At 69.7% G+C, this 44,653-nt stretch carries 37 protein-coding genes; 19 read left to right on the top strand and 18 right to left on the bottom strand.

Annotated features, from left to right (window positions below; translation table 11 throughout):
* Positions 1 to 659 precede the first annotated feature (659 nt).
* Positions 660 to 3,017: an FtsK/SpoIIIE family DNA translocase gene (locus tag GRI72_RS12260; RefSeq protein WP_160734204.1), complete on the bottom strand. Its 2,358-nt coding sequence runs from the start codon at positions 3,015 to 3,017 to the stop codon at positions 660 to 662.
* 106 nt (positions 3,018 to 3,123) lie between these two features.
* On the bottom strand, positions 3,124 to 3,681 hold the full coding sequence (locus GRI72_RS12255; RefSeq protein ID WP_419880246.1) for a thiamine phosphate synthase: 558 nt from the start codon (positions 3,679 to 3,681) through the stop codon (positions 3,124 to 3,126).
* On the opposite strand from GRI72_RS12255, the gene GRI72_RS12250 reads away from it, so the two are divergent.
* A complete protein-coding gene (locus GRI72_RS12250; protein WP_160734202.1) occupies positions 3,680 to 4,345 on the top strand; it encodes a YggS family pyridoxal phosphate-dependent enzyme in 666 nt (221 codons plus the stop codon). The genes GRI72_RS12255 and GRI72_RS12250 overlap by 2 nt on opposite strands.
* Before the next feature lie 85 nt (positions 4,346 to 4,430).
* Here GRI72_RS12250 and GRI72_RS12245 read toward each other — a convergent pair whose 3' ends face one another.
* The 3 genes from GRI72_RS12245 to GRI72_RS12235 all read right to left on the bottom strand — a co-directional run bounded on the left by GRI72_RS12245 (position 4,431) and on the right by GRI72_RS12235 (position 11,721).
* The gene (locus GRI72_RS12245) at positions 4,431 to 7,166 is read right to left on the bottom strand and encodes a TonB-dependent receptor (protein WP_160734201.1); all 2,736 of its coding nucleotides are present in this window, start codon (positions 7,164 to 7,166) and stop codon (positions 4,431 to 4,433) included.
* Between the two features lie 104 nt (positions 7,167 to 7,270).
* Positions 7,271 to 10,027, bottom strand: coding sequence for a [protein-PII] uridylyltransferase (locus tag GRI72_RS12240; protein WP_160734200.1), 2,757 nt, complete (start codon positions 10,025 to 10,027; stop codon positions 7,271 to 7,273).
* Positions 10,024 to 11,721: a class I adenylate-forming enzyme family protein gene (locus tag GRI72_RS12235; protein WP_160734199.1), complete on the bottom strand. Its 1,698-nt coding sequence runs from the start codon at positions 11,719 to 11,721 to the stop codon at positions 10,024 to 10,026. Before GRI72_RS12235 ends, GRI72_RS12240 begins: the two co-directional genes overlap by 4 nt.
* Positions 11,722 to 11,884: 163 nt before the next feature.
* On the opposite strand from GRI72_RS12235, the gene lgt reads away from it, so the two are divergent.
* Together lgt and GRI72_RS12225 are read left to right on the top strand one after the other, a co-directional pair.
* On the top strand, positions 11,885 to 12,751 hold the full coding sequence (lgt, locus tag GRI72_RS12230) for a prolipoprotein diacylglyceryl transferase (RefSeq protein ID WP_160734198.1): 867 nt from the start codon (positions 11,885 to 11,887) through the stop codon (positions 12,749 to 12,751).
* A complete protein-coding gene (locus GRI72_RS12225; protein WP_160734197.1) occupies positions 12,748 to 13,845 on the top strand; it encodes a class I SAM-dependent methyltransferase in 1,098 nt (365 codons plus the stop codon). Before lgt ends, GRI72_RS12225 begins: the two co-directional genes overlap by 4 nt.
* Positions 13,846 to 13,911: 66 nt before the next feature.
* On the opposite strand, the gene GRI72_RS12220 is transcribed toward GRI72_RS12225, so the two are convergent.
* From GRI72_RS12220 to GRI72_RS12210, 3 genes are all read right to left on the bottom strand, one after another.
* Entirely contained in the window at positions 13,912 to 15,453 is a 1,542-nt protein-coding gene (locus GRI72_RS12220) for an ABC transporter permease/substrate-binding protein (RefSeq protein WP_337191189.1), read from the bottom strand.
* The gene (locus tag GRI72_RS12215) at positions 15,450 to 16,220 is read right to left on the bottom strand and encodes an ATP-binding cassette domain-containing protein (protein ID WP_160734196.1); all 771 of its coding nucleotides are present in this window, start codon (positions 16,218 to 16,220) and stop codon (positions 15,450 to 15,452) included. Before GRI72_RS12215 ends, GRI72_RS12220 begins: the two co-directional genes overlap by 4 nt.
* 102 nt (positions 16,221 to 16,322) lie before the next feature.
* Positions 16,323 to 17,840 (bottom strand): sensor histidine kinase, encoded by a 1,518-nt coding sequence (locus tag GRI72_RS12210; protein ID WP_160734195.1) that lies wholly within the window; start codon positions 17,838 to 17,840, stop codon positions 16,323 to 16,325.
* A 121-nt stretch (positions 17,841 to 17,961) separates the two neighbouring features.
* Here GRI72_RS12210 and GRI72_RS12205 point away from each other — a divergent pair, with 121 nt between their 5' ends.
* From GRI72_RS12205 to GRI72_RS12185, 5 genes are all read left to right on the top strand, one after another.
* Positions 17,962 to 19,125 (top strand): acyl-CoA dehydrogenase family protein, encoded by a 1,164-nt coding sequence (locus GRI72_RS12205; protein ID WP_160734194.1) that lies wholly within the window; start codon positions 17,962 to 17,964, stop codon positions 19,123 to 19,125.
* The gene (locus GRI72_RS12200) at positions 19,122 to 20,075 is read left to right on the top strand and encodes an NAD-dependent epimerase/dehydratase family protein (protein WP_160734193.1); all 954 of its coding nucleotides are present in this window, start codon (positions 19,122 to 19,124) and stop codon (positions 20,073 to 20,075) included. Before GRI72_RS12205 ends, GRI72_RS12200 begins: the two co-directional genes overlap by 4 nt.
* An 84-nt stretch (positions 20,076 to 20,159) precedes the next feature.
* The gene (locus GRI72_RS12195) at positions 20,160 to 21,770 is read left to right on the top strand and encodes a carboxyl transferase domain-containing protein (RefSeq protein WP_160734192.1); all 1,611 of its coding nucleotides are present in this window, start codon (positions 20,160 to 20,162) and stop codon (positions 21,768 to 21,770) included.
* An 83-nt stretch (positions 21,771 to 21,853) separates the two neighbouring features.
* Entirely contained in the window at positions 21,854 to 22,354 is a 501-nt protein-coding gene (locus GRI72_RS12190) for a copper resistance protein NlpE (RefSeq protein WP_160734191.1), read from the top strand.
* Positions 22,355 to 22,479: 125 nt separating this feature from the next.
* Positions 22,480 to 23,112, top strand: a complete 633-nt coding sequence (locus GRI72_RS12185) for a TetR/AcrR family transcriptional regulator (RefSeq protein ID WP_160734190.1) — start codon at positions 22,480 to 22,482, stop codon at positions 23,110 to 23,112.
* A gap of 7 nt (positions 23,113 to 23,119) precedes the next feature.
* On the opposite strand, the gene GRI72_RS12180 is transcribed toward GRI72_RS12185, so the two are convergent.
* On the bottom strand, positions 23,120 to 24,868 hold the full coding sequence (locus GRI72_RS12180) for a bifunctional metallophosphatase/5'-nucleotidase (RefSeq protein WP_160734189.1): 1,749 nt from the start codon (positions 24,866 to 24,868) through the stop codon (positions 23,120 to 23,122).
* A 173-nt stretch (positions 24,869 to 25,041) separates the two neighbouring features.
* On the opposite strand from GRI72_RS12180, the gene GRI72_RS12175 reads away from it, so the two are divergent.
* Positions 25,042 to 25,554, top strand: coding sequence for a hypothetical protein (locus tag GRI72_RS12175; protein ID WP_160734188.1), 513 nt, complete (start codon positions 25,042 to 25,044; stop codon positions 25,552 to 25,554).
* Positions 25,555 to 25,589: 35 nt separating this feature from the next.
* Here GRI72_RS12175 and gyrB read toward each other — a convergent pair whose 3' ends face one another.
* Positions 25,590 to 28,118: a DNA topoisomerase (ATP-hydrolyzing) subunit B gene (gene gyrB / locus GRI72_RS12170; protein ID WP_160734187.1), complete on the bottom strand. Its 2,529-nt coding sequence runs from the start codon at positions 28,116 to 28,118 to the stop codon at positions 25,590 to 25,592.
* Positions 28,119 to 28,273: 155 nt separating this feature from the next.
* On the opposite strand from gyrB, the gene GRI72_RS12165 reads away from it, so the two are divergent.
* The 3 genes from GRI72_RS12165 to GRI72_RS12155 are packed head-to-tail and all read left to right on the top strand — an operon-like array spanning position 28,274 to position 31,231.
* Positions 28,274 to 28,699, top strand: a complete 426-nt coding sequence (locus GRI72_RS12165; RefSeq protein WP_160734186.1) for a type 2 periplasmic-binding domain-containing protein — start codon at positions 28,274 to 28,276, stop codon at positions 28,697 to 28,699.
* Positions 28,696 to 29,619, top strand: a complete 924-nt coding sequence (locus GRI72_RS12160; protein WP_160734185.1) for a cation diffusion facilitator family transporter — start codon at positions 28,696 to 28,698, stop codon at positions 29,617 to 29,619. Before GRI72_RS12165 ends, GRI72_RS12160 begins: the two co-directional genes overlap by 4 nt.
* A 55-nt stretch (positions 29,620 to 29,674) precedes the next feature.
* Positions 29,675 to 31,231: a class I adenylate-forming enzyme family protein gene (locus tag GRI72_RS12155; RefSeq protein ID WP_160734184.1), complete on the top strand. Its 1,557-nt coding sequence runs from the start codon at positions 29,675 to 29,677 to the stop codon at positions 31,229 to 31,231.
* A gap of 626 nt (positions 31,232 to 31,857) precedes the next feature.
* On the opposite strand, the gene GRI72_RS12150 is transcribed toward GRI72_RS12155, so the two are convergent.
* Positions 31,858 to 32,163 (bottom strand): UrcA family protein, encoded by a 306-nt coding sequence (locus tag GRI72_RS12150; RefSeq protein ID WP_160734183.1) that lies wholly within the window; start codon positions 32,161 to 32,163, stop codon positions 31,858 to 31,860.
* 226 nt (positions 32,164 to 32,389) lie between these two features.
* Between GRI72_RS12150 and guaA the strand changes: the two genes are divergently transcribed.
* The 4 genes from guaA to GRI72_RS12130 all read left to right on the top strand — a co-directional run bounded on the left by guaA (position 32,390) and on the right by GRI72_RS12130 (position 36,548).
* The gene (gene guaA / locus GRI72_RS12145; RefSeq protein ID WP_160734182.1) at positions 32,390 to 33,964 is read left to right on the top strand and encodes a glutamine-hydrolyzing GMP synthase; all 1,575 of its coding nucleotides are present in this window, start codon (positions 32,390 to 32,392) and stop codon (positions 33,962 to 33,964) included.
* 141 nt (positions 33,965 to 34,105) lie between these two features.
* A complete protein-coding gene (locus GRI72_RS12140; RefSeq protein ID WP_160734181.1) occupies positions 34,106 to 34,648 on the top strand; it encodes an NADPH-dependent FMN reductase in 543 nt (180 codons plus the stop codon).
* Positions 34,645 to 35,472, top strand: a complete 828-nt coding sequence (locus GRI72_RS12135; protein WP_160734180.1) for an arylamine N-acetyltransferase family protein — start codon at positions 34,645 to 34,647, stop codon at positions 35,470 to 35,472. The genes GRI72_RS12140 and GRI72_RS12135 overlap by 4 nt, the downstream gene beginning before the upstream one ends.
* A 101-nt stretch (positions 35,473 to 35,573) precedes the next feature.
* Positions 35,574 to 36,548 (top strand): NAD(P)H-dependent flavin oxidoreductase, encoded by a 975-nt coding sequence (locus GRI72_RS12130; RefSeq protein WP_160734179.1) that lies wholly within the window; start codon positions 35,574 to 35,576, stop codon positions 36,546 to 36,548.
* Between the two features lie 19 nt (positions 36,549 to 36,567).
* On the opposite strand, the gene GRI72_RS12125 is transcribed toward GRI72_RS12130, so the two are convergent.
* The 6 genes from GRI72_RS12125 to GRI72_RS12100 all read right to left on the bottom strand — a co-directional run bounded on the left by GRI72_RS12125 (position 36,568) and on the right by GRI72_RS12100 (position 40,168).
* Positions 36,568 to 37,116: a DUF924 family protein gene (locus tag GRI72_RS12125; protein ID WP_160734178.1), complete on the bottom strand. Its 549-nt coding sequence runs from the start codon at positions 37,114 to 37,116 to the stop codon at positions 36,568 to 36,570.
* A gap of 7 nt (positions 37,117 to 37,123) precedes the next feature.
* The gene (locus GRI72_RS12120; protein ID WP_160734177.1) at positions 37,124 to 37,525 is read right to left on the bottom strand and encodes a hypothetical protein; all 402 of its coding nucleotides are present in this window, start codon (positions 37,523 to 37,525) and stop codon (positions 37,124 to 37,126) included.
* A gap of 3 nt (positions 37,526 to 37,528) precedes the next feature.
* Positions 37,529 to 37,903 (bottom strand): hypothetical protein, encoded by a 375-nt coding sequence (locus GRI72_RS12115; protein WP_160734176.1) that lies wholly within the window; start codon positions 37,901 to 37,903, stop codon positions 37,529 to 37,531.
* A 14-nt stretch (positions 37,904 to 37,917) separates the two neighbouring features.
* Complete coding sequence (locus tag GRI72_RS12110; RefSeq protein ID WP_160734175.1) at positions 37,918 to 38,331, bottom strand: hypothetical protein; 414 nt, start codon at positions 38,329 to 38,331, stop codon at positions 37,918 to 37,920.
* 58 nt (positions 38,332 to 38,389) lie between these two features.
* Positions 38,390 to 39,820 carry a metalloprotease TldD gene (tldD, locus tag GRI72_RS12105; RefSeq protein WP_160734174.1) on the bottom strand — a complete coding sequence of 477 codons (1,431 nt, stop codon included), beginning with the start codon at positions 39,818 to 39,820 and terminating at the stop codon, positions 38,390 to 38,392.
* An 87-nt stretch (positions 39,821 to 39,907) separates the two neighbouring features.
* Positions 39,908 to 40,168, bottom strand: a complete 261-nt coding sequence (locus tag GRI72_RS12100) for a zinc-finger domain-containing protein (RefSeq protein WP_160734173.1) — start codon at positions 40,166 to 40,168, stop codon at positions 39,908 to 39,910.
* A 78-nt stretch (positions 40,169 to 40,246) separates the two neighbouring features.
* Here GRI72_RS12100 and GRI72_RS12095 point away from each other — a divergent pair, with 78 nt between their 5' ends.
* Positions 40,247 to 41,224 carry an ABC transporter ATP-binding protein gene (locus tag GRI72_RS12095; protein WP_160734172.1) on the top strand — a complete coding sequence of 326 codons (978 nt, stop codon included), beginning with the start codon at positions 40,247 to 40,249 and terminating at the stop codon, positions 41,222 to 41,224.
* Between the two features lie 37 nt (positions 41,225 to 41,261).
* Here the strand turns inward: GRI72_RS12095 and GRI72_RS12090 are convergent, their stop codons facing one another.
* Complete coding sequence (locus GRI72_RS12090) at positions 41,262 to 41,462, bottom strand: hypothetical protein (protein WP_160734171.1); 201 nt, start codon at positions 41,460 to 41,462, stop codon at positions 41,262 to 41,264.
* Between the two features lie 110 nt (positions 41,463 to 41,572).
* Here GRI72_RS12090 and nadB point away from each other — a divergent pair, with 110 nt between their 5' ends.
* The gene (nadB, locus tag GRI72_RS12085; RefSeq protein ID WP_160734170.1) at positions 41,573 to 43,153 is read left to right on the top strand and encodes an L-aspartate oxidase; all 1,581 of its coding nucleotides are present in this window, start codon (positions 41,573 to 41,575) and stop codon (positions 43,151 to 43,153) included.
* A gap of 105 nt (positions 43,154 to 43,258) precedes the next feature.
* Positions 43,259 to 44,164, top strand: a complete 906-nt coding sequence (locus GRI72_RS12080; protein WP_160734169.1) for an alpha/beta fold hydrolase — start codon at positions 43,259 to 43,261, stop codon at positions 44,162 to 44,164.
* Positions 44,165 to 44,653 lie beyond the last annotated feature (489 nt).

The following is a 44,653-nucleotide window of genomic DNA, read 5'->3' as shown; positions in this document are numbered from 1 at the left end:
GTGCCTCGGGGGGCTAGTGACCGCTCGATAAAGCACCCCTGTGCCGGGATGCGAGGACTATCTAAGGCGCTTCCCTTGCCCGGCCCGCGGCGGACCTCAACGCCGCGAGCCTTTCAAGGGCCCGCTCCCGCGATAGCCTCTGGCGGACAGGGCAAGCGCGAGCCCTGGCCCTGTCCGCGCCTCGCATTCCTCGAAGGGCCGAGCGGGAGGTTGAAGGCAACCCCTCCCGCCACTCGCAAGGATGTTGCCAAGGCAACCCTGTGACGCCCAGGTGGCAATCCTGTGATGCCCAGGCGGCACCGGCCGGTTCCGTCCGCTTGCCTTTCCTCCCGGCGTAACCGTCCGCACGCGCCAGCGGATGACCGGGCGTGGGCCGGTTCCGCGCCCCGCCATGCAACCCACGCCGAGTTCCTGCGAAAGCAGGAACCCAGACACAGCCGCAACGCCCGCCGTCCCTGGGCTCCTGCTTTCGCAGGAGCTCGCGCTGCGGAGAGCGATCCTTCGCCCTCCTTCCACCCGTCATGCTGAACGGGTTTCAGCATCCATCGTGCCGCCCGGCACCTACAATGCGGGAGGAGGAACGGACCCCGAACGACGTTCAGGGTGACGGCGTTTCGAGCGTTCGGACCTGCCCCGCCCACGCGCGGTGACGGTGCGGGCTAGATCGGGTTGCCGTCCTGGTCGCGGAAGATCTCGCGGCGGCCGACGTGGTTGGCGGGGCCGACCAGCCCCTCTTCCTCCATCCGTTCGATCCACTTGGCCGCGGTGTTGTAGCCCACGCCCATCTGGCGCTGGAGCCACGATCCGCTGGCCTTCTGGTTCTCGAACACGATCTGGCAGGCCTGGCGATACTTGCGCTCTTCGGGATTGTCGCTCGCGGTCAGTTCGTCGTCGAAGCTGAAGCCGCCGTCCTCCGGCTCCTCGGTCACGGCATCGACGTATTCGGGCTTGCCCTGCCCCCGCCAGTGTTCGGCCACCGCCTCGACTTCCTCGTCCGAGACGAAGGGGCCGTGGACGCGGACCATCGCGCCCGAGCTGGGCTTGTAGAGCATGTCGCCCTTGCCCAGCAGCTGCTCGGCCCCCTGTTCGCCCAGGATCGTGCGGCTGTCGATCCGGCTGGTGACGTTGAAGCTGATCCGCGTCGGCAGGTTGGCCTTGATCACGCCGGTGATGACATCGACCGAGGGGCGCTGCGTCGCCATGATCAGGTGGATGCCCGCCGCGCGCGATTTCTGGCTCAGCCGCTGGATCAGGACCTCGATCTCCTTGCCCACGGTGACCATCAGGTCGGCCAGCTCGTCCACGATCAGCACGATCTGCGGCAGCGGCTCGTAATCGAGCTGCTCCTCCTCGAACAGTTCCTCCCCCGTTTCGGGATCGAACCCGGTCTGCACCCGGCGGCCGAGCGGCTTGCCCTTGGCGATCGCGGCCTTCACCCGCTCGTTGAACGAATGGATGTTGCGCGAATTGATCGAGCTCATCATCCGGTAACGCCGTTCCATCTCCTCGACCGCCCACTTGAGCGCGCGGACCGACTTGTGCGGCTCGGTCACGACTTGCGACAGCAGGTGCGGGATATCGTCGTAGCTTTTCAGCTCCAGCACCTTGGGATCGATCAGGATCAGGCGGCACTCGTCGGGCGTGAAGCGGTAGAGCAGGCTGAGCAGGATGCAGTTCAGCCCGACCGACTTGCCCGACCCGGTCGTGCCCGCCACCAGCAGGTGGGGCATGGCGGCAAGGTCGGCGATGATCGGTTCGCCGGCGATGTCCTTGCCCAGGATGATCGGCAGGCTGCCCTTGGCATTGGCGAACGCTTCGCACGCGACGAGTTCCTTGAACGCGACCATCTGGCGGTGGGCATTGGGCAGCTCGATCCCCATCACCGTCTTGCCCGGGATCGGGGACACGCGCGCGCTGATCGCGCTCATGTTGCGGGCGATGTCCTCGGCCAGGCCGACCACGCGGCTGGCCTTGATCCCCGGGGCCGGCTCCAGCTCGTACATCGTCACCACCGGGCCGGTGCGAACGGCGGTGATCTCGCCCTTGACGTTGAAATCGTCGAGCACGGTCTCGAGCAGGCGCGCGTTGCGCTCCAGCGCCAGGCGGTCGAGCTTCGGCCCGGTGTCGGCCGGCGGTTCTGCCAGAATGTCGAGGCTGGGCAGCTCGAAGGCGGCGAACATGTCGCGCTGCTTCGCCTTGTCGAGCCGGGCCGGGCGCGGCGGGGCGCTGCGTTCGGCGATCTCGGGCGCGCGCCGCCGCGGGGCCGGCTCGCCGGGGGTATCGGCCGCCGGCTCGTCCACCGCGATCGCGGGGGCGGGCCTTGTCGCCGCGCGCCGCTGCCGCGGCAGGAACGGCACCTCGCGCCCGGCCAGCGCCGGGGCCCGACGCAGGAAGGCGGGCAGGGTCAGCAGCGCGCGCCAGTCGATCGCGAAGACGCGGGTGACCAGCGCCACCCCGCCGGCCAGCGCGGCCAGCGCCATTGCCAGGATCGCCCAGCCGCGCCCCCCCTCGGGCAGGCGGCCGGCCAGCGCCTCGATCGCGCCGGCCCCGAGCAGCCCCGCGATCCCGCCGGAGGAGGCGGGCAGGGCCCCGCCCGGCCCGTCGAAGGCGAGCGAGAGCACGCTGGAGAGCAGGACCATCGCGAGCAGGAGCAGGATCACCGGGCGCAGCCAGTGGGTGTCGGTATCGCGGTCTTCCTCTTCCACGTCGCGCCAGAGCTTGCGCGCGCAGACGTAGAGCAGCGGGAGGAGGAGGATGCCCGAAAGGCCGAAGAAGAACAGCACCCGCTCAGCCGCCCAGGCCCCGCCGGTGCCCATCCAGTTGCCGATGTCGGTCCCCGCTGCTGCGGTCGAGGGGCTGGGATCGGTCTGGGTATAGCTGACCAGCGCGAGGGTGAGGAACACCGCGGCGCTGAAGAGCACGGCGGCCCCCGCCATCTGCGCGGCGCGGCGCAGGCTGCGCCGGAAGGTGGCGCGCCAGTCTGTCTTCGGCGATTTGGCGGCCGCGCGGGTGGCCATGGCTATTCCCCTGCTGTGGCGGTCACTATGAATCCTCGGCGAGTCCGGCGTCAAGCGACCTTCGACGGCCCGCCGCCCCCGTTTCTGCCGGGCGCGCGCGCCGGCGCTATACCAGCCCGTCGATCGCGGCCCAGCGCGGCCAGTCGAGCTCGCGGGCCCGCTGCGCCGTCATCCCGCCGAGCGCGATGACCGGCATCTGCGCCCGCGCGGCGAGCGCGCGGAAGCGGATCGGCCCCAGCGTCGGCGCGTCGGGGTGCGACCGGGTGGGGAAGACGGGCGAAAGGGTGACCGCGTCGGCCCCGATCGCGTTGGCCGCCTCGATCCCGCGCGCGTCGTGCGCGGTCGCGATCCGCAGGCGGCCGTTGCCCGGCCCGATCCGGCGCGCGGGGCCGTAGAGCCCGTGCGCGCCCCATTCGCGCGCCTCGCCCGCGCTGCCCGACAGGACCACGCGGTGCCCCTGTTCGCGCGCGATCCCCGCCAGCACGGCGAAGCGCGCGCGGCGCGGTTCGGGCGCGAGGTGGTAATGCCGATAGACGAAGCCCGACCCTTCGGGCAGCGAACGCAGCGCCTGTTCCAGCAGGGCGTCGTTGCGCGCATCGGACAGCAGCCAGAGTTGGGGCAGGGTATGGTTTCGCAGCACGGTGCCGCTATAGCGCGTCGCGATGGAAAACCCAGACACTCCGCTCCAAGCGGTCCACGATCGCATTGCCCGAGCCTGCAAGGCCGCCCGCCGCGACCCGGCAGAGATCACCCTCGTCGCCGTCAGCAAGACCCATCCCGCCGGCGCGATCGCGCCGCTCCTGCACCAGGGGCAGCGCGTGTTCGGCGAAAACCGGGTGCAGGAAGCCCAGGCCAAGTGGCCCGCGCTGCGTGAAAGCCATCCCGACGTGCAGCTGCACCTCGTCGGCCAGCTCCAGTCGAACAAGGCGGAGGAGGCGGTCGCCCTGTTCGACTGCATCCATTCGCTCGACCGGCCCAGCCTGCTCAAGGCCCTGGCCCGGGCGATGGACAAGGCCGGCCGGCGCGTGCCCTGCTTCGTCCAGGTGAACGTGGGGGAAGAGGAGCAGAAGGGCGGATGCGCGGTGCCCGACCTGCCCGGGCTGATCGCGCAGGCGCGCGGGGCGGATATCCCGCTCGCCGGCCTGATGTGCATCCCCCCGCTGGGGATCGAGCCGGCGCCGTTCTTCGCCCTGCTCGACAAGCTCGCCCGCGACAACGGCCTGGCCGGGCGCAGCATGGGGATGAGCGGCGATTACGAGACGGCCGTGATGACGGGCGCGACCCACGTGCGGGTCGGCACCGCGCTGTTCGGCCAGCGGGCGCGCTAGGCGGGCAAGCCCCGCGCCGGGCGGGCAAAGAAAAAGGGGCGCCGCGCGGCGCCCCTTTCCCTTCGATCGGATCGATCGCGCGCGGTCAGAACTCGCCGCGCACGGTGATCCCGTAAGTGCGCGGTTCGGCGAGGAAGGCCGAATAGGTCTGCTGCGGCGCGATGAACGGCGTGTTGAACGCGACCTGGGTGTAGTTCGTGTCGAACAGGTTCTGCACCCACCCCTCGATCGAGAAGCGATCGGCGATGTTGGTCAGGCCGATGCGGCCGTTCACGATCACGTAGCCATCCTGCTCCTTGCCGTAGAGCAAGTCGGAGCCGGTGTTGTAATCGCCGGTCATGCGGGCGTTGAAGAACACCAGCCCGCGCATCCCGCTGGCGCCGATTTCGGGCGTCCACGAGACCGACGAGGTGGCGACCCATTCGGGCGCGTTCGACATGTTGTCGCCCGGCAGCAGGCGCAGCGCGGGATCGAGCGGAACGCCGGTGTCGGTGCCGATCAGGTCGTCCTCGTAGCTGGTGTCCGAATAGGTCAGGCCCAGCGTGATGCCGAGATCGCGGGTCGGGTTGAGCGTGGTTTCGAATTCCACGCCCTGCGCGACCACGCCCGGCTGCACGTTCTCCGGATCGCACGCCCCGGTCGTGGCGTCCCCGTCCTGGTCCGCGCCGCCGAGGTCGGTCGAGCACGAATTGATGTTCTGGACGAGGTAGAACGAGCCGTTGAACGTATTGAGCTGGAAGTTCGAGAACTCCTGCCGGAAAGCGGCGATGCTGAAGCCGAAATCGCGGGTCGAGTACTTGGCCCCGATCTCGTAGGCGTTCACCGTTTCCTCGTCGAACTGCAGCGCGCCCACGTCGATGTTGTTCGGATCGAGCAACAACGGGTTGGACAGCGCGGAGCGGTCGAGGTTGAAGCCGCCCGCCTTGTAGCCGCGCGAGTAGGAACCGTAGAGCAGCAGGTCGGGCGTCGCCTTCCAGCTGAGCACGGCCGTCCCGGTGAACTCGTCCTCGTCACGCGAATCGGACAGCGAAACGCCGTCGAGCTCGGCGGTCGAGTTGCCCTGGCACGACAGCGAGAGGATGCCGCCGGCGAAGGCCGCCAGCGACGGCACGCCCAGCAGCGGGGACAGCATCGCGCGGTTGGTCGGGCAGACGGTGTTGTCGTTGCCGAACAGCGCGTCGAAGTCCTTGGTCTCGTTGGTGTAACGAAGGCCCAGGGTCAGGTCGACGGTGTCGGTGATGTGGAAGATGTTGTGGGTGAAGAGCGCGAAGTTCTCGCTCTTCTGGTTGTAGACATCGCCCGTGCCGCCGGCATCGCTGATGGTCGAGAGGTTGTTGATCCCGGCCACGATCGCCGGGGTCGCCGCCCCGAACACCGCGCCGCTCTGGATCACGCCGAAGGCCGCCGGGCTGAAGCAGTTCTGCTGCGTCGGATCGGGCACGGTCCCCACGATCCCGCCGAGCGAGGGCTGGAGCGCGATCGCCAGGCGGCAGGAAACGAACGTGCCGTAATCCTCGCCGAAGCGCAGGTTGTCGGTCACCCGCAGCTTCTCGTTGGCGTAGTAGCCGCCGACCAGCCAGTCGAGCCGGTCGTCGAAGGCCGAACCCTGCAGGCGCAGTTCCTGGGTGAAGGTCTTGAACCGGCGCGAACCGGCGTCTTCGCCCGGGGCGCGATAGAGGATGTCGAGCTGGGTATAGTCGGTGTCCGACGCCTGCCAGTTCGAATATTCGCGATAGCCGGTGATCGAGGTCAGCTCGACCGCGCCCAGCTGCCAGTTGAGCTCGCCCGAGATGCCGTAATCCTCGGTCTCGCCGGCGTAAGTGCGGCCGGGGGTGACGTAGATGTCGCGGTCGAACGTGCTCTGGGTGAAGGCGCGCGGGTCCTGCCCCAGGCCGAGCATGACCGGGACGATCGGGTTGTCGGTGCTGGTCAGCGCCGGTCCGCCCTCGGGGCGGGTGAAGGGATCGAGCCCCGGGCTGACCCGCGCGAGCGGGGCGAACTCGGGCTGCACGAAAGTGGCGGCGCAGCAGGCCTCGTCCTTCTTCGAATAGTCGGCGACGAGGCGGAAGTTCAGCGTGTCGCTCGGCTCGAACAGCAGCTGCCCGCGCACCAGGTAACGGTCGCGGTTGTTGACCGTCGTGTCGTTGTTGACGTCGTTGTAGAAACCGTCACGCTCGAAATAGACGCCGTCCACGCGCGCCGCGACGGTCGAGCCGATCGGCGCGTTGACCCCGGCTTCGACGCGGATCGCGTCGTAATTGCCGTAGGTGAAGGCGCCGTAGCCCGAAACCTCGAACTCGGGCGGCGCGGTATAGATGCTGATCAGGCCGGCCGAGGCATTGCGCCCGCCCAGCGTGCCCTGGGGGCCGCGCAGGATCTCGATCCGGTCGATCGGGCCCAGCTCGCTGAGCGCATTGCCCGAGCGCGAGCGATAGACGCCGTCGACGAAGACCGCGACCGAGCTTTCGAGGCCGGGGTTGTCGCCGACCGTGCCGATCCCGCGGATACGGGCCGAGCCGTTGGCCTCGTTGCCGGTCGAGGAAACGAGCAGCGAGGGGGCGACCTGGTTCAACTCGCGGATGTCGCTGGTACCCGATTTCTCCAGCAGTTCGCCGGAAACGGCCGAGACCGCGACGGGAACGTCGGCCAGCGACTGCTCGCGGCCCTGGGCGGTCACGACGATGACCGGGCCCGTCTGTTCCGGCGGCGCCTCGACCGCGGGCTCCGCCCCGCCTTCGTCCTGCGCGAACGCCGCCTGCGGGACGAGCGCGACGCTGGCGCCGGCAAGCGCAAGAGCCCTGATAGATACCAATTGCTTCATTGTTTTCTCCTCCACCAAAACTTGACGTATACGTTAACTCAAGTCGGCCCGGGAAAGAAACAAAGTTTCCACCAGGGCCCGCTTTTTATCGATTAGTGTTGCATTCAGGCGTCTTCGAGCTCCGCCTGGCGCCGGTCGCTCGCCGCGTCGAGCAGGGCCGCCTCGACGGCCTGGGCCCGCGGACCGGTGATTTTCTCCCCCAGGAGGTCGGTGACGTAGAACGTGTCGGCCGCGCGCTCGCCATAGGCGGTGACATGCGCCGAATGGACGACCAGCTGGCATTCGAACAGCGCCCGCGCCAGCCGGTTGAGCAGCGCCGGCCGGTCGCGCGCGTTGACCTCGATCACCGTGAAGCGGTTGGAGGCCTGGTTGTCCACGATCACCCGCGGCCGCACGTCGAAGGCGCGCGCCCGGCTGCGCGGCAGCGGCCGCCTGGCCAGCCGCGGGACCAGCTCGATCCGGTTGGCCAGGGCATCGTCGATCGCCGTCTCGATCCGCGCGAGCTGCTCCGCCTCGTGGAACGGCTGGCCCAGCGGGTCCTGGACCAGGAAATTGTCCACCGCCCACCCGCCGCGGGTCGTGTGGATGCGTGCGTCGATGATGTTCGCCCCGGCCAGGTGGATCCCGCCCGCGATGCGGTAGAACAGGCCCGGGTGGTCGGCCGCGATCACGCTGACCAGCGTGGCCCCGCGCGAGGGATAGACCTCGCAATGGATCGACAGGTCGTGGTCCAGCCGCCGCGCGGCCGCGAACTGGCGCAGGTTCAGCGCCGCGATGTCTTCCGGCTCGGCAATCCAGTAGGCTTCGCCGAACTCGTCGCCGTGGCGTTCGATCAGGCCGGCATCGTCGGCCAGTATCGCGCGGGTCGCGTCCTTCTTCGCCGCCACCCGCTGCTGGCGCCCGTGGCGCATGTGGCCCAGCCGCAGCCGCTCGTGCGCGAAATCGTACAGCTCGCCCAGCAACTGGCGTTTCCAGCTGTTCCACGTGCCGGGGCCGACCGCGCGGATATCCACCGCGGTCAGGATCAGCAGGTGGCGCAGCCGCTCGACGCTCTGCACTTCGGCGACGAAGTCCTCGATCGTCTTGGGATCGGTCAGGTCGCGCTTGAACGCGGTCGCGCTCATCAGCAGGTGATAGCGCACCAGCCAGGCGACGAGGTCGGTCTCGTCCTCGCTCAGGCCGAAGCGGGGGCACAGCTCCTCCGCCACTTCGGCGCCCAGCACCGAGTGGTCGCCGCCGCGCCCCTTGGCAATGTCGTGCAGCAGCACCGCGACATAGGCCGCCCGGCGCGAGGCGATCTTGTGGACCAGCCGGGTCGAGCGCGGGTGGTCCTCGGCCAGTTCGCCCTTCTCGATCCGGTTGAGCAGTCCGATCGCGCGGATCGTGTGCTCGTCCACCGTGTAATGGTGGTACATGTCGAACTGCATCTGCGCGTTGACCTTGCCGAAATCGGGCACGAAGCGGCCGAAGACGCCGGCCTCGTTCATCCAGCGCAGCACGGGTTCCGGGTCGTTGCGCCCGGCCAGCAGCTCGAGGAACAGGGCGTTGGCGCGCGGATCGTCGCGCACTTCGGCGGTGATCAGGCGCGAATCGCGGTCGGCCTGGCGCATCGTCGCCGGCTCGATCTCCAGCCCTTCCGCCTCGGCCACGCGGAAGATCTCGATCAGGCGGACCGGGTCCTTGCGGAACCAGTCGTCCGACGGGATGCCGATCCGCCCGCCGAACACGCGATAGCCCTTCACGCTGCGCGGCCGCGCGCGAAAGCCAGCGAGCAGCCCCTGGCGTGCGCGCTTCTGCGCGAACTGTTCGTCGATATGGGCCAGGAAGACCCCGGTCAGGCTGCCGACGCGCTTGGCCTGGAGGAAATAGAACTGCATGAAGCGTTCGACTTCGCTCTTGCCCGGGCGGTCGGTGAAATTCATCCGTTCGGCCACCTGCCGCTGCAGGTCGAAGGTCAGCCGGTCCTCCGCCCGCCCGGTGATCATGTGCAGGTGGCAGCGGACCGCCAGCATGAAGCCTTCGGCGCGGCGGAAGCTGCGGTATTCCTGCGCCGTCAGCAGGTCCACGTCGACCAGCTCGGCGGCGCTGCGGACCTTGTGGATGTACTTGCCGATCCAGTAGAGCGTCTGCAGGTCGCGCAGCCCGCCCTTGCCGTCTTTCACGTTGGGCTCGACGACATAGCGGCTGTCGCCCATCCGCTTGTGCCGCGCGTTGCGCTCGGCCAGCTTCTCGGCCACGAACTGGCGTTCCGTCCCCGTCACCACGTCGGCCCAGAACCGGCGGCGCGTTTCCTCGTAAAGCGCCTCGTCCCCCCAGACGTAGCGCCCTTCGAGCAGGGCGGTGCGAATGGTCACGTCGCCCTTGGCCATGCGGACCATGTCGTCGGGCGTGCGGCTCGAATGGCCGACCTTCAGGCCCAGGTCCCACAGGTAATAGAGCATCGCCTCGATCACCTGTTCGCACCACGGCGCGTTGCGGGTGGGGGTGAGGAAGGCGATGTCGACGTCCGAATGGGGCGCCATCTCCGCCCGGCCGTAGCCGCCGACCGCGAGGATCGAGAGCCGCTCGGCTTCCGAGCGGTTGGCCGCGGGGTAGTCGTAGGCGACGACGTGGTCGTGGATCAGCCGCACGAGCTGGTCGACCAGGAAGGCCTGGCCGGCCACGCATTCGTGCCCGGCGTGCGGTTTCTCGATCAGGCGCCGCCGCAATTCGTCGCGCCCGGCGTCCAGCGCCTCGCGCAGGGCGGCGATCACCGCCCCGCGACTGTCGGCCGCGCCCTCGCTTCCCAGCCTGTCCAGCGTCTCGGCCAGGGCGCGCCGGTCGATGATCGCGCGCTGCCGGGGGATGCGGACCTGGTTCAAGCCTCGATCAGCTCCTCGCCGAAGCGGGCGCGGACCGCGCGCTTGTCGATCTTCTGCGTCCCCAGCCGCGGCAGGGGCTCGTCCGACTGGCGGATGTGCTGCGGGATCTTGAACGGCGCCAGCTGCCCGTCGAGGAAGCTACGCAGCTCGTCGGGCGTCAGCGAATGGCCTTCCTTGCAGTAATAGACGGCGGCCGGGATCTCGCCCAGGCGTTCGTCGGGCAGGCCGAAGACCGAGCATTCGGCGACCGCGTCGTGCCCGTAGATGCCCTGTTCCACCTCGATGCACGAGATGTTCTCGCCGCCCCGGATGATGATGTCCTTCTTGCGGTCGACGATGAACAGGTACTCGTCCTCGTCGAGATAGCCGAGGTCGCCGGTGCGGAAATAGCCGTTGTCGAAGAAAGCCGCCGCGGTCGCGTCGTCGTTGCGCCAGTAGCCGCGGAAATTGGCGATCGAGCGAATGCAGACCTCGCCCACTTCGCCCCGGGGCAGCGCGTTGCCGTCGTCGTCGAGGATCGCCAGGTCCACCAGCGGCTTGCTCGCGCGGCCGGTCGATCCGGGCTTGGCCATGTAGTTCTCGTTGAAATTGCCGCAGCCCACGCCGTTGGTCTCGGTCAGGCCGTAGCCGAGCAGCGGGAAACCGCCGGGGAAGGCCTTCTTGATCTTGTTGACGTGGTCCACGGGGCGCGGCGCGCCGCCGGCGGCGAAGCTCTTGCAGGCGCTGAGGTCGAACGAATCGCGTTCGGGGTGGGTCGCGATCTCGTAGCTCATCAGCGGGACGCCGACGAAGTAGGAGACTTTCTCCGCCTCCATCAGGCGCATCGCCTCGCGCGCGTCCCACTTGGGCATGAGCACGAGCTTGCGCGCGATCGCGTAGCTTTGCAGGTAGAGCGGCACTTCGCCGGTGACGTGGAACAGCGGCACCGCGATCAGCGCGCAGGCCTGCCCCTCGGGCGCGTCGCCCCGCTCGGTCAGGAGCTGGGCGGCCATCGCGCTCTGCGAGACATAGCTCATCGTGCCGTGGACGACCCCGCGATGGTCGGACCAGGCGCCCTTGGCATCGCCGGTCGAGCCCGAGGTGAACAGGATGGTCGCGATGTCGTCCGGCCCGATCTCGCCCAGCATCCGCATGGCGACGTCGCCTTCGCCCCAGATCGGCGCGAGCCCGTCGGACGGCGGGAGGTCGTGCGCGATCTCGACGATCCGCGCCGGGTGGTCCGTCCCCTCGAGCCGCTCGGCCCGCTGGCCGTCGGCGAGGACGAGCGAGCATTCGGACAGGCGAATGCCGTAAGCGAGTTCCTCCCCGGTCCAGAACCCGTTGAGCAGGGTGGCGCAGCCGCCGCCCATGATCACGCCCATGTAGGCGATGATCCAGTTGGCCGAATTGCGCGCGGCGATGCCGACGCGGTCGCCCTTCTTCATCCCGTGGTCCTGCACCAGGCCCGCGGCGACGTGGCTCGCGGCGACCCAGCATTGGCCGAACGTCAGCCGCACGTCGCCGTCGACCAGGAAGACGAGGTCCTTATGCTCGTTGCAGAAATGCGCGAAATAGTGGGCCAGGCTGGGCGGGGCGTTCTTGAATGCCGGCAGGGACAGGCCCTCGCGCTCCACTGATTCGGTCTCGAACGGCATTCCGGGGGCGGTCAGGCCCTCGATGATGCGTTCCAGATCGTTGTCCAGTTCAGTCGGCATTCGTCAGCTCTCCTCTCGCCATTCCCCTACGTCACGGCGCGATCGAATCGTACCGGACGCTCGAACGCAGGGTTTCACCCCGTCGCTCTCTATGCCAAAAGCCGCGCGAAATTCCCGCGTGCCGGGCACGGTCTTCGACCTGATTTGATAAGGGGTTCGCCAGTTGCTGTCACTACTTGCCGCCGCCGCCGCGGATACCTCGGGACCGATTCAGTGGGCGGAACTGGGGCTGACGCCCGGCATCGACCTGGGGTTCTTCACCCTGCGCTGGTACTCGCTCGCCTATCTCGCGGGGATCGTGCTGGGATACTGGCACCTCTCGCGCATGATCAAGGCTCCCGGCGCGCCGATGGCGCAGCGCCATGCCGACGACCTGTTCTTCTATTGCACGCTGGGCATCATCATCGGCGGGCGCCTCGGCTATGCCACGTTCTACGACCCGTCGCTGTGGACCAGCCTCCAGCTGTTCCAGCTCTGGACCGGGGGGATGAGCTTCCACGGCGGGCTGGCCGGGGTCCTGGTCGCGATCGCCTTCGTTTCGTGGCGCGGCGGGCTGCCGTTCCTGCGGGTGGCCGATTACATCGCGGTCAACGTGCCGTTCGGCATGATGTTCGGCCGCCTCGCCAACTTCGTCAACGGCGAACTCTGGGGCCGGCCCGGCGACGTGCCCTGGGCGATGGTCTTCCCCGGGGCGGGCCCGCTCGCGCGCCATCCCTCCCAGCTCTACGAGGCCGCGCTGGAAGGCGCGCTGCTGGTCGTCGTCCTGCTCTACCTGTTCTGGAAAACGCGCGCGCGCTATCGCCCCGGCCTGCTGGTCGGCGTGTTCACCGCCGGGATCGCGCTGGGCCGCTTCACGGTCGAGTTCTTCCGCGAGCCCGACGCCCAGCTGGCCGAATTCGCCGCCAATACCGGGCTTTCGATGGGACAGTGGCTCACGATCCCGCTGATCGTGCTCGGCGTGGCGGTCACCGTCCGCGCGCTGGCGCGGCCGCCGCTGGCCAGCGGAGCGCCCGCGGCCGGAGCGGCATGAGCGGCAGCGACGCGGCTGGCGACGCGGCCGGCGACGCGGGCGAGGCCGGCGAGCTGGGCGACATCTTCCGCCGGCTGATCCGCAATACCGGGCCGATCTCGCTCGCCCAGTTCATGGGGGAGAGCAACGCGCGCTACTATGCCGGGCGCGACCCGCTGGGGGCGGCGGGCGATTTCGTCACCGCGCCCGAGATCAGCCAGATGTTCGGCGAGCTGATCGGCCTGTGGCTGGCCGACATGTGGATCCGCGCCGGGCGCGAGGAGCCGGTGCTCTACGTCGAGCTCGGCCCCGGGCGCGGCACGCTTGCGCGCGACGCGCTGCGCGCCGCCGGCCGCTACGGCCTGGCGCCCGAGGTGCACCTGGTCGAAGGCTCGGGCGCGCTGCGCGAGGTCCAGGAACAGGCCGTGCCCGGCGCCTTCTGGCACGCCGACCTGGCCGGCGTGCCGCAGGACGCGCCGATGCTGCTGGTGGCGAACGAGTTCCTCGACGCGCTGCCGGTGCGCCAGCTGGTGCGCACGCAGGACGGCTGGCGCGAACGCATGGTCGGGCTGGAAGGGGACGATTTCGTGTTCGTCGCCGGGCGCCAGCCGATGGACGAGGCGGTGCCGGCCGAATGGCGGGGCGCCGCGGTCGGCACCCTGCTGGAAACCAGCCCGGCCTCGGCCGCGATCGCCTACGAGATCGCCGGCCGCCTGGCCGAGCAGGGGGGCGCGGCGCTGGTGATCGATTACGGGCACGGCGAAATGCGAACCGGATCGACGCTGCAGGCGGTGCGCGCCCATGCCAAGGTCGATCCCTTCGCCGCGCCGGGGGCGGCCGACCTGACCGCGCACGTCGATTTCGCCACGCTGGCGCGGATCGTCCAGGCGCGCGGGGCGCGGCACCTGGGCACGGTCACCCAGGGCGAATGGCTGCGCGCGCTGGGGATCGACGCGCGGGCCCAGACGCTGTCCGCGCGCGCGCCGCACTACGCGCAGGAGATCGAGGCCGCCCGCCACCGGCTGGTGGACGAGGCGCAGATGGGGCGCCTGTTCAAGGTCATGGGCATTGCCGCCCCCGCCTGGCCCGACGGCGCCGGGTTCGACGCGCACTAGCCGCCTTGCCGGCGCCGTTCCTCCATCGGGAGGGCGCCGGCCCGCACCCGCCGCGGCAGGGGCCGGCTAAAGCCCGAGCCGGGCGGAAAGCGCGCGCGCGGCGGCGGCGGGGCTCTGCTTGTCCGCGTCGGTGCGGTCCACCGCCAGGTTCGCCCTTCGCATCGCCTCGACGTCGATCGCGCCGACCAGCGGGCGCAGCGCGGCCACCAGCGCCGCGTCGTCCGCGCGGTCGGGGGCGACGAGGACCAGCGCGTCGTAGGCCGGGAAGGCGCCTTTCGGATCGTCCAGCACGACCAGCCGGTCGGCCGCGATCCGCCCGTCGGAGGTATAGGCGCTGATCACGTCGGCCTCCCCCGATTGCAGGGCGTTGTACATGAAGGTCGGCTGGAACGTGCGCTGGCGGGCGAAGCGCAGGCCATAGGCGTCGCGCACCGCGCGCCATTCGGGCCGGCGGAAGAATTCCGGGTCGGCGCCGATCACCAGCCGCGGCGCCACGCGCGCAAGGTCCGCCAGCGAGGCGACCCCCAGCGCCGCGGCCCGGTCGGCCCGCATCGCCAGGGCATAGGCATTCTCGAACCCGAGCCGGCCGAGCACGAGCGTGCCGCTGGTCTCGCGCTCCCACGCCGCGATCGCGCGATAGATCGCCTCGCGCCCCGGGTTGTCGGTGCGGCCCATCTCGTTGGTCCACAGCGTGCCGGTATAGTCGATCGAGATGTCGATCGCGCCCGAGGTGACCGCGTCGTGGACCGCCGCGGAGCCGAGGCCGTCGCGATATTCGACGCGGTACCCGGCCTCCTCCAGCCGCTGGCCGATCAGGCGGGCGAGGACATATTGCTCGGAAAAGCTCTTGGCCCCGATCACGACCGGCTCCTCCCCCTCGCCCGGCTCGAACCAGGCGAGCGCGGCGGCGCCGATCCCGGCCAGCGCGAGGCCGGCACCGGTCCAGACCATCCACCGCCGGCGCCGGGCGAAGCCGCGTTCGACCAGCCCCAGCAGCGCGTCGGCGACCAGCGCGAGCGCCGCGCTGGCGATGCAGCCGGCGAGGACGAGGGTCCAGTTCTGCGTCTGCAGCCCGGCGAAGATCGGGTCGCCCAGGCTCGGCTGGCCGATCGTGGTCGCCAGGGTCGCCGCGCCGATCGTCCAGACCGAGGCGGTGCGAACCCCGGCCATGACGTAGGGCGCGGCCAGCGGCGCCTCGACCAGGCGCAGTTTCTGCCACGCGGTCATGCCCACGCCGTCGGCCGCTTCGAGCACGCCGGGCGCCATGTGCTCGCGCGCGGTCACCGCGTTGCGCAGGATCGGCAGCAGGGCATAGAGCGCCAGGGCGAGCAGCGCGGGAAGGAAGCCGAGCGTCGGCAGCCCTTCGCCGAACACCGCGCGCAGGCTCAGCAGGATCGGGAAGAACAGCGCGAGCAGGGCCAGCGCCGGGATCGTCTGGACCAGGCTGGCGAAGCCGAGCGCGATACGGGCCACGGCGGGCGAGCGGCTGGCCCAGACGGCCAGCGGCAGGGCGATTGCCATGCCCAGCGCGATCGCCGCCGCCGCCAGGAGGACATGGGCCGCCAGCTTGCCCCCCAGGCCGAGCAGGATCGGCAGGATCGCGTTCACCCTTCCAGCTCCGCGATCGCGTCGGCCTGGTCGCGCGGAACGGCGACCAGCGCCTGCGCCTCGTCCCCGCCCGCGCCCGCCAGCAGCGCGCGCGGCGTCTCGTCGGCGACAATCCGGCCCGCGGCCATGACCAGGACCCGGTCGGCCAGCAGCAGCGCCTCGGCCATGTCGTGGGTCACCATCAGCGTGGTCAGCCCCAGCCGGTCGTGCAGTTCGCGCACCTTGCGCCCCAGCGCGTCGCGGGTGACCGGGTCGAGCGCGCCGAACGGCTCGTCCATCAGCAGGACCTGCGGCTCGCCGGCCAGCGCGCGGGCCACGCCGACGCGCTGGCGCTGCCCGCCCGAGAGCGCGTGCGGCATACGGCGGGCGTGGGCGGGCTCCAGCTCCACCAGTTCGAGCAGTTCGGCCACCCGCTCGGGCCCGATCGGCCGCCGGGCGAGCCGCGGGCCGATCCCGATGTTCTCCGCCACCGTCATGTGCGGGAACAGGCCGATCGACTGGAAGACATACCCGATCCGCCGCCGCAGCGCCGGCGCGGCGATCGCGGTCACGTCCTCCCCTTCGAACAGGATCGTGCCCGCATCGGGCGCGACGAGGCGGTTGATCGTCTTGAGCAGGGTGGACTTGCCCGAACCGGAGGCGCCGACCAGCGCGACGAAGCTGCCGCGCGCGATCGCCAGGTCCACGCCGTCGATCGCGCGGGTCCGGCCGAAGTGCTTGGCCAGGCCGTCCAGGCGCAGCGCGGTCGGGGGCGCGGCATCGTCCATCCCGCCGACCCTAGCCGCGAACCGCGCGAAAACGAAACCCCGTGGAAACGAGCCCTCCCGGAAACGAACCCCCCGAAAACGAACCCCGGGGAAGCCGAAACGTCAGTCGGCCAGCCGGACCACCGGCAGGCGCAAGGTCGCCGCCAGTCCGCACTCGCGCCACTCGCGCGAGACCTTGCCCCCCAGCTGCCCCACGCTCATGTCGATCAGGCGGGTGCCGAAGCCATTGCCGCCGCTTTCGGCGATCGCCGGGGCCGGGCCGCCGGTCTCGGCCCAGGTGACGAGGATATCCTCCCCTTCGCGGGCCAGCTCGATCGCGATGCGCCCTTCCTGCTTCGCCAGCGCGCCGTACTTGATCGCATTGGTCGCCATCTCGTGCAGGACCAGCGCCAGCGAGATCGCCGCGCGCGAGCCGACCGGGGCGGTTTCCCCCGCCACGGCGATGCGGTGAGCCCGGATGCCGGCGAACGGTTCGAGCAGGACCGAGATCAGCCCGCGCAGGTCGCCCGATCCCTGGTCGGCCGAAGGGAGGACGAAATCCTGCGCCTTGCCGAGCGAGGCGATCGTGCCGACCAGTTCCTCGCCGAACGGGCGCAGTTCCTCGCGCCCGCGGGTGCGCAGCGAGATCAGGCCGGAAATGAGCGCGAAGATGTTCTTGATCCGGTGCGCCAGCTCACGCGCCAGGGTGTCGCTCGAATCGGCTTCGCGGTGGCGCTCGTCGATGTCGGTCAGCGTGCCGTACCAGCGCGCGACGCTGTCGTCCTCGTCGCGCACCGGAAGCGCGCGCGCGATCGTCCAGCGCCAGCTGCCGTCGGCCTGGAGCAGGCGGAACTCGTTCTCGAAGCTGTCGCCGCGGGCCATGGCCTCCTGCCAGGCGGCCGATGCCCGTTCGCGGTCGTCGGCATGGACGAAGCCCAGCCAGCCTTGCATGTCGCGGGGCGGCGCGCTGCCCGTCACCCGCTGCCAGCGGGCATTGAAGTAATCGAAGCGCCCCTCCCCGTCGGCCGACCAGATCACGTCGGGCAGCCAGTCGCCCAGCGTGCGGAAGCGGGCCGCCTGGCGGGCGAACTCGTGGCGGTGCTGGCGCGCCTCGCGCTGGGCCTGGAAACGGCGCTTCACCGCCTGGGACAGCAGGGTCAGCCCCTGGGCCTGCAACTCGGTCAGCCCGCCGGGCCGGGGCCGGGTGTCGAGCACGCAGAGCGCGCCGATCGGCGCCCCCTCGCGCGAGGCGATCGGCGCGCCGGCATAGAACCGCAGGCCGAAATCGCCGGTCACCAGATCGAACTCGGCGAACCGCTCGTCCTCGCGCGCGTCGGGCACGACCAGGAGGCCGCCGTCCATCATCGTGTAGGCGCAGAAACTGGTCGAGCGCGGGGTGCCTTCGGCTTCCACCCCGGTGCGGGCGATGAACCGCTGCTGTTCGGATTCGACCAGCGTCACCAGCGCCACCGGCGTTTCGCACAGGCGGGCGGCGAAGCGCACGATCTCGGCCAGTTCGGGATCGTCGACAAGCGCGTCCAGCCCGTGCGCGGCGACGACCCTCGCGCGCTCCGCATCGCCGCAGAACGCCGGCGCCGGGGCCGCGTCCGGCGGCCACAGAGTTGAATCGTCGATTTCCATCCCGTCGGCTCTTGCGATAGCGAATTCACCGGGATTTCCAAGGGCTTTTGCCCCCGTTTGCGGGGGGTTTGCCGCTACGGTCGCGCTCGGCTATGCGCCGGTCGACAAGTTAGGAGCTCCCATGCGCGCGACCCCCGATTTCGATTTCCAGCTCGGCGAGACGGCGGACATGATCCGCGAGACCACGGCCCGCTTCGCCGACGAGCAGATCGCCCCCCTGGCCGAGGCCATCGACCGCGAGGACCGCTTCCCGCGCGAGGAGCTGTGGCCGGCGATGGGCGCGCTGGGCCTGCACGGGGTGACCGTGCCCGAAGCCGACGGCGGCCTCGGCCTCGGCTATCTCGAACACGTCATCGCGGTGGAGGAAGTCAGTCGCGCCTCGGCCAGCATCGGCCTCAGCTACGGCGCCCATTCCAACCTCTGCGTCAACCAGATCGCGCGCTGGGGGAACGAGGAGCAGAAGGCGAAGTACCTGCCCGGCCTGATCAGCGGCGAACACGTCGGCTCGCTCGCCATGTCCGAGGCCTCGGCCGGGTCGGACGTCGTCTCGATGAAACTGAGGGCGCAGAAGGTCGAGGGCGGCTATCGCCTCAGCGGGACGAAGTTCTGGATCACCAATGCGCCCCATGCCGATGTCCTGGTCGTCTATGCCAAGACGGGCGAGGGGTCGCGCGGGATCACGACGTTCCTGATCGAAAAGGACTTCGAAGGCTTCGCGATCGGGCAGAAGATCGGGAAGATGGGGATGCGCGGATCGCCGACCAGCGAACTGGTGTTCGACGACTGCTTCGTGCCCGAAGCGAACGTGATGGGCCCGGAAAACGGCGGCGTGGGCGTGCTGATGAGCGGGCTGGACTACGAACGCGTCGTGCTCTCCGGTCTCCAGCTCGGCATCATGCAGGCCTGCCTCGACACGGTGATCCCCTATGTCCGCGAACGCCAGCAGTTCGGCCGGCCGATCGGGACGTTCCAGCTGATGCAGGCCAAGGTCGCCGACATGTACGTCGCGCTGCAATCGGCCCGCGCCTATACATATGCCGTCGCGCGCGCCTGCGACGCGGGGCAGACGACGCGCTTCGACGCCGCCGGCGCGATCCTGCTGTCGAGCGAGAACGCCTTCCGCGTCGCGGCCGAGAGCGTCCAGGCGCTGGGCGGCGCCGGCTACACCACCGACTGGCCGGTCGAACGCTACCTGCGCGATGCCAAGCTGCTCGACATCGGCGCGGGCACGAACGAGATCCGGCGGATGCTGATCGGCCGCGAACTGATCGGGGCGGCGGGGTGAAAGTTCTCCTCACCGGTGCGTCGGGCTGGCTGGGGCGGTTCCTCGCCCCGCGGCTGCGCGCGGCCGGTCACGAGGTCGTGGGGCTGGACATCGCCCCGGGCCCGGACACGCAGGTGCTGGGCACCGTGGCCGACCGCGACCTGGTGCGCGACGCGGTGCGCGACCACGCGATCGAGGCGATCGTTCACGGCGCGGCGCTGCACAAGCCCGATATCGCTCGCTACGACGAACAGGCCTTCGTCGATACCAACGTGACCGGCACGCTCAACCTGCTCCGGGCGGCGGTCGAGGCCGGGCACGGCCGCTTCGTCTTCACCTCGACCACCTCGATGATGGTGTCGGACCGCGTGCGCGCGGGGACCGGCGAGGCCGCGTTCTGGATGGACGAGGGGTTTCACGCCGGGCCGCCGCGCAACATCTACGGCATGACCAAGGCCGCGGCGGAAAACCTCTGCGCCCTGTTCGCGCGCCTGCACCCGCTCGACGTCGCGATCCTGCGGACGGGGCGCTTCTTTCCCGAGGAAGACGATACCCACCGCGAGCTGTCGGGCGAGAACATGAAGGCGAACGAGTTCCTGCACCGCCGGCTGAGCGCCGGCGACGCGGCGCGGGCGCATGTCCTCGCGCTCGAGCGGATCGGCGGGCTGGGCTGCGAGACTTTCGTGATTTCCGCGCCCCCGCCGTTCGCGCGCGACGAAGCGGGCGAACTGGTGCGCGACGCGCCGGCGGCGATCGAGCGGCACTTCCCCGGCGTGCGCGGGCTCTACGCCGCGCGCGGATGGGCCCTGCCGCGCAGGATCGAGCGGGTTTACGACCCGGCGAAGGCCGAACGCGTGCTCGGCTTCCGGTGCGAGACCGATTTCGCCCGGGTCCTCGCCGCGCTGCGCGCGGGCGAGCCCCTGCCTTTCGACCACGATCCGGCCTATGTGCCGCCGAAGGAACCCGCATGACCGCGCCCGCGCCCGCGCCCGCTCCCGGCCCGGCGCCGGCACGAACCCACGCCCTGCAGATGAAACGGACAGATTGACCCGCCCATGACCGCACCCACGCTGACGACCAAGCTGGACCGCGAAGCGCCCGACGCCCGGGCGCGCTTCGAGCATAACAAGGCCCTGGCCGGCGACTTGCGCGCCCGCGTCGCCGCGGCGGCGCAGGGGGGCAGCGAAGGCAGCCGCGAGCGCCACCTGGCGCGCGGCAAGCTGCTTCCCCGCGAGCGGGTCGAGCGGCTGCTCGACCCGGGCAGCCCCTTCCTCGAGATCGGCCAGCTCGCGGCGAACGGCATGTACGGCAAGGACGCGATCAACGGCGCCGGGCTGATTGCCGGGATCGGCCTCGTCGCCGGCCGGCAGGTGATGATCGTGTGCAACGATGCCACCGTGAAGGGCGGCACCTATTACCCGATGACGGTCAAGAAGCACTTGCGCGCGCAGGAAATCGCGCAGGAAAACCACCTGCCGTGCATCTACCTCGTCGACAGCGGCGGGGCGAACCTGCCGCACCAGGCCGAGGTCTTCCCCGACCGCGACCATTTCGGCCGCATCTTCTTCAACCAGGCGAACATGAGCGCCGCCGGCATTCCGCAGATCGCCTGCGTCATGGGCAGCTGCACCGCGGGCGGCGCCTACGTGCCGGCGATGAGCGACGAGACGGTGATCGTGCGCAACCAGGGCACGATCTTCCTCGCCGGCCCGCCGCTGGTGAAGGCCGCGACGGGGGAGGAAATCAGCGCCGAAGACCTCGGCGGCGGCGACCTGCACGCGAAGAAATCGGGCGTGGTCGATCACCTGGCCGAAAACGACGAACACGCGCTGACCATCGTGCGCGATATCGTCAGCCACCTGGGCGAGAACCCGGCCGCGGCGAAGAACGTCGACTTGCGCGATCCGCGCGCGCCGCTGTTCGATGCCGAGGATCTCTACGCCCTCGTGCCCGAGGACGTGCGCGCGCCCTACGACGTGCACGAGGTCATCGCCCGGCTGGTCGACGGCAGCGAGTTCCACGAGTTCAAGGCGCATTACGGCAGCACGCTGGTCTGCGGCTTCGCGCATGTCTGGGGCATGCCGGTGGCGATCCTGGCCAACAACGGCGTGCTCTTTTCCGAAAGCGCGCAGAAGGGCGCGCATTTCATCGAGCTGGCCTGCCAGCGCCGCATCCCGCTGCTGTTCCTGCAGAACATTTCCGGCTTCATGGTCGGCGGCAAGTACGAGGCCGAAGGTATCGCCAAGCACGGCGCAAAGCTGGTGACCGCGGTCGCCACCGCCACCGTGCCCAAGGTCACCGTGGTCATCGGCGGCAGTTTCGGCGCGGGCAATTACGGCATGTGCGGGCGCGCCTACAGCCCCCGCTTCCTGTTCACCTGGCCCAATGCGCGCATCAGCGTGATGGGCGGCGAACAGGCCGCGTCGGTGCTCGCGACCGTCCACCGCGATGCCGAGAGCTGGAGCGAGGAGGAGGCCGAGGCCTTCAAGGCCCCGATCCGCCAGAAGTACGAGGACGAGGGCAATCCCTATTACGCCACCGCCCGCCTGTGGGACGACGGCGTGATCGACCCGGTGCAGACGCGCGACGTGCTCGGCCTCGCCTTCGCCGCGACGCTGGAGGCGCCGATCCCCGAGCGGCCGCAGTTCGGCGTGTTCCGCATGTAGCATCGGCCGGCGCGGCGATTTTTTCGAAACCGCCCGCCGGGCTTGCGCATTGGGGGAGGGGAAACCGGACAAGGAGACGCCCGATGACCTTTCACGCCCGCCTCGCGCTTGCCGCGCCGTTCGCCCTGGCGCTCGCCGCCTGCGGCGAGACAACCGACGTCGACGAACGCGTGGTCGAGACGCCCGAGCTGGAAACGCCGACCGACGTGACCCTGCCCGAGGTCGAGGTCGAATATCCCGAAGTGCCGGTGAATGCCCGCACGACGGTCGATTATGCCGGGACGTACGAGTTGCGGACCCGCGACGACCAGGTCAGCACGATCACCTTGCGCGAAGACGATACCTACGTCTGGCGCGCGCCCGACGGCACCGAGACGAGCGGTTCCTTCACCTGGGGCGACGACGAAAGCCGCATCCTGATCGAGCGCGAGGGCGAGACGCAGGCCTATGCCGTGGCCGAGAACGTGCTCTATCGCCTGCCCGCCGCCGACGCCCCGACCGCGGGCGAGCGGAGCGAGGAGACGACCTGGCGGCGCAGCGACCCGGCCCCGGCCGCCGACGACCAGGCCGGCCCGGCGCAATAGGCGCGGCCGGGCAATAGACGCGGCAGGGTATTAGACGCGGCAGGGGCGCATTTCGCGCCGCGGGGCTTTAACCGGGCGCGGGCCGTCGCTAGATTACGCGCGATCTAGCGGACGGACCGAGGACAATGACTGCGCCCAACCTTGCGGATAGCGACCGCGCCCAGCTCGTCCACCTGGCGATGAAGACGATCGCGCGAACGGGCGAGGCGACGACGCGCGCCGCGCTGGCCAAGGAAGCGCGCATGCCGCGGGCGCGGATCGACACGATCTTCGCGACCGACGACGCGCTGTTCGACGCGATCCTGGAGGAGTGGTACGCGCCCGATATCGCGATCATGGAGGAGGTCATCGCCTCCGACCTGCCGATCCGGCGCAAGTTCTATGAATTCTTCGCGCGCCGTTTCCTGCGGGAACAGGAACGCTATCGCAAGGACCCGGCGACTTTCGCCGTCTATTGCGAGATCGGGACCGACAAGTTCGAGAACGTGCGCGGCTATATCGACCTGGCCGACCACTACTTGTCCGAACTCATCGCCCAGGCGCAGGAAGAAGGCTATTTCGCCGGTCTCGGCATCAACCAGGCGCTGTCGCTGATCAACCAGATGGTCGCCTGCTACATCCTGCCCCAGATGCTGCTGATGCTGGACGAGGACAAGCTGAGCGCCGGCAAGCTGGCGACGATCATCGATACCCTGTTCGACGGGCTTTCGGGCAAGCAGCGCGGCGCCGCGCCGGTCGCCGGCCTGCGGATCGCCTGAACGGCCCTCAGCGCCCGGTCAGGTCGGTGACCCGCCCGGTGGGCGGCAGCGCCGTGGTTTCGGCCTGCGCGAGATAGGCTTCCATCGCGTCGAGATCGACCGGGCCGGTCACCCCGTCGGTGCCCCGTTCGAACACGGTGAAGCCGTCGCCCCCGGCGGCGAGGAAGCTGTTCATCGTCACGCGGTAGCTCGCCCGCGGATCGATCGGCTGCCCGTCGAGGCTGGCCGAGACGATCCGGCTCCCTTCCGGCCGGCCCATGTCGTAAGCGAAGGCGAACCCTTCGGAGACCGAGAAGGTCTGGACGAAACCGTCCGAATCGAGCTGCTGCTCCAGCAGCGCGAGCAGCTGGCTGCCCGAATAGCTGCGCGTCACCAGGGTATTGCCGAAAGGCTGGGCGGCGAAGATGTCGCCGAAAGTCACCGTCCCGCCCGGGCCCGGCACGATCGGCGCGCGAATGCCCGAATTGTTCATCAGCGCGATCTGCGCGCCGGCCGATCGCGTGGCGAAGAGCTGCGCGTCGGCGATCAGGTTGCCGAGCGCGGTTTCCTCGGTCGCCGGGCCGGGATCGCGCGCCGGGCCCGAAATGCGGCCCACCGGCCGGGTCGATGCCGCGCGCGCGGCCTGCGAATAGCGGGTGACATAGGCGGCCATCTCGCCGTCCGCGGGGAAGACGGCGAAGGCCGGGTCGGCGGCTTCGCCTTCGTTCTGGACCACGATGTTGCGCGCGGCCAGCGAGGCGACCGTATCGCGCGCCGGATCGATCGCGAGGGTGATCTCGGTCAGCAGGGTCCCGCCGTAACCGGCGCTGGTGACGATGAAGCCGCGCGCCGGGTCGACGGTGGCGAAATCGCAGACGTAGGAGCGGTGGGTATGGCCCGAGATGACGAGGTCGACCCGCGGATCGACCCGTTCGAGGATCGCCCGCAGCGGGCCGGCGATCGCGCCGCAGCCGGTGTGCGGCGTGCCCGGTTCGGGTTCCAGCCCCTGGTGGATCGCGACCACGATCGCATCGGCCCCGGCCGCGGCCAGTTGCGGCACGCGCGCGTTGATCGCCTCCGCCTCGTCGCCGAAGGTCAGGCCGGCCACGCCGCTCGGCGTCACCAGGCTCGGCGTGTCCTTCAGCGTCAGCCCGATCACCCCGACCGCGACCGCGCGCTCGCCGCTGCCGAAGCGGCGGATGGCGGTGCCTGGGAACAGCGTCTCGCCCCCCTCGGTCACCACGTTGGCGGCGAGGAAGGCGAAATCCGCCCCGGCGAAGTCCCGCTCCACGGCGCAGGGTTCGCGCAGCCCGTGCCGTTCGCAGCCGCCGTCCTGCAGGCGCTTCAGCTCGCGCCAGCCGCGGTCGAACTCGTGGTTGCCGACCGCGTTGAAATCCAGCCCCATGCGGTTCATCGCGCCGACCGTCGGCTCGTCGAGGAACAGCGAGGAGACGAGCGGGCTGGCGCCGACGAGGTCGCCCGCGGCGATGACCAGCGAATGGTCGCCCCCCGCGCGGTGGCGCGCGACCGCGCTGGCGAGATAGGCCGCCCCGCCGGCGCGCACTTCGCGGCTTTCCCCGCCTTCCAGCGGCACGCGGATCGGCCGGCGCAGCGGCTCCAGGTTGCCGTGGAAATCGTTGAGCCCGACGATCTTCACCGTCACCGGGCCGGCAGTGTCGGTCGTGACGCTATCGGCCGGCGCGGGCGCGCGCGTCGTCGTGCAGGCGGCGAGGGCCGCGATCAGCGGCAGGATGGCGAGGGCGCGGCGGCTTGGCATGGTCGGCGATCCTTGGCGGCAAACGATGTCGGGGGCATGACGGTTCGTGCCGCGGACGGGCGCAGGGCACAAGCCCGCCTGTCGGAATAGTGTCACATTGGCGGGCTAGACGCGCCCCGGTGCGGTTCGCACCGTGGTTTCTTCGCGTGACCTTGTATTGGGGAGCTTGTTCGATGCGTCGTCCACCGGGCACGATGGCACTTGTCGTTTCGATGTCGCTCGCGCTGGCCGCCTGCGGCGAGCGGCCGGAAGGCGAAAGCGCGCAGGATTTCGCCGCGCGCGTCAACGGGGGCGGAGCAGGGGGCGGCAGTGCCCCCGCCGGCGACCCGGCCGCCGCGAACCAGCCCGATGGGCCGCGCGATCCCTCGCTGCCGCGGGTCGCGGCCGACGGGCGCAAGGCGCTGGCGGCGGGCACGGCCTATCGCCGCACCAACCCGGACGGGACGCACGACAGCCTGGCGATCGCCGAGGACGGCACGTTCACGCTCGATCAGGGCGGGCGGCGGCAGACCGGCGAATGGGAATGGCTGCCCGACGGCAAGCGCCTGCGCCTGCTGGGCGTGACGCACCAGCCGATCGTGCTGATCGCCGACGGCGCGCTCTACCGGATGCAGAACGAGAACGTGCCGTTCGACGACGTCACCCCCGACCGGGTCTATCGCCGCGGCGCCGACCCCGCGCCGTAACCGCGGCCGCGCCGCCGGCGCGGGGGCCGGGCGGCTCAGACGTCGAGGTTGGCGACGTTCAGGGCATTGTCCTGGATGAACTCGCGCCGCGGCTCGACCACGTCGCCCATCAGGCGGGTGAAGATCTCGTCGGTGACGTCGGCGTCCTCGACCTTGACCTGCAAGAGCGCGCGGTTTTCCGGGTCGAGCGTGGTTTCCCACAATTGCTCGGCGTTCATTTCGCCCAGCCCCTTGTACCGCTGGACCGAAAGCCCCTTGCGCCCGGCGGCGAGAACCGCGTCGAGCAGCTCGGTCGGCCGGGTGATGGCCTCGCCTGCCGCGGGCGCGACGCCCGCGTCATCCCCTTCGGCCCCGGCGTTCGCGGCTTCCGGCTCGGTGCCGAGGCGGGCCAGGTGCGCGGGCGCGGCATAGACGTCGGCGTTCTCGCTCGCGAGGCCATGGAGCTTGCGCGCCTCGGCACTGGTGACGAAGGCCGCCTCGATATCGTGGACGTCGGTGACCCCGCGCCACAGCCGCTCGAAACGGATGCCGCCCTCGGCATCGAGCGATGCGCTCCACCGCGCCTCGGGATCGGCGCGGCCCAGCCGCTGCGCCGCCTCGTCGAGCGCGCGGGCGCGCCCCGCCGCGTCGAGCGCGGGATCGAGCCCACCCGACAGCGCGAGCTGTTCGACGATCGCCGCGTCGTACTTGCGCGGGACGAAGGCGATCAGGTTGCGGATCCGCAGGCCGTGTTCGACCAGCGCGCGCAAGTCCCCTTCCGCCCGCGCGCCGCCGGCGGTTTCGAGAACCCGGTTCTGCAGCCCGGCATCGACGAGGTAGCGGTCGAGCGCGGCCTGGTCCTTCAGGTAGACCTCGCTGCGGCCCTTGCTCACCTTGTAGAGCGGCGGCTGCGCGATGTAGAGGTGCCCGGCCCGGATGATCTCGGGCATCTGCCGGTGGAAGAACGTGAGCAGAAGCGTGCGGATATGCGCGCCGTCCACGTCGGCGTCGGTCATGATCACGATCTTGTGATAGCGCAGCTTCTCGATGTTGAAATCGTCGCGGATCCCGGTGCCCATGGCCTGGATCAGCGTGCCGACTTCCTTCGATCCGATGATCCGGTCGAACCGGGCGCGCTCGACGTTCAGGATCTTGCCCTTGAGCGGCAGGATCGCCTGGGTCTTGCGGTCGCGGCCCTGCTTGGCCGAACCGCCGGCCGAATCGCCCTCGACCAGGAACAGCTCGCTTTTGGCCGGATCGCGTTCCTGGCAGTCGGCCAGCTTGCCCGGCAGGCTGGCGACGCTCATCGCGCCCTTGCGGCTCATCTCGCGCGCGCGGCGCGCCGCCTCGCGCGCGGCGGCGGCATCGACGATCTTCTGGATGATCGCCTTCGCATCGGCCGGGTTTTCCTCCAGCCACTCGGTCATCTTCTCGCCCATCAGCGATTCGAGCGGCTGGCGGACTTCCGAACTGACCAGCTTGTCCTTCGTCTGGCTGCCGAACTTGGGATCGGGCAGCTTGACCGAGACGATCGCGGTCAGGCCTTCGCGCATGTCCTCGCCGGTCAGCGAGACCTTTTCCTTCTTCAGCAGGCCGGATGCGCTGGCGTAATTGTTGAGCGTGCGCGTCAGCGCGGCGCGGAAGGCGGCGAGGTGCGTCCCGCCGTCGCGCTGGGGGATGTTGTTGGTGAAGCAGAGCACGTTCTCGTAATACGAATCGTTCCACTCCAGCGCGACGTCGATCCCGATCCCGTCCTTCTCGGCCGAGACCGAGATCGGCTCGGCGACGAGCGCCTGCTTGTTGCGGTCGAGGTACTTGACGAAGGCCGCGATCCCGCCCTCGTAGAACAGGTCGTGTTCCCTGATCTCCTCGTGCCGCCGGTCGCGCAGCAGGATGCGGACGCCCGAATTGAGGAAGGCCAGTTCGCGGTAACGGTGCTCGAGCTTGTCGAAATCGAACTCGGTCACGTTCTTGAACGTCTCGGTCGAAGGCAGGAAGGTCACCCGCGTGCCCTTCTTCAACCCGTTCTCGTCGCCGTTCGATTCGACCGGCGGCGCATCGCCGACCACTTTCAGCGGAGCCACGGCATCGCCGTTCTCGAACCGCATCCAGTGTTCCTTGCCGTCGCGCCAGATGGTCAGCTCCAGCCATTCGCTGAGCGCGTTGACCACCGAGACGCCGACCCCGTGCAGGCCGCCCGAGACCTTGTAGGCGTTGTCGTCGCTGGTGTTCTCGAACTTCCCGCCGGCGTGGAGCTGGGTCATGATGACCTCGGCCGCGGAAACGCCCTCTTCCTTGTGCATGTCCACCGGGATGCCGCGGCCGTTGTCCTCGACCGAGACCGAGCCGTCGGGGTTGAGCTCGATCAGGACGAGATCGCAATGGCCGGCCAGCGCCTCGTCGATCGCGTTGTCCGACACTTCGAACACCATGTGGTGCAGGCCCGATCCGTCGTCGGTATCGCCGATATACATGCCCGGCCGCTTGCGGACCGCGTCCAGCCCCTTGAGGACCTTGATCGAATCGGCGCCGTAGCCGTTGCGCTTCGCCGTTTCCGGCGGGGTGTTTTCGGGGGTGTCTTCCATGGCGATTATATAGGCCGCGGGGGCGCCGATCCCAAGCGAATCGCGCGGTCGCGGGGGATTTTTCCACCGCTTGCCACCCGGTTTCGCGGATACTTCGCCCCTCCCGCGCGTTGACGGGCACGGTTTCGTGCGCGCTGCGAAGGGGAAGGCAAGGGATGCGACGGCTCGTCTGGCTGGCATTCGCCCTGTCGCTCGCGGCATGCGGCCCCTTTCCGCGCGATCCCGATCGGACCGAGGAACTGGTCCGCGAAAGCGGCACGATCCGCCTCGGCTGGGTGCGCGGCACCGCTCCCGAGCGCGAGGCGGCGCAGGCCCTGGCCGCCGTGGCGCGGGCGACCTCGGCCCGCGTCGAGCGCGTGCCGGGCGACAGCGAGACCCTGCTGCGCGACCTGGCCGACGGGCGGATCGACCTGGTCTATGGCACTTTCGCGATGGCCAGCCCGTGGGCGAAGGAGGTCCATTTCGGCCCGGCGATCGGGTGGCGCGCCGCCCCGCCGCGCAACCAGCCGGCCGCGCGCTTCGCCATGCGTAACGGGGAAAACCGCTGGATCATGACGGTCGAGCAGGCAGTGCGGCCATGAACCAGCTGCCGAAGGAAATCCGCCCGGAAATGGCCCGCGCCCGGCGGCTGGAATGGTGGACGCTGGCAGGCATGGGCAGCGTGGTCGCGGCGATGTATTTCGCGATGGGATCGAGCCAGGCGATGAAGACCGCCTTCATCGAGGATCTCCTGGGGCTGGTGCCGGCAGTGACCTTTCTCGTCGCGGCGCGGCTCGAACCCCGCCCGCCGACGCGCAAGTATCCTTACGGCTTCGTGCGGGTGGACAGCCTCGCCTTCATGGCCAGCGCGGTCGTCCTCGCCGCCGTCGGCGCCTGGCTGCTGTTCGACGGGGTCAGCGCGCTGGCCGCGGGCGAGCACCCGACGATCGGGCCGGTGACGATCTTCGGCCACACGGTCTGGCTCGGCTGGATCATGCTCGCCGCGCTCGCCTGGTCGGTCGTCGTGCCCGTCGTGCTCGGCCGGCTCAAGCGCCCGGTGGCCTCGAAACTGTGCGACAAGGTGCTGCACACCGATGCCCTGATGCAGAAGGCGGACTGGCAGACCGGGCTCGCCGGGATGGCCGGGGTGCTGGGCATCGGAATGGGGCTGTGGTGGGCCGATTCGGCAGCGGCGGCGGCGATCGCGCTGTCGATCCTCTACGACGGGGCGCGGAACATCCGCACCGCGGCGGCCGAGCTGCTCGACGGAATGCCGCGGCAGCTGGAAAGCGCGGAGATCTCTCCCGATGCCGAGCGGCTGAAACGGCGGCTGGAGGCGCGCTGGCCCGACGGCCACGTGCGCCTGCGCGAATCGGGGCGCTATATCCTCGCCAATGTCGGCGACACCTGCCCGCCCGGCGACCTGCCGCCGCTGGAGGAATGGATGGGCGACGACGCCGGCTGGCGTCTCGCGCAGCTCAGCTTCACCCCGCCCGGCTGCGCTCGCAGCGACGAAGATTGACGCGCGCGTAAAGTGCGCGCTTGCCGCCGCTGGCCGTGGCGCTAGGATCGCGGCGATGACGAAAGACGATATCGGGGCCCTGGTCGGGGCCGAATGGGGCTCCTTTCCCGCCATGCTGGCGGCCTGGGCCGAGGCGCAGCCCGACGCACTCGCCCTGCGCGACGATCGCGGGGCGCTGACCTGGGGCGAGCTGGCGGACCGGGTGGAACGGATCGCCGCCCGCCTCCAGGCCGACGGGCTGGAGCGGGGGCAGGCCGTGGCCATCCTCGGCACTTCGGGGATCGCCTATGCGCTCGTGTTCCTTGCCGCGGTGCGCGCGGGCGGCGTGGCCGCTCCGCTGACGACCAGCGCGAGCCGCGAACAGCTGGAGGGCATGGCCGGCGACAGCGGCGCGCGGCACCTGTTCGTCGATCGCGCGCGGCGCAGCGAGCTGGGCGACGATTTCCTGCCGGACATGGACCATGTTCTGCTGGACGAGGAGCTGGACGGCTGGATGGCGCCTGCCGGCACCCGCGCCGAGCCTTTCGCGCCGGCGCCGGGCGATCCGTTCAACATCATCTATTCCAGCGGCACGACCGGCGTGCCCAAGGGCATCGTCCATTCGCACCAGATGCGCTGGCGCCAGTTCGCCTCGATCGCGGCGTCCTATCTCGGCAACGGGCTGGAGCCGCGCGCTCTCGCCTCGACCCCGCTCTATTCGAACACGACGATGGTCGCCTTCCTCGCGCCGCTGCTTGCCGGGGGCATGGTGCGCGTGATGGGCAAGTTCGCGGCCGAGGCCTGGCTCGCCCATGCCGAGGCGGACCGCACGACGGTGACGATGCTGGTGCCGGTGCAATACCAGCGGCTGATGGACGAGCCGCGCTTCGACCGGTTCGACTTGTCCTCGCTGGCGCTGAAATACTGCACCTCGGCACCCTTCCCGGCCCCGCTGAAGCGCGAGGTCCTGCGCCGGATGCCCGGGGCTCTGGTGGAAATCTACTCGATGACGGAAGGCGGCGTCGTGTGCCTGCTGCCCTGTCACGAGTTTCCCGACAAGCTCCATACCGTCGGCCGCCCGGCGCCGGGCAGCGAGCTGAAAGTGCTCGACGACGAGGACCGCGAGGTGCCGCCGGGGGTGGCCGGCAACCTCGTCGGCCGCAGCCAGACGATGATGAGCGGGTACAAGAACCGGCCGGACAAGACGCGCGAGGGATACTGGACCGACCCGGAAACGGGCGCGGTGTGGCAACGGATGGGCGATATCGGCCGGGTCGATGCCGACGGCTTCGTCGAACTGGTCGGCCGCGCCAAGGACATGATCATCTCGGGCGGGTTCAACATCTACCCCGCCGACCTCGAGGCGGAGCTGGAGCGCGAGGACGACGTGGCCGAGGCGGCCGTCGTCGGCGTGGCCAGCCGCCGTTGGGGCGAAAGCCCGGTCGGTTTTGCCCGCCTCGCGCCGGGCGCCCGGCCGATGGCCGAGATCCTCGCGGCGGTGAACGCGCGGCTGGGCAAGACCCAGCGCCTGGCGGCGCTGCACCCGGTGGACGAGATGCCGCGCAGCCATATCGGCAAACTGCTCAAGACCGAGCTTCGTGAAAGGGCGGAGGCGATAGGCGGCGTCGAATAGGCACGCCGGGGAAGATCTGCCGGCTGGGGAAAGGCGCGATGGAGACGCGGCCGCCACTATGGGGGGGGGGAGGACTTGGCGGCCGCGCCTCTCTCGCTGTTCTTCCTCCAGGCTCAGGCGATTGCTGCACCGAGCATGAGGCTGCTGATCGAAGCAGCCGCGAGGAAGGCCAGGAACTGCGATGCAGTCGTGCGCATGGCATGGCTCCTGTTTCTGAGAGGCCGGGGGAAGGGGGGAGAGAGGAGAGAGAGGAACCTTCCGCCCGGCTCGAGAGGTGAAATAATCTTTCGCCTTGCTTTTCACAAATGAGAAAACTGCCACTTTCGTTGAGAAATCTGCAACCAAAAACGGTAAAATCGCGCTTTAGTGGTGCAAATTTCTGTTGAATCGGCAGGTGGCGGCGCGGCGCCAAGTGCGTGGCCAGAGGGGAAAAGGCGCGCGGCTGGCCGCGAAAAACGCGGCACCGCACGCGGTGAGGAGAAGCGCTGCCGCGATAGGCGTGCCCAGGGTGCCCGGCGCTTGCGCGAACTGCACGGGGCCAGTCGAAACTACGGGCCCCAACGAAAATCCGGCGCCGCCAGCTTTCGTGGCGACGCCGGATCGTCGAGTTCGGGGAAAGTCGCGCGTCAGCTGGCGCTGGCGAGGCGTGCGGTGCGCTTGCGGGCAATCACCTCCTCGGCCGATTCGACCAGCGAGGCCTTGCACGCCCGGTCGTAGGGCACCGGGTTGAACGACAGCGCGTCGGGATAGGCGCAGGCTTCCTTTGCCGCCGCTTCGACCCGCTTGTGCAGCGCGCGGACCTGGGCCGGGTCGCGCAAGTCGAGATCGTCGAAATGCACCGCGATCGTGACTTTGCGCGGTTCGGCCTGCGCGGGCGCGCCCAGGAGGGCGAGCGAGGCCAGGCCGGCGGCGAGAATGTGGGGGAACTTCATGAGCGTCTCCTTCGACAAGGTGTGGTCGCTCTCAAACATCCGTTTGTTGTTCTCGCCTGCGATTGTGCGCTGCACCATTACCCTTCGCAAGTGCAAAATACGCGATCGAGGGTGAACGCCATGCACGTTTCGCCTTCATCGGCGCACCCGCCCCCGCACCGGCCCGGGTCGCCCGGCGCGGCGAATGCTGGACAGGCACCACGCGCTGGCCTTAACGGATCCCCCCATGCAGCCAGAACACCTCCCCGATTCCATCCTGATCGTCGATTTCGGCAGCCAGGTCACCCAGCTCATCGCGCGCCGAGTGCGCGAGGCCGGCGTCTATTCCGAGATCGCGCCCTTCACCCAGGCGGAGGAGGCGTTCCATCGCCTGAAGCCCCGGGGGATCATTCTCTCGGGCTCGCCCGCCAGCGTTTGCGACGAGGATAGCCCGCGCGCGCCGCAGGTCCTGTTCGACAGCGGCCTGCCGATCCTGGGCATTTGCTATGGCCAGCAGGTCATGACCCAGCAGCTCGGCGGCGAAGTGCGCCCCGGGCACGAGACCGGCGAAGGGGGCGAGTTCGGCCGCGCCTACCTCACGGTGACCGAACCCTGCGCGCTGTTCGACGGCCTCTGGCAGACCGATGAACGCCACCAGGTCTGGATGAGCCACGGCGACAAGGTCACGCGCTTCGCCCCCGGCTTCCGGATCGTCGCGACCAGCGACGGCGCCCCTTTCGCGGTGATCGCCGACGAGGAACGCAAGTATTACGGCACCCAGTTCCATCCCGAGGTGGTCCACACGCCCGACGGCGGCAGGCTGCTGGCCAATTTCGTGCGCCATGTCTGCGGCCTCGCGGGCGACTGGACGATGGCCGAGTTCCGCAAGACCAAGATCGCGGAAATCCGCGAGCAGGTCGGCGACGGGAAAGTGATCTGCGGCCTTTCCGGCGGGGTCGATTCGGCGGTGGCCGCGGTCCTGATCCACGAGGCGATCGGCGACCAGCTGACGTGCGTCTTCGTCGACCACGGGCTGATGCGGATGAACGAGGCGGAGCAGGTCGTGACCCTGTTCCGCGATCACTACAACATCCCGCTGGTCCACGTCGATGCGGAGGACATGTTCCTGTCCGGCCTCGCCGGCGAAACCGATCCGGAGGAGAAACGCAAGTTCATCGGCAAGGCCTTCATCGACCTGTTCGAAGCCGAGGCGAAGAAGATCGGCGGTGCCGATTTCCTCGCCCAGGGCACGCTCTACCCCGACGTCATCGAATCGGTGTCCTTCACCGGCGGGCCAAGCGTCACGATCAAGAGCCACCACAATGTCGGCGGCCTGCCCGAGCGGATGAACATGAAGCTGGTCGAGCCCCTGCGCGAGCTGTTCAAGGACGAGGTCCGCGTGCTCGGCCGCGAACTCGGCCTGCCCGAGGTCTTCGTCGGCCGTCATCCCTTCCCCGGGCCGGGCCTGGCCATCCGCATTCCGGGCGAAGTGACGAAGGAACGGTGCGACATCCTGCGCAAGGCCGACGCCATCTACCTCGAGGAAATCCGCGCCGCCGGCCTCTACGACGCGATCTGGCAGGCCTTTGCCGTGCTGCTGCCGGTCAAGACCGTGGGCGTGATGGGCGACGGGCGCACCTACGACAGCGTCTGCGGGCTCCGCGCGGTGACCAGCACCGACGGGATGACGGCCGATGTCTATCCGTTCGATGCCAGCTTCCTCACCCGAGTCGCGACCCGCATCGTCAACGAGGTGAAGGGCATCAACCGCGTGGTCTACGATTACACGTCCAAGCCGCCCGGCACGATCGAGTGGGAATAGCGCGGCCGCGCCACGGCCCGCGCTGTTCGGCCGGGTCCATCACGGTGGGCGGAATTTGCGATCGAGAAAACGCTTGATCTCAAGTTTGGTTGAAGTTGTATCGACGTGTTCCTCATCGAAGCAATCGAAGGAACGAGGAACATGGCGGATACTTTCCGGATCGGGCTGATCTACGGCAGCACGCGGCGCGGCAGGCTGTGCGACCGGGTCGCGCAATGGGTGGCCGAACGGGTCGCGGCGCATGGCGGAATGGCGATCGAGACGATCGACCCGGCCGCCGGGCACGACGATCGCGAGCTTGCGCGGCGGATCGGTCGGGCCGACGGCTTCATCGTCGTCACCCCCGAATACAACCACAGCTTCCCCGCCCCGCTGAAGGCGCTGATCGACGCGGCCAACGCCGAATGGCATGCCAAGCCGGTGGGCTTCGTCTCCTACGGCGGGATCTCCGGCGGGCTGCGCGCGGTCGAGCACTTGCGCGGCGTCTTTGCCGAGCTGCACGCGGTCGGCCTGCGCGACACGGTCAGCTTCGCCGCGGCGTGGGAACAGTTCGGCGAAAACGCCCGGCTGCACGATCCGGAGCGGTCCGCGCGCGCCATGGCCGCGATGCTGCGCCGGCTTGAATGGTGGACCGGTGCGCTGCGCGACGCGCGCGGTGCCCGCGCCTACGGCGAAGCGGCATGAGCGCGCCGGGCGTGGACCTCGCCGCCTATTGCGCGCGCATCGGCCATTCGGGGCCGCTGCGGCCCGACCTCGACACCCTGCGCGCCCTGCAGGAACGCCACCCGGCGGCAATCGCGTTCGAGGCGATCGATGTCCTGCTCGGGCGCGGGGTGGACCTTTCGCCCGCGGCGGTCGATGCCAAGCTGATCGGCGCGGGCCGCGGCGGCTACTGCTACGAACACAACAGCCTGTTCAAGCGGGTGCTGGAGGCGATCGGGTTCGAGGTCGAAGGGCTGATCGCGCGGGTGAACTGGCAGACGGCGCCCGATGCGCCCCTGTCGCCGCCTTCGCACATGGCGCTGCGGGTCACGGTGGGCGGCGTGCGCTACCTGGTGGACGTGGGCTTCGGAAGCTGCGTGCCGACCGCGCCGCTGCGCCTTGCCGCGCGCGAACCGCAGAGCACCGGGCACGAGATCTTCCGCCTGCGCCCGGCGGGCGGCGAGATGCAACTGGAAGCCTCGATCGCCGGGCGGTGGCAACCGGTCTATCGCCTGCTGCCCGGGCCATTGCTCGACGGCGATTACCGCCTGCACAACTGGTACACCTCGACCCACCCGGATTCGCATTTCCGCCACCGCCTGATCGTGACCCGCACCACGCCGGAGGCTCGCCACGTCCTGGCCGATTCGCGGCTGACCGTTCGCGGTCGCGACGGCACCGTGCAGCAGGAAACGCTCGACGCCGACGCGCTCGAGACGGCGCTGGCCGAACGGTTCGGTCTGCCGGTCGAGGCCGCCTGGCGGCCGGCGATCGAGCGCGCGGCCGGGGCGCCGCCGTCCGGCTGACCTGTCGCCGGGGACGCCTACCCCGCCGCGCCTCCCGCCTTGCCAGCCCGCCCGATTTGCGACAGGTCGGCGCCAGACAGCGCTGTAAAGGGGAGAGACGAATGAAGACCGCGATCACCGAGATGTTCGGTATCGAGCACCCGATCATCCAGGGCGGGATGCACTACGTCGGGCTCGCCGAAATGGCGGCCGCCGTGTCGAACGCCGGCGGGCTGGGGATCATCACCGGGCTGACCCAGAAGACCCCGGCCGACCTCGCCAACGAGATCGCCCGCTGCCGCGACATGACCGACAAGCCTTTCGGCGTGAACCTGACCTTCCTGCCCACGGTCAATGCGCCCGATTACCCCGGCTATGTCCGCGCGATCGTCGAAGGCGGGGTAAAAGTGGTCGAGACCGCGGGCAACAACCCGCAGGCCGTCCTCCCCCACCTGAAGGACGCGGGCATCCGGGTGATCCACAAGTGCACGAGCGTGCGCCACGCGCTGAAGGCGCAGTCGATCGGGTGCGACGCGGTCTCGGTCGACGGGTTCGAATGCGGCGGACACCCGGGGGAGGACGACGTGCCGAACTTCATCCTCCTCCCCCGCGCGGCCGACGAGCTGGAGATTCCCTTCGTTTCCAGTGGCGGCATGGCCGACGGGCGCAGCCTCGTCGCCAGCCTGGCATTCGGCGCCGCGGGCATGAACATGGGCACCCGCTTCATCGCCACGCAGGAGGCCCCGGTTCACGACAACGTCAAGCAGGCGATCCTGGCCGCGAGCGAGCTCGACACCCGGCTGGTCATGCGCCCGCTGCGCAATACCGAGCGGGTCCTGACCAACGACGCGGTCGAGCGCCTGCTGGAGAAGGAACGGGCGCTGGGCGCGGACCTGAAGTTCGAGGACATCATCGAGGAAGTGGCCGGCGTCTATCCGTCGATCATGCGCGAAGGGGAAATGGACCGCGGGGCGTGGAGCTGCGGGATGGTCGCCGGGCTCGTCTACGACATCCCGACCTGCGGCGAACTGATCGATCGCATCATGCAGCAGGCGAGCGACATCATCGACCGGATGGACGGGTTGCGCCGGGCGTGATGCCGGGGCGGCCTGCCGGCTACCAGGCGTAACCGGCGGCCACGGCGCGCCGCTCCGCCGCGCTCGATCGGCGGCCCAGCACGGCATTGCGGTGCGGGAAGCGGCCGAAGCGGGCGATCATGCGATAATGGCTGCGCGCGAAGCCGCGCTGCCCGCTCGACCGGGCGAAATAGGCCAGCGAGGCGCGCTGGTCGGCGATGCGCTCGCTATGCATCAACGGCATGGCCACGAAGGCGCGTTGCCGTTCGGGCAGGGCGCGGTCGGCCCCGCTGGCGATCATGCCCCGGGCGATGTGGCGCGCGAGGCGGTCCGAGGCGAAAGCCCGCGCCTGGCCGCGGAACAGGTTGCGCGGGACCTGGTCGAACAACAGGATCGCCGCCAGCGCGACGCGTGTGTCGCCGAGGAAGTCGCGCGCCGGGCGATGGCGAAGCGCGTGCCATTCGCGCGCGAACCGCTCCTGCAGCAGCGCATCGACCCGCTCGCCGCCGCCGAACCAGTCGCCGGGGCCGAGCCGGTGGAACCAGACATGCAGCAATTCCGCCGCCCAGCGGCGCGGGGCGGCGGTCATGCCGGAATCAGCCTTCGACTTTCTCGTAAGGGACGAAATCGCCCAGGAAGATATTGCCGGTGTAAAAGCCGCCCATCCGGTCGAACGTCGTGATGATGTCCGTCTGGCACAGCTGGCTTCCCGTGCGGCGAATGGCCATGGCATCGCCGTCGTCGAGCGAATCGGCGTCGCGCGGGACATTGACGTAGAGCGTGCGCCCGCGTTCGATCACGATCGCGGTCCCGTCTATGATCCGCATGCGGGTGCTGGGCCCCATGTGGACGCACGATTGCGGTTCGCCCGCGACGCGCCCTTCGATCATTTCCGCCAGCCGCGCCGCGCCTTCGCCGTCATGATCGTCGGCCACGGCCGGGGCGGCCATGCAGGCCGCCGCGAGGGCCGCTGCGGAAAATGCTATCCTGCCAGCCATGGTTCAGCCCTTCCGGTAAGGGACGAAGGCGACCAGATCGAGCGGCCCCTGCCGGCCCGATACCTTGTCGCTGCTGCACAGGCGCTGGCCGAAGGCGGTGAAATCGAACCGGTCCGCCTCGCGAAGGGCGTCGGGGCTGGTGGTCGTGTTGACCCACAAGGTATCGCCGCTGCGGAAGACCAGCGCGGAGTTCTCGACCACGATCAGCCGGCTGACCGGGCGCAGCATGATGCAATCCTCGGCCGGGCCGGCGACTCGCCCCGCCAGCATCTTCGACAGCTCGCCCTGTGCCTCGGCAGGGGCGCTCTGCGCCGCGAGCGTCATGGCCATCGATGCCAGGGCGGCCCCGGCAGCTGCCGCGAACTTGCCAAACTTCATAATCAGACTCCTTCTCATTCCTCTTCGTTGTCGTCCCCCCCAGCCCTCGCATACGGGACGAATTCGTCGAGAATCACCACCGGGCCCGGCACGCCGCCCAGGCGGTCGCGCAGTTCGACGCGGTCGAGGCGGCAGATCCGGGTGCCATACTGGTGGAACACCGGCAGGTCGCCGCTGGAAAGCATGCGTGCGCCGCCGGGGCGGTTGACCCAGAGCGTGTCGCCGTCGCGGAAGACGATCGCGGTCCGATCGACGATCTGCACCGCGTGGCGCTGGCTTTCATGCAGGCAGCGAACCGGCTCGCCGGCCACGCGCCCTTCGAGGATCTCGGCCAGTTGCCGTTCGCCGCGCGAAGGTTCGTCTGCCAGCGCGGGGGCGGCGAGCGCGCCGGTCGAAGCGGCCAGCAAGATGAAGAGGCTGCGCATCATGGCCGGCCTTCTATCACGTCCTGGGTGAACGCGCGATGAGCGGATGGGGGGCCGCCCGTCAGGCCGTGCCGCCGACCGTGAGCCGGTCGACCAGAACGGTGGGCTGGCCGACGCCGGCCGGCACGCCCTGCCCGCCCTTGCCGCACATGCCGACGCCTTCGTCGAGCGCGAGATCGTTGCCGATGCCCGAAACGCGCGTCAGCACGCTCGGCCCGTCGCCGACCAGGGTCGCCCCCTTGATCGGCGCGCCGATGCGCCCGTCCTCGACCAGGTAGGCCTCGGTGCAGGAGAAGACGAACTTGCCCGAGACGATGTCGACCTGCCCGCCGCCGAAGCTGGTCGCGTAGATGCCGCGCTTCATCCGCGCGAGCAATTCGCCCGGATCGTCCTGCCCTGCGCGCATGAAGGTGTTCGTCATGCGCGGCATCGGGGCGTGTTCGAAACTCTCGCGCCGGCCGTTGCCCGTCGGCTCGGCGTCCATCAGGCGGGCGTTGAGGCGATCGTGCATGTATCCTTTCAGGATGCCGTCCTCGATCAGCACGGTCTCGCGCGTGGGGGTGCCCTCGTCGTCGATCGACAGCGACCCGCGGCGGTCGCGGATCGCGCCGTCGTCCACCACGGTCACCCCCGGGGCCGCGACGCGTTCGCCGATGCGCCCGGTGAAGGCGCTGGTCCCCTTGCGGTTGAAATCGCCTTCCAGCCCGTGGCCGACCGCCTCGTGGAGGAGGACCCCGGGCCAGCCAGGGCCCAGAAGCACGGGCATTTCGCCGGCCGGCGCATCGATGCTCTCGAGGTTGACGAGCGCCTGCCGGACCGCCTCGTCCACCGCGCGGTTCCAGGCGGCGGGATCGAACAGGCGATCGTAGAGGTAGCGCCCGCCGAAGCCGAAGCTGCCGCGTTCGCGCCGCCCGTTCGCCTCGGCCACGATCCCGACGTTGAGACGCACCAGCGGGCGAACGTCGGTGGCGACGAAGCCGTCGGGGCGCACGATCTCCACCACGCTCCAGCTCGCCAGCAGGCTCGCGGTGACTTGCGACACGCGCGGGTCGCGCGCGCGGGCGGCGGCGTCGATCTGTTCGAGCAGCGCGACCTTGTCGCCGAAAGGCACGGCGTCGAGCGGGTTGTCGGCGGTGTAGAGATGCCGGTTGCTGCGCCGCGGCGGGGCGGCCGGCGCACGCGCAGCCGGGTCGAGCAACTGCAGTGTCTCGCCGGCGCGCACGATCGCGCCTTCGGCAATCTCGCTGGCATGGGCGAAGCCGGTCGTCTCGCCTGAGACGCCGCGCAGGCCGAAGCCCGAATCGCGCGCGTAGTCGGCGGTCTTCAACCGGCCGTCGTCGAAGGCGAGCGCCTCGCGCGCGGTATATTGCAGGTAGAGCTCGCCGTCGTCGCACCGGTCGAGCAGGCGCGCGGCCAGGCGCGCGGCACCTTCGGGGTCGAGTTTGCCTTCACCGTAGAGGAAGGCGTGCGGATCGGTCGGCTGGGCGGTCATGCCGCGGCATATAGGCATGGCGCGCCGGCAATGTCAGGGGGCGCCGGTCGCGTCAGGGGGCGGGCGGCTCGGCGAATAGTCTGCGCGTCAGCGGTGGCCGGGATCGCTTCCGGCCGAAATGTCTTCCAGCGCGGCCTGGTTGGCACCGTCGGCCGGGCCGCCGCGCAGCACGAACCGCCGGTCGCAATAGCCGCAATCGACGTAGCCGTGTTCGTCGATTTCCAGCCAGACGCGCGGATGGCCCAGCGCGGCGGCGCGATAGCGGTCGCCTGGGCGAATGGCGTCGGCACCGTCGCACTTGACGCGAACGTGGTCGACCAGGGTCGTTTCGGGCGGCGGAATGTCCATGCCGGCCAGATAATGCCATGCGCCCGGCTGCGCAACTGGCCCTTTACGGATCGGCTGCAGGGGGCCAATTGGACCGCCATGACCGATCCCGCCCAGTCCAGCCCGCTGCCCCCGGCCGAAACGCCGCCCGCAATCGCGATCCGCGACCTGACCAAGCGCTATGCCGGCGAGAAGGGCGAACCGGGCAAGCTCGCGCTCGACGGGGTGAGCTTCGACGTGCCGCAAGGCCAGATCTTCGGCCTGCTCGGCCCCAACGGTGCGGGCAAGTCGACGCTGATCAACATTCTCGCCGGGCTGGTCACCAAGACCGCCGGCCGGGCCGAGATCTGGGGGTTCGACATCGACCGCAGCCCCCGCAACGCCAAGCGCATGATCGGGATCGTGCCGCAGGAAATCGTCTTCGACCCGTTCTTCACCCCGTTCGAGGTGCTGGAGAACCAGGGCGGGTTCTACGGCATCGGCAAGGCCGACCGGCGCAGCGAGCAACTGCTTGCCGCGGTCCACCTGGCCGACAAGCGCGATGCCTATGCCCGGACCCTGTCCGGGGGGATGAAGCGGCGCCTGCTGATCGCCAAGGCCATGGTCCATTCGCCGCCGATCCTCGTGCTGGACGAGCCGACCGCCGGCGTGGACGTGGAACTGCGCCGCCAGCTGTGGGACCTCGTGGGCGAACTCAACGCCGAAGGGGTCACCGTCGTGCTCACCACCCATTATCTGGAGGAGGCAGAGCAGCTGTGCGACCGGATCGCGATCATCAACCACGGCAAGCTGATCGCGGACAAGCCGACGCGCGAACTGGTCGGCATGGCGCGCGAGAAGATCGTGCGCGTCACCGTCGATCGCGATCTTGCCGGGCCGCCGATGGAAGAAGGGTTCCTGAAAGCCGAGGCGATCGATCCGCGCACGCTGGAGGTGACTTACGACCGCGACGCGACCAGCGCCGGGCAGGTTCTCGCGCGGGTCCAGGCGCACGGCTACGCGATCGAGGACGTGACCACGCGCGAGGCGGACCTGGAAGACGTGTTCGTTTCGCTGACCAGCGCGCGCGGGCAATAACCGGGAGGCAACAGCGCGCGAGCGGCGCCGAAGCGCGCTAGCGGCCGGCCGCGTGGCGGAACCGGCGCGCGGCCTCCAGCGCCTGGTCCTTGGCCGATTCCTCGCAGTCGGCGTCGGCGAGAGTCTCTATCTCCGCCGCGGCGCGGCCCAGAAGGCGCTTGGCAATCGCTTCCTCGTGCTCGGCCTCGTCGCGTTCGCGCCGCAGCCGGTCTTCCTCGTTCTCTTTTCCGTTTGCCATCCCACCAGTTCCCCGCCAGTCGGGCCGGCCCCGTCCTAGCACATCGCGGCTATCTTGACCATTATATCTCCTCTCTGTTGCCCGCGCCTGCCATGTGCAAGACAGAAGCGATGAACAAATGTGACATCCTCGTGATCGGCTCGGGCGCAGCGGGCCTGACGGCGGCCCTGGCGCTGGCCGAAACGCACCGTGTCACGGTGCTGGCCAAGGGTTCGCTGACCGGCGGCAGCACGGCCTGGGCGCAGGGCGGCATCGCGGCCGTGCTCGACGCCGGCGACACGTTCGAGAACCACGTGCGCGACACGATGATCGCCGGCGCCGGTCTCAACCGCCGCGAGACGGTGGAATTCGTGATCGAGCGCGCGCCGCGTTCGATCGACCGGCTGGTGGAACTGGGCGTGCCGTTCAATACCGAGGGCGCGGACCTGCACCTGACCCGCGAAGGCGGGCATTCGCACCGGCGGATCGTCCACGTCGACGACGCGACCGGTTGGGCGGTGCAGGACGCGCTGCTGAGGGCTGCGCGCGCCCACCCCAACGTGACCCTGCTGCCCGGGCGTGCCTGCATCGACCTGATCACCGGTCGCCATGGCGAGAAGTTCTCCGGCGACGGACGGGTCTGGGGTGCCTATGCGCTCGACGAGGCGAGCGGCCGGGTGGAAGCGCACGTGGCGCGCGCGACCGTGCTCGCCGCCGGCGGGGCGGGGCGCGTCTACCAGTTCTCGACCGCGCCGCGCGGCGCGACGGGCGACGGGATCGCCATGGCCTGGCGCGCCGGGGCGCGGGTTTCAAACATGGAAATGATGCAGTTCCACCCGACCTGCCTCTACAACCTGGAGGTCAAGAATTTCCTCATCACCGAGGCCGTGCGCGGCGAGGGCGGGCACCTGCTGCACCCGGAAACGGGCCATCGCTACATGGCCGATTACGATCCCGAACGGATGGAACTGGCCCCGCGCGATATCGTCGCGCGGGCGAACGACGACCAGATCAAGCGCTATGGCCTCGATTACGTCCATCTCGACATCAGCCACCAGCCGCCCGATTTCGTGCGCCAGCATTTCCCGACGATCCACGAGAAGCTGCAGGGATTGGGGATCGACATGACGCGCGAACCGATCCCGGTCGTGCCGGCGCAGCACTATACCTGCGGCGGCGTCGTGATCGGGCTCGACGCGCGCACCGACCTGCCCGGCCTGTGGGCGGCCGGCGAATGCACCGAAAGCGGGCTGCACGGCGCCAATCGCCTCGCCTCGAACTCGCTGCTCGAGTGTTTCGTGTTCGGCGAAGCGGCCGCGCGCGACATCCTGGCCGGGTGGGACGACCTGCCGCCGCCGCCCGCGATCCGCGAGTGGGACGAGAGCCGGGTGACCGATTCGGACGAAGAAGTCGTCATCAAGCAGAACTGGACCGAGATCCGGCGCATGATGTGGAACTACGTCGGGATCGTGCGCACGACCAAGCGGCTGGAACGCGCGCGCAACCGGATCGACCTGCTGGCGCAGGAGATCGAGGACTATTACGGCTCGTTCCGGGTCACGACCGACCTGGTCGAGCTGCGCAACCTGCACCAGTGCGCCGACCTGATCGTGCGCAGCGCGCTGGCGCGGCACGAGAGCCGCGGCCTGCATTTCACCCTCGATTATCCGGAAACGGACCCGCTCGCCCGCGATACCGTGCTGGTGCCCTGACGCGGCGGCGCGCTTCGCCGGTTGATCCTTTGGCGCGAATGCGCTTCGTTGCAGATCGAAACCGGCAGGCCCCGCCCGGGGCCTCGCGCACGAGGGGGGCAGCGCGTGGCGCAGATTACCGCGAACGGCATTGCGATCGAATATGAAGACCACGGCGATCCGGCCGACCCGCCGATCCTGCTGATCATGGGGCTGGGCGCGCAGCTGACGCTCTGGCCGATCGAACTGGTGGAGGCCCTGGCCGGGCGTGGTTTCCGCGTGATCCGCTACGACAACCGCGACATCGGCCTCAGCCACAAGTTCGACGGGGTGAAGGCACCCGGCATCCTGCCGCTGATGCTGCTCGGCCGGATCGGGCTGGCGCCCCGCGTGCCGTATACGCTGAACGACATGGCCGCCGACGCGGTGGGCCTGCTCGACGCGATCGGAATCGAGCGTGCGCACATCGTCGGCGCCAGCATGGGCGGCATGATCGCGCAACATGTCGCCTTCACCTGGCCGGAGCGGGCGATCTCGCTGACGTCGATCATGTCCACCACCGGCAATCGGCGCCTGCCGCCCGCGCGCAAGGAAGCGCTCGACGTGCTGACCAGGCGGCCCGATTCGACCGACGAGGCGGTTCTCGTCGCCCACGGGATGAAGATCGCGCGCACGATCGGCAGCCCTGCCTACCCGGCGGAGGAAGAGCGGCTGCGGGCCAACGTCACCGCCGGCATTCGCCGCAGCTATTACCCCGCCGGCCTCCAGCGGCAGATCGCAGCGATCATTGCCGACGGCGACCGGCGCAAGCGGCTGCGCGGCGTGGAGGCGCCGACGCTGGTCCTGCACGGGGAAGCGGACCCCCTCGTCCCGCTGGCCGGCGGCGAGGACACGGCGGCCGCGATTCGCGGCGCGCGCCTGCGGACTTTCCCGGGCATGGGCCACGATCTCCCGCTCGAACTGGTGGAGCCGATGGCCGAAGAGATCGCGCAGCACGCCCGCGCTGCCGGCAGGGCCGGGGGCGAGGCCTGACCGGCCGCGGTCCGGGCGCCGGGGCGATGTCGCCGGCAAGGCCGCGGCGGACAGGAAATTGCGCCGCCCGATTCGATTGATTCAAAGGCCTGGCGACCCCACTTTCCGCACATATATTTTTTCACGGAATCATTTTGGGGGTTGCACTTGGGCAGAGCCAAGGAAAACCCGCGCGTCGCAGTGTGCGGCCCGGGTAAGACACCCGCTAAATGGCTGGCCTGCCGTCATTTCGCCCCTTGCGCGCGGAGTCTCTGTGATTCAGTATCTAGTGGTCAGGTCGGGTCGATGACCCACTAGATCGTGTTTTCGCGCCGTTTTCCTCCCATGGGCTGGCAGGCGGCTTGCGGGGATGCCGACGGGGGCGGGCGACAGGGCCGGACGGGGCAGATCGGGGGGACAGTTTGCCCGTTTTGCCGTGATCGATGCCGTGGCGGGGGGCCATCCGCCATGACGAAACAGGATGGAACGACGGGCGCCGCGGCCCCGTTG

The organism is Pelagerythrobacter marinus, from assembly GCF_009827515.1.
Classification (GTDB): domain Bacteria; phylum Pseudomonadota; class Alphaproteobacteria; order Sphingomonadales; family Sphingomonadaceae; genus Pelagerythrobacter; species Pelagerythrobacter marinus.
This window is presented reverse-complemented; position numbering and strand designations above follow the sequence as displayed.

Coding starts and splice junctions, on each gene's coding strand:
- GRI72_RS12175 (WP_160734188.1), top strand. CDS start 25,042: ATGCGTCGTCCACCGGGCACGATGGCACTTGTCGTTTCGATGTCGCTC.
- GRI72_RS12210 (WP_160734195.1), bottom strand. CDS start 17,840: ATGGAAATCGACGATTCAACTCTGTGGCCGCCGGACGCGGCCCCGGCG.
- GRI72_RS12195 (WP_160734192.1), top strand. CDS start 20,160: ATGACCGCACCCACGCTGACGACCAAGCTGGACCGCGAAGCGCCCGAC.
- GRI72_RS12120 (WP_160734177.1), bottom strand. CDS start 37,525: ATGGCTGGCAGGATAGCATTTTCCGCAGCGGCCCTCGCGGCGGCCTGC.
- guaA (WP_160734182.1), top strand. CDS start 32,390: ATGCAGCCAGAACACCTCCCCGATTCCATCCTGATCGTCGATTTCGGC.
- GRI72_RS12115 (WP_160734176.1), bottom strand. CDS start 37,903: ATGAAGTTTGGCAAGTTCGCGGCAGCTGCCGGGGCCGCCCTGGCATCG.
- GRI72_RS12225 (WP_160734197.1), top strand. CDS start 12,748: ATGAGCGGCAGCGACGCGGCTGGCGACGCGGCCGGCGACGCGGGCGAG.
- GRI72_RS12235 (WP_160734199.1), bottom strand. CDS start 11,721: ATGCCGACTGAACTGGACAACGATCTGGAACGCATCATCGAGGGCCTG.
- GRI72_RS12205 (WP_160734194.1), top strand. CDS start 17,962: ATGCGCGCGACCCCCGATTTCGATTTCCAGCTCGGCGAGACGGCGGAC.
- GRI72_RS12100 (WP_160734173.1), bottom strand. CDS start 40,168: ATGGACATTCCGCCGCCCGAAACGACCCTGGTCGACCACGTTCGCGTC.
- gyrB (WP_160734187.1), bottom strand. CDS start 28,118: ATGGAAGACACCCCCGAAAACACCCCGCCGGAAACGGCGAAGCGCAAC.
- GRI72_RS12160 (WP_160734185.1), top strand. CDS start 28,696: ATGAACCAGCTGCCGAAGGAAATCCGCCCGGAAATGGCCCGCGCCCGG.
- GRI72_RS12185 (WP_160734190.1), top strand. CDS start 22,480: ATGACTGCGCCCAACCTTGCGGATAGCGACCGCGCCCAGCTCGTCCAC.
- GRI72_RS12260 (WP_160734204.1), bottom strand. CDS start 3,017: ATGGCCACCCGCGCGGCCGCCAAATCGCCGAAGACAGACTGGCGCGCC.
- GRI72_RS12095 (WP_160734172.1), top strand. CDS start 40,247: ATGACCGATCCCGCCCAGTCCAGCCCGCTGCCCCCGGCCGAAACGCCG.
- GRI72_RS12125 (WP_160734178.1), bottom strand. CDS start 37,116: ATGACCGCCGCCCCGCGCCGCTGGGCGGCGGAATTGCTGCATGTCTGG.
- GRI72_RS12180 (WP_160734189.1), bottom strand. CDS start 24,868: ATGCCAAGCCGCCGCGCCCTCGCCATCCTGCCGCTGATCGCGGCCCTC.
- GRI72_RS12130 (WP_160734179.1), top strand. CDS start 35,574: ATGAAGACCGCGATCACCGAGATGTTCGGTATCGAGCACCCGATCATC.
- nadB (WP_160734170.1), top strand. CDS start 41,573: ATGAACAAATGTGACATCCTCGTGATCGGCTCGGGCGCAGCGGGCCTG.
- GRI72_RS12190 (WP_160734191.1), top strand. CDS start 21,854: ATGACCTTTCACGCCCGCCTCGCGCTTGCCGCGCCGTTCGCCCTGGCG.
- GRI72_RS12245 (WP_160734201.1), bottom strand. CDS start 7,166: ATGAAGCAATTGGTATCTATCAGGGCTCTTGCGCTTGCCGGCGCCAGC.
- GRI72_RS12135 (WP_160734180.1), top strand. CDS start 34,645: ATGAGCGCGCCGGGCGTGGACCTCGCCGCCTATTGCGCGCGCATCGGC.
- GRI72_RS12155 (WP_160734184.1), top strand. CDS start 29,675: ATGACGAAAGACGATATCGGGGCCCTGGTCGGGGCCGAATGGGGCTCC.
- GRI72_RS12110 (WP_160734175.1), bottom strand. CDS start 38,331: ATGATGCGCAGCCTCTTCATCTTGCTGGCCGCTTCGACCGGCGCGCTC.
- GRI72_RS12250 (WP_160734202.1), top strand. CDS start 3,680: ATGGAAAACCCAGACACTCCGCTCCAAGCGGTCCACGATCGCATTGCC.
- GRI72_RS12140 (WP_160734181.1), top strand. CDS start 34,106: ATGGCGGATACTTTCCGGATCGGGCTGATCTACGGCAGCACGCGGCGC.
- tldD (WP_160734174.1), bottom strand. CDS start 39,820: ATGACCGCCCAGCCGACCGATCCGCACGCCTTCCTCTACGGTGAAGGC.
- GRI72_RS12215 (WP_160734196.1), bottom strand. CDS start 16,220: ATGGACGATGCCGCGCCCCCGACCGCGCTGCGCCTGGACGGCCTGGCC.
- GRI72_RS12165 (WP_160734186.1), top strand. CDS start 28,274: ATGCGACGGCTCGTCTGGCTGGCATTCGCCCTGTCGCTCGCGGCATGC.
- GRI72_RS12150 (WP_160734183.1), bottom strand. CDS start 32,163: ATGAAGTTCCCCCACATTCTCGCCGCCGGCCTGGCCTCGCTCGCCCTC.
- GRI72_RS12090 (WP_160734171.1), bottom strand. CDS start 41,462: ATGGCAAACGGAAAAGAGAACGAGGAAGACCGGCTGCGGCGCGAACGC.